The organism is Streptococcus infantis SPAR10 (genome assembly GCF_000279535.1).
In the GTDB taxonomy this organism is placed as follows: Bacteria; Bacillota; Bacilli; order Lactobacillales; family Streptococcaceae; genus Streptococcus; species Streptococcus infantis_I.
The window spans coordinates 1-57671 of record NZ_ALCH01000002.1 but is presented as its reverse complement, the minus strand read 5'-3'; the positions used below and the strand labels follow the sequence as shown (position 1 = coordinate 57671).

Below are 57671 nucleotides of genomic sequence, written 5' to 3'. Positions count from 1 at the left end.
CGTCCTGACTTTTCTCCCTATAGTTGGGGTCGTGACTACGCTGAGTGTTCAGCTATTCAAGCCAGTCTCGGTGTCTTACACGATATTTCTGGACTTAGCCAACTAATGGGTGGAAAAAAAGCCTTTAGCAACTATCTTTTGAAAGCTTGTCAAAGCCTCCCACTTTTTGAAACGACGGGCTATGGTTATGAAATACATGAGATGAGCGAAATGGCAACAGCACCATTTGGTCAACTAGCCATTTCCAACCAACCAAGCTTCCACATCCCTTATCTCTTCCGCTACAGTAATTATCCCCAATATACCAGTCTCTTAATCAAGACCCTCCGTCAAAAAGCCTTCCGAGCTAGCTGGGATGCTTATCCAGGCGATGAGGATAATGGTAGTCTATCGGCTTGGTATATATGGTCTGCTCTCGGACTTTACCCGACTTGCCCAGGGAAAGCAAGCTATGATCTTGGAATTCCTCTCTTTAATCACCTTCGTGTCTATCTGACAGAAAAAAATCAGTGGTTGGATGTTCGTACTCAGCAAAATTATGAACACTTCCACTTTGTACAAGACTGTCGACTGGACGGGAAAGAAAAACAAAGCATCAGCCATCAGGAATTGCTCAATGCTAAGACTCTTGACTTTACCCTCAGCTGGTTGCCAAAGCATTAATAACCTGACCCCTTTGTGCATGACAAAGGGGTCTTCTTATCCATATAAAGTTATCCACAGACTGTGAATAACCTTCAACTTTTTTTCGGAAAAGATTTTCAAGTTTTTCCAAAATGTCTTTCCAATCCAAGTTCATAGGATTTACAATAGAAATGCTGTTAGAATCCTTGTCCAATCAGGCTTTACCCCAGGTTCTCCTCTCTTATAATTCCTAAATTTCTTGTCCCCTTTACAAACGATAGCTATAAAAATATTTTTGATAGGATGGTGTCAACTTATCCACAAGTTGTGGATAAGTTTTTTCAACTAAGCAATCCTAGTGCCTATCTGTTAGCTAGCTTTTACTTTTTTTATAGTAAATTTCAAATTTTGTTAGGCGCTTTCAAAAAATCATGATATACTGAAATTATCAGAAAAGGAGACATTATGAAAAAAGATCAACACCAACTTAATTGGCTGATGGTTTCTCTGATTGCTTTCAACATGGTTTGGGGGCTAGGAAACGTCGTCAACAACTACTCTCAACAGGGAATTTCAGTAGTCGTATCTTGGGTTTTAATCCTCGCACTCTACTTTATCCCATATTCACTCATCGTCGGACAACTAGGTTCTACCTTCAAGGAAAGCGGAAGCGGTGTTAGCGACTGGGTTGAAAAAACATCAACCAAACGCCTCGCCTACTTTGCCGCTTGGACCTACTGGGTTGTGCACATCCCTTATCTCGCACAAAAACCTCAAGGAATCCTGATTCCGCTTGGATGGGCCTTGCAGGGTAACGGACAATTTCTAAAACAAATCGATATCCACTGGATTGTTATTCTCTGCTTGCTAATCTTTGGACTTTTCCTCTATCTTTCTACAAAAGGATTGACAACACTGAAAGTCATCGGTAGCTTGGCAGGAAGTGCCATGTTGATTATGTCTATACTCTTTGTGCTTTTGGCTGTCGGTCTGCCTTTCATTAAGCCAGACATCCAGTTTGCGACACCACATATGGATCAACTGAGTACCTACATTCCAAACTTTGATTTTTCTTATTTTACAACCATCTCACTACTGGTCTTTGCCGTTGGTGGTTGTGAAAAAATTTCCCCTTATGTGAATCAAACTCGCAATCCTGCAAAAGAATTTCCAAAAGGTATGATTGTCATGGCCATCATGGTAGGACTCTCTGCTATCCTTGGTTCAGTTGCCATGGGAATGCTATTTGATGGTAATAACATCCCTGAAGACCTCATGCGTAATGGTGCTTATCAAGCCTTCCAAATGTTAGGAAATTCTTGGGGAGTTGGAAATCTTTTCGTTGTGATTTACGCTCTTACAAATATGGTCGGACAAATTGCTGCGCTTGCCTTTTCTATTGACGCACCATTACAAATCCTACTCAATAATGCTGACGAAAACTACATCCCAAGCTGGCTTCGTAAACGTACTGAAAAAGGTGTCCTCATTAACGGTTACCTCCTTACAGGTGTCCTCGTTAGCCTTATCATCATCCTTCCAATTTTTGGTATCCAAGAAATTGATGGACTTGTAAAATGGATGACCAACCTCAATTCTATCGTAATGCCAATGCGTTATCTCTGGGTATTCCTTGCCTACATGATGCTTAATCGCGCTTGGAAAACATACAAAAATGCCGAATACAAGTTTGTGAACAATCCTAAGCTTGGCTTTGTAATCGGTACTTGGTGCTTCCTCTTCACTGCCTTTGCTTGTATCCTAGGTATGGTTCCAAAAATTAGCTATGCTGAGAATCCAACTGCTTGGCAATTCTCTCTTCTTACAAACATCTTGACCCCAATTATTCTGATTGGTTTAGGTGTTATTCTACCAATCCTTGCAAAAAAAGAACAAAAGAAACAAATCAAATAAATCCTACTATTAGCTAGATAGTATCACTTTTGTCTTTTCCTGAAAGAAAAATCCCCTTTGAACCATAATGTTCAAGGGGATTTCTTTTTTGTCTGATAGGCTATCTCTACTTAGCCTCATACCAAGTCACGCCTTCATTTTCATCAGCAATCAGGGGCACACTGAGTTGAATGGCTTCTTCCATGGTTTGTTTGACAAGTTTTTTAATAGATGCCAATTCTGACTTAGGCACTTCAAGAACAATTTCATCGTGTACTTGTAACAGCATCTTAGTTTGATAACGACCTGCTACCAAGGCTTTATCTAGCTGAATCATGGCAATTTTGAGAATATCTGCAGCCGATCCTTGAATAGGTGAGTTGATAGCTGTACGCTCTGCAAAACCACGAATGTTAAAGTTACGCGAATTGATATCTGGTAACTCACGACGACGTTTGAAGAGAGTCTCCACATAACCCTTATCACGCGCCTCACGAACCACTTCATCCATGTAGTTTTTAATACCTGGGAAGCGTTCAAAGTAAGTGTCGATGTATGCCTTAGCCTCTTTACGGCTGATACCTAGGTTATTGGATAAACCAAAGTCTGAAATTCCGTAAACCACTCCAAAGTTGACAGCCTTGGCATTGCGACGGTCGTTTGGAGTCACATCCTCAGGACGTTCAATTCCAAAGACACGCATGGCTGTCGAGGTATGGATATCAGCTCCTTCTTGGAAGGCCTTGATTAAGTGCTCATCTTTAGAGATATGTGCCAAAACTCGCAACTCAATCTGTGAATAGTCCGAGCTGAGAAGGACACTATCCTCCCACTCTGGCACGAAAGCCTTACGAATGAGGCGGCCTTGTTCCAAGCGAACAGGAATATTTTGCAAGTTTGGATCCACACTAGACAGACGCCCTGTCTGAGTCAAATCCTGCACATAGCGCGTGTGAATCTTGCCATCCGCTAAAATCCAATCCTGTAAACCAATCACATAAGTCGATTGAATCTTAGCAATTTGACGATAATCTAAAATTTTCTTGACGATTGGGGCAATAGGAGCTAGGCGCTCTAACACATCCACTGCTGTTGAATAACCTGTCTTGGTTTTCTTGGTGTATTCTATAGGGAGACCTAGCTTTTCAAAAAGTAGTTCGCCCAACTGCTTAGGCGAGTTGATGTTAAACTCCTCACCAGCCAATTCATAAATCTCTTGAGTTAGCTTTTCAATGACAAGCTCATTTTCAGCTTGCATCTCAAGCAAGGTTTCTTTTTTGACCTTGATTCCAGCGATTTCCATCTTAGCAAGGACAAAAGCCAGAGGTTGCTCCATATCATAGAGGAGGTCCAATTGTCCGTTTTCACTTAATTTTTCAAGTAAAACAGGCTCTGTCTCAACTAATACAGCAACCTTACGAGCCAAGTGCTCCAAGAAGGTTTCTCTCTCAGGGATAGCTTTCTTGACACCCTTACCATAGAAGGTTTCATCATCGACTAGGTAAGTTTGACCATAAAGACTAGCAATGGTTGAAATTTCATTATTCTCTACAGTAGAGAGAAGGTATTTGGCCAAGCGACTGTCAAAAGCAGGAGCCTGCAAGTCCAAACCAAAGCGATTTAAGAGAACTTTAGCTTTCTTACAGTCATATACTTTCAGAGGTGTTTTTTCTAGAAATTCCTTAAGAATCGAATCCTGCAGAAGTTCCAGCTTATCTGTAGCATAGAGTTTGTCTCCGCATGACCAAGCAAAACCAATCAATTCATCTGTATGGTAGTTTTCACCAAAAAGTTCAAAGTGGAAGATAGAGTCGGCACTCAGCATATCTTCAGTCACTTTGTCCACCATGGTGAAATTCAAAGTCTCAGCTTGATTCGCCTGAGAAGCATTCAAGGCTTGTTTGAGCTGCTTAAAGCCCATCTCATCGTAGAACTTCCCAAGGTTTTCCACATTTGGTCCACTATAGACCAAATCATCTAGACCTATCTCAATTGGCGCTTTCGTGTCGATGGTCGCTAGTGTTTTAGACAGAAAGGCTTGTTCCTTGTCATTGACAAGATTTTCCTTCATCTTGGAAGCCTTCATGCCATCGATATTTTCATAAATACCTTCCAGCGAGCCATATTCTAACAAGAGCTTGATCCCAGTCTTTTCACCAATCTTGGTCACCCCAGGGATATTATCAGACTTATCCCCCATCAGGGCCTTGAGGTCTATAAACTGAGCTGGTGTGAGTCCCATCTTTTCCATGAGGTATTCTGGTGTAAAGGCCTCAAACTCAGCCACACCTTTCTTGGAAATCTCGACCACCGTACGTTCATCCGTCAGCTGAATCAAGTCCTTGTCCCCGCTAACGATTGTTACATCAAAAGATTCCTTTTCAGCCAAGCGACCAAGAGTTCCAATGATATCATCCGCCTCATACTGAGTCAACTCATAATGGCGAATCCCAAGATGGTCTAGCAACTCACGAATGAAGGGAAATTGCTCACGAAACTCATCTGGAGTCTTCGCACGACCACCCTTATAATCTGCATACATCTCTGTACGGAAAGTCGTTTTCCCCGCATCAAAAGCAACCAAAATATGACTCGGTTGGACACGCTCCAGTAGGTGATTTAGCATCAGATGAAATCCGTAGATTGCATTGGTATGTAGTCCATTGTCATTTTTAAAACGATCCAGTTGCTGGTAAAGTGCAAAAAATGCCCGGAAAGCAACTGAAGATCCATCAATCAATAATAATTTTTTCTTGTCCATACACCCATTATAAAGGAAAGCAGGGAAAAATACCATTGCTAAGAGTTAGATTATCGGTCAAGGCTTATTGGGATTTTTTTCAACTCGCGCACCATTGCTATCAACTTGGAAACCATCGATAGTCGTATCTACTGCCAATTCTCCAGATGCGTTCACGTAATAATATTTCCCTGAAACCTGGAACCACTGACTAGCTTTCATAGCACCCGAGCTTTCGAGATAATACCAAATGCCCTTATCCTTCAACCATCCTGTCTGCATTTCTCCAGATGATTTCAAGTAGTACCACTTGGAACCGTCTTTTAGCCAACCTGTTCTCATTGAACCATTAGTTTGGAAATAGTACCAACTGCCGTTTATCTTTTTCCATCCAAGTGCGACTTTGCCATTTTCATAGTAGTACCAGACTGTTCCCTGTTTTTCCCATCCATTCTTCGAGGTTACCGTTTTAATTAAGGGGATATAACGTCTGTTCCCACTTCTTGAAATATAACTAATCCATCTATAGCCATCCTTTTCAAGAGTTTGATCATAATGAACACTCATTCCAGGTTCGTAGTAATCAATAATAGTAGATGTCAATGATGGCTGATTCATAATAGCTACTTTTTCTGTAAAGTAATGAGTTCCACTAGAAGATAGTACAGATTGATGATCCCCTACACTAGCATTCCCCACATCTTTAAAATGAATGAAACCAGTCATAGAACTTGCTTTTACTATCCTACGATAATACGTTTCTGTATAATCGTAATTGTACTCCTCGATTTCAACCATGTCTCCAATCACGTTAGAAACCCAAGCTACGTGGCCATGTGTTCCCCTCGTACTCCAAGCAATAGCTCCAATCGCTGGTCTCTGATCTACACGATATCCTTCTTTTTGAGCACGGTATCCCCATTCCTTCGCATGCCCATAAGCAGCTGGTAGTTCAAATCCATTAACACTACTTAAACGAAAGGCAGCGAAAGAGGTACACTGTCTGGAGTATAGACGCCATTTATCGATTTCTTGACTTCCATTTTTATAATAATAAGGATAATCATCTCCACGTGCCAGTGAGCCATTGTTTGCCTGATTGGCATGAACAGCTCCTCCACCAAACAAAAAAGTACCTGCTAACAGTAGGGAAGCTGTACCCACTGTCGTTCTCTTAAGAAAAGTTCCCTTTTTACTATATGTCATTCATTCTCCTTCGAATAGATAAATTTTTGAGGTTGACCTCATTTATATCATTCGAAAGAAAAAGAAAAAAGTGAGAAAACTCCCACTTTCAACCTTAATCCAAATAGTGAATCAAATTCTTTTCCGTTAAAATATCAGAATAGGTGAAGGATTCAACGTAGACGTTGGCCTGTTTGTCTCCTTCAACATCCCCAAATTCAACGATAAAGAGCGATGGATAAACTTCAATAAGTCTTCCCAAGCGATTCTTTTGGCGTTTACGACCGTTTTCTAAAGTCATTTCCACGACTTGTCCTTCATGCGCCTTGATTTCTTCTTTGATTTTTTTCATCTTGGCTACATCTGTAAATGCATCTGTCATCTTTGTTCCTCTCTCTTCGAAATACTTGAAAACTTGTTATACTCTTTTTGAAAAATCAATTCTACTGTTCCACGCGCACCGCTACGGTTCTTCTCAATAATAACTTCTACCTTGTTATTCGGAAGACCTTCCTCTTCTTCGCCACCACGTTCATAATAGTCATCTCGATAGAGAAAGGCTACGATATCCGCATCCTGCTCGATAGATCCAGACTCACGAATATCTGATAGCACCGGTCTTTTATCTTGACGTTGTTCAACACTACGTGACAGCTGACTTAGCGCGATAACAGGCACCTTCAGTTCCTTAGCCAGAATTTTCAACTGACGTGAAATCTCTGAAACCTCTTGTTGACGGTTCTCACGACCAGTCCCTGTAATTAACTGCAGGTAGTCAATCAAGATCAATCCAAGATTGCCTGTTTCCTGAGACAATTTTCTGGCGCGTGAACGAATCTCCGTAATTCGAATTCCAGGGGTATCGTCAATATAGATACTTGCTTTTGCAAGATTACCTTGAGCAATCGTATATTTGCGCCACTCTTCCTCAGTCAATTGCCCTGTACGGATAGAGTGAGACTCTACTAGTCCTTCGGCTGCCAACATACGGTCGACCAGACTCTCTGCACCCATCTCGAGAGAGAAAATTGCAACGGTCTTGTCTAGCTTGGTTCCAATATTTTGAGCAATATTCAAGGCAAAAGCAGTCTTACCAACCGCAGGACGAGCAGCAAGAATGATTAACTCCTCCTCGTGCAACCCAGTTGTCATATGATCCAAATCTTGATAACCAGTAGCAATCCCTGTAATATCAGAAGTTTGTTGTGAACGAACTTCTAAATTTCCAAAGTTAAGATTTAGGATGTCTCGAATATTTCTAAAACCACTACGATTTGCATTCTCACTGACATCGATCAAACCTTTTTCTGCTCGTGCAATGATTTCATCTACAGGACTAGAAGCCTCATATGCTTGATTGACAGACTCTGTCAACTTAGCAATCAAACGACGAAGCGTGGCTTTCTCTGCTACAATTTTTGCATAGTATTCAGCGTTTGCAGAGGTTGGTACAGAGTTGATAATCTCAACAAGGTAGGACAAGCCACCAATATTTTGCAAATCACCTTGATCATCTAATATCGTACGAACAGTCGTTGCATCAATGGCTTCGCCTCGATCTGACAAATCAACCATGGCCTGAAAAATCAAACGGTGAGCATACTTAAAGAAGTCTCGAGAGTCAATATATTCTCGAACAAATACGAGTTTACTCTCATCGATAAATATAGCTCCCAATACCGATTGTTCTGCCAAAATATCCTGGGGCTGAACTCGTAGTTCCTCTACTTCTGCCATCAGACTTTCCTTCCTTTTACAAAATCATTACTCAAATCTAGCTTAGCCTTCTTTTACACGAAGATTGATGACGCTAGTTACATCCTGATAAATTTTTACAGGTACATCAATCAAACCAACTGCTCGAATTGGAGATTGAACTTGAATATGACGTTTATCAATTTTAATTCCAAATTGTTTTTGGAGCTCTTCCGCAATTTTCTTGCTAGTAATTGAACCAAAAGTTCTTCCATCTGGACCAACTTTTTCAACAAACTCAACAATTGTTTCTTCTGCTTCAAGTTTCGCCTTAATTTCTTGTGCTTCTGCAAGAAGTTGAGCATGTGCTTTTTCTTCAGATTTTTGCTTCCCGCGCAACTCACCAATTGCTTGTGAAGTCGCTTCTTTAGCAAGGTTTTTCTTAATCAAAAAGTTTTGTGCATAACCTGTTGGCACTTCCTTGATTTCGCCTTTTTTTCCTTTGCCTTTTACATCTGCTAAAAAGATTACTTTCATTCTTCTGTCTCCTTTTCTCTAATTTCATTAGAAATAACGGTTTTTAGTTTATCACCTGCTTCTTGCAGAGTCATATCTGTCAGTCGGGCAGCTGCCAGGTTGAAGTGGCCTCCACCTCCCAACTCTTCCATAATCCGTTGCACATTGATCTTACTTCGACTTCGTGCAGAAATGGAAATATCCCCTTGGCTGTTTTTAGCAATGACAAAGCTAGCTTCAATACCTGACATAGCTAACATAGTATCAGCCGCTTTACTAATCACTACAATATCATACTCCTTATCATCCTTGGCCTGAGCTACAAGAATAGAAGGTTGTACGGCCTGTCCTTGCAAGATTAGCTCATTAACCAATCGATACTCTTCAAAGTCAGTCGCCGCAAGTTCTTGAATTACAATACTATCACTACCACGTGTTCTTAGATAACTTGCCACGTCAAAGGTTCGGCTAGTTACACGAGAAGTGAAATTCTTAGTATCCAGCATCATACCGCCCATAAGAACACTAGCTTGGATACGACTTAAGCGTGCTTTCTTAGAGTTTTGGAATTGAATTAACTCTGTTACAAGCTCGCTCGCGCTACTTGCTCCACTCTCAATATAGGTGATAACAGCATTTTCCGGGAAATCCTGATCTCGTCTATGGTGGTCAATAATGATGGTTTGTGTAAACAAATCATAAAACTCTTTTGACAAGGTTAAAGCTGTCTTAGAGTGGTCCACCATCACTAGCAAGGAACGATTAGTGACCATTCCCATAGCTTGAGTTAGAGGGATGAGTTTTGTTACTCCCTCATTCTCTAAAAATTGAATGGCACGATGAATGTCCGGAGACATTTGTTCTGCATCATAGACCACATAACTTTCATCCAAGACGTTACTCGAGAACAATTGCATACCAACAGCAGAGCCTAAAGCATCCATGTCTAAGTTTTTATGACCAACTACGAAGACACGGTCAACACTTCTCAACTTTTCAGAGATTGCCGTCATCATTGCTCTTGTACGTGTTCTTGTTCGCTTAATAGAAGCTGCAGAGCCACCACCAAAATAAATTGGATTTTTCGTCTCATCATTTTCTTTTACAACGACCTGGTCTCCACCTCGAACTTCTGCAAGGTTGAGATTTGATAAAGCAACTTTACCAATACCCTCATGATCGCCATCACCATATGACAAGCCCATACTCATGGTTAAGGCTAAATCTCGCTGCTTAGCTTCTTCACGGAAGGTATCAATTACAGAAAATTTATCCTGCATCAATTGCTCTAATACCGTATAGTCGGTAAATAAGTAAAAACGATCCATGGTCACTCTACGAGAAAACATCTGATACTTTCCAGTAAATTCTGATACAAAATTTGCGACAAAACTATTAATATGACTGATGTCTGATTCAGATGTTTCGTTCTCTAAATCATCATAATTATCTACCGAAATAATACCAATAACAGGGCGACTTGTAACCAATTCTACTGTGGCTTCGTACTCTCCAGAAACGTCAAAAAAGTAGAGCACGCCAGAATTTCTATCTAGATGCACCGCATAACGTTTTTCCCCCACATTTGCATAAATTCCAGGCGAAGATATGGATGTTTTTATAATTTCTTGAAGTTGAGGAAGGTCAATTTCTCCATCTTCCGTTGTCAACATTAACTCTGCGTAGGGATTGAACCACTCAATCTCACTGCTTTCCATGTTTAGCTTGACAACTCCAACAGGCATCTGTTCTAAGAGTGAACTTAAACTATCTTCCGCCTGATGGTTTACGTACTGGATTTGTTCAATTTCTGTTTTTTGATAAGATTTCTTCTGAAAATAAAATAGCAGAAGAAATGCCACCATTAAGAAAAATAAGCATGCTATTGTGACTAGGTTATTTTGAAGAAAAATAACCAATACAGTCATGATTATAAAGGAAATCCCAACAAATAAGTATATAAAAAAGGGATTCATTTCATTTTTTTTCATTACAAACCTCTTGCGCAATATTATACCATATTTGCACTGAAAAAGCGACCTTTAAAGAAGGAATAGCACTTGTGCTCAAATGTAGCATGTAGGAACACAAAAGGTGGTTTACACTAGTGTAAACCACCTTTTTAGTCTAAGCATATTAAGTATTATGATTCTTTCACTTCAAGAAGACCAATATCTCCATCTTCGCGTCGATAAATAACATTTGTAGTTTCATCTTCAACATCGATGTAAATGAAGAAATCATGACCCAATAAGTCCATCTGAAGAAGTGCTTCTTCAAGATCCATTGGTTTTAAATCAATTTGTTTTGAACGAACAACTTTAGGTTGAGCAGCATCTGTCTCTTCTACCAAGGTATCTGTAAATAGTTGGCTAGTAGAAACTTTATTTCTGTTTTTACGTTCAATTTTAGTTTTATTTTTACGGATTTGGCGTTCAATCTTATCTGTCACCAAATCAATAGATCCATACATATCTTGAGAAACGTCTTCTGCACGAAGAGTAATAGATCCAAGTGGAATTGTTACTTCTACCTTAGCAGTCTTTTCACGATACACTTTCAAATTTACACGCGCATCTAATTCTTGATCTGCTTGGAAGTATTTTTCGATCTTTTCGAGTTTAGAAACTACATAATCACGAATTGCTTCAGTTACTTCTAGGTTTTCACCACGGATACTATATTTAATCATATAAGTACCTTCTTTCTAAACATATTTGTTTTTCTATATTTATTATAACGCTTTCATAATCTTTTTGCAATCTTTTTCCTCATCTTACGAGGGAAAATGTTTTAACCTCTTCTGCTCCTGCATTCTCTAGCATACTCTTGACACGGTTAACAGTCGCTCCTGTCGTATAAATATCATCAATCAATAGAATCTTCTTTGGAATCCTACTGTCTTCTTTAATAAAAAACGGAAGTTCCGTGGCCAACCGCTCTGAACGATTTTTAGAAGAACTTGCTTTTTCTTCTCTTTTCCCTAATACATCCAGATGGGAAAATCCTGCCGCTTCTATTAGGCCTGCAACCTGATTAAAACCTCTTTTTGCATACCTCTCAGGGCTTAACGGTATTAAAATAAAATGATAATCCTTGTATTTTTTTAAATTCTCATTTAAAATCATAGCAAAAACTTTTCGGAGAATATAATCGCCATCAAATTTGTAACGATTAAAGAAGTCTTTCATGGCTTGATTATAACTAAAAATCGCTTCATGACTTACTTCAACCCCTTCTTTACACCAAAGTTGACAATCTTGACACGAACTTGACACTCCTTTTTTATGACAATTTGTGCAATGTTCTTCCCCAATCATTTCAAAACTTGAGTAACAAGCTAAACAAAGTGAGCCCTCCTCCTTTTTCAAAAAAAGAAGCTCTCCAAAGGTTAGATTTTTCTTCAAATGTTGGGCACATAGTAAACAAATCATAGGCCTGCCTCCTTGTTCATCAGTTTAATTTCCTTTATAGCATTCTTAATCGAACGATCTAATCCATTATGAAAGAAAATTAGATCTCCTGTAGGTCTATCCATGCTACGACCTACACGTCCTCCAATTTGAATGAGGCTTGATTTTGTAAAAATACGATGGTTTGCTTCTACGACACAGACATCAACACAAGGGAAGGTAACTCCGCGCTCCAATATTGTTGTGCTTATCAATATGGTCAATTCCCTATCCCTAAAAGCTTGAACTTGCTCTAATCTATCTTCAGTAACTGAGGATACGAAACCAATTTTCTCATTTGGAAATTTCTCTTGTAAGATTTCCTTCAACTTCTCTCCCTTTGTAATTTCTGATGCAAATATTAGTAAGGGGTAGCCAGTTCTTCTCTGGTTTTCAACATATCTTTTTAGCTTTGGTGGTAGGCGAAACTTATCCAAACATTTATCCAGATCAGATAGCCAAACCGGTTTGGGAATAATTAAAGGATTTCCATGGAACCGCCTTGGCAGGCTTAGTCGTTTTAGCTCCCCTAAGCGAACCTTCTTATCCAACTCATCTGTAGAAGTTGCAGTGAGAAAAATTCTTAGTCCGTTTTCCTTTACACAATTCTTTACAGCTTTGTAAAGCATCTTGTTGTCAACATAGGGGAATGCATCTACTTCATCTACTATTAGTAAATCAAAAGCGTGATAAAACTTTAATAATTGATGAGTTGTTGCAACAACTAGTGGTGTCCGAAAGTATGGTTCAGACTCACCATGCAGTAAAGCTATTTCACAAGCAAAGTCATTCTGCAATCGCTTATACAATTCCAAACAAACATCTATCCGTGGACTTGCTAGACAAACTGCGCCACCATCATTAATAACTTTCGCAACAACTTTATAAATCATCTCTGTCTTCCCAGCGCCAGTCACTGCATGAACTAAAGTCGGTTGCTGGTTCTCTACTGCCTGAAGTAATCCTTCTGATACTTTCTCTTGAAATGGAGTCAATTGTCCCTTCCATTTAAGAACATCTTGTTTAGGAAAATCTTCTTGAGGGAAATAATATAAGGCCTGATCACTCCTAACTCGCTTCATCAACAAACATTCTCGGCAGTAATGAGCATTAATAGGTAGAGACCATTCATCTTGAATCATACTATCACATCGTTGACAGAAGAGTTTCCCCTTCTCTTTTCTCATACTTGGCAGCTTCTCCGCCAGTTGTCGTTCTTCAGGGCTTAATTCTTGTTCTGTAAAAAGTCGGCCTAGATAGTTTGGATTTATTTTCATACTTCTTTATTCGTAAAATCTAGAACTTTAGACTATTTTTTAGTACAATAAAAATATGGAATTTAGAACGATAAAAGAGGACGGACAAGTCCAAGAAGAAATCAAAAAATCACGATTTATTTGTCATGTAAAACGTGTCTGTAGTGAAGAAGAAGCTCGTGCCTTTATCACTGCTATCAAAAAAGAACACTATAAGGCTACCCACAACTGCTCTGCTTTTATTATCGGTGAGCGCAGTGAAATCAAGCGAACCAGTGATGATGGGGAGCCAAGTGGAACTGCTGGTGTACCTATGCTAGGAGTTCTAGAAAATCACAATTTGACCAATGTTTGTGTAGTTGTTACCAGATATTTTGGTGGTATCAAATTGGGAGCAGGAGGTCTTATTCGCGCTTATGCAGGTAGTGTTGCCTTTGCTGTCAAAGAAATTGGAATTGTTGAAATTAAAGAACAAACAGGGATTCAAATTCAAATGAGCTATGCTCAATATCAAGAGTATGGGAATTTTCTTAAAGAACATAATCTTATGGAACTCGAAACCAACTTCACAGATCAAGTTGACACAATTATCTTTGTCGATAAAGAAGATAAAGAGGATACCAGAGCTGCCCTTATAGAATTTTTTAATGGGAAAGTTATCCTAACAGATCAGGGCTTACGAGAAGTTGAAGTCCCTGTAAACCTTGTGTAAAGCACTTTTAAATATCTTCCCTCAATTTTTAGATTTACACTGACTATTTTTCAGATTGTTATAAAAAAATCCTATCGCTTCGATAGGATTTCTATATTTTACAAAAGTTTAAGATAGCGTTATACTAGAAACATCTTATATAAAGAGGTGCTAACATGGCTATTTATAACAATATCACAGAACTTATCGGAAAAACACCGATTGTTAAATTGAATAACATTGTACCAGAAGGTGCAGCAGACGTTTACGTAAAACTAGAAGCTTTTAACCCAGGTTCATCCGTTAAAGACCGCATTGCTCTTAGTATGATTGAAAAAGCAGAACAAGAGGGTAAACTGAAACCAGGCTCTACAATTGTAGAAGCAACAAGTGGGAACACTGGTATCGGTCTTTCATGGGTTGGTGCTGCTAAAGGTTATAAAGTTGTCATTGTTATGCCTGAAACAATGAGTGTTGAACGCCGCAAGATCATCCAAGCTTATGGTGCTGAACTAGTCCTCACTCCCGGTAGCGAAGGAATGAAAGGTGCGATTGCAAAAGCGCAAGAAATTGCTGCTGAACGCGATGGTTTCCTACCATTACAGTTTAATAACCAAGCTAACCCAGAAGTTCACGAAAGAACAACAGGAGCTGAAATTCTAGCTGATTTCGGAGCTGATGGTTTAGATGCCTTTGTTGCTGGTGTTGGTACTGGAGGAACTATTTCTGGTGTCTCTCACGCTCTTAAATCGGCTAATTCAGGCATTCAAGTATTTGCAGTTGAGGCAGACGAGTCAGCAATCTTATCAGGTGAAAAACCAGGACCTCACAAAATTCAAGGTATCTCTGCAGGATTCATCCCAGAAACACTTGATACAGAAGCTTATGATGGTATCGTTCGCGTGACATCAGACAATGCTCTTGCACTTGGTCGCGAAATTGGTGGAAAAGAAGGCTTCTTGGTAGGTATTTCTTCTGCCGCAGCTATCTATGCAGCAATCGAAGTTGCTAAAAAACTAGGGGCAGGTAAAAAAGTCCTTGCGCTTGCACCAGATAACGGAGAACGTTACCTATCTACAGCGCTCTATGAGTTCGAAGTCTAGTCTCCTAAATACACAAAGCCCTTTAACAAGGGCTTTGTAATTTTTTCTATAAGAAAGAGGAAGCAAATCTGCTTCCTCTTTTTATTATTAGTTATTCAAGGCTGCTGCCATTGTAGCTGCAACTTCTGCTTCAAAGTCGTTTGCAGCTTTTTCGATACCTTCACCAACTTCAAAGCGAGCGAACTCAACTACTGAAGCGTTAACTGATTCAAGGTAAGCTTCAACTGTCTTGCTGTCATCCATGATGTAAACTTGTGCAAGAAGTGTGTAAGCTTGGTCAACTTTAGTGTTGTCAAGCATGAAGCGATCCATTTTACCTGGGATGATTTTATCCCAGATTTTTTCTGGTTTACCTTCTGCAGCCAATTCAGCTTTGATAGCTTCTTCAGCTTGAGCGATTACTTCATCAGTCAATTGAGCTTTAGATCCGTATGCCAAGTGTGGAAGAGCTGGTTTACCAACCATAGCACGGCTTTCATTATCTTGGTCGATAACGTGGTTCAATTGTGCCAACTCATCTTTAACAAATTGCTCATCCAATTCTTTGTATGAAAGAACTGTTGGTTTCATAGCAGCGATGTGCATTGAGATTTGTTTAGCAAGTGCTTCATCTCCACCTTCGATTACAGAGATAACACCGATACGTCCACCGTTGTGTTGGTAAGCTCCAAAGTGTTGTGCATCTGTTTTTTCAATCAAAGCAAAGCGACGGAATGAGATTTTTTCTCCGATAGTCGCTGTTGCAGACACATAAGCTGCTTCCAGAGTTTCACCTGAAGGCATTGTCAAAGCAAGAGCTTCTTCGTTGTTAGCTGGTTTTCCTTCAGCGATTGCTTTAGCTGTTGCGTTTACCAACTCAACAAATTGAGCGTTTTTCGCAACGAAGTCAGTTTCAGCATTTACTTCAACAACTGCTGCAACGTTACCGTTCACATAAACACCAGTCAAACCTTCAGCAGCAACACGGTCAGCTTTTTTAGCTGCCTTAGCCATACCTTTTTCGCGAAGCAATTCAATCGCTTTTTCGATATCACCTTCAACTTCGACCAATGCTTTCTTAGCGTCCATGACACCAGCACCAGATTTTTCACGCAACTCTTTAACAAGTTTAGCTGTAATTTCTGCCATTTTGATTCTCCTATATTTTTAAAAAATAGGAGAGCCGGGCTAAGCCCCGCCCTCCTAGGTAATGATTACTTATTTGAATTAAGCGTTGTCGCCTTCTACAACTTCAACGATTTCTTCGATTGAGTCTGCTTGAGCTTCTGAAGCTGCAAATTCTGCTTCAACTGCTGCTACAGCATCTTCACCTTGGCGACCTTCGATGATAGCGTCTGCCAATTTAGCTGTAATCAACTTAACTGCGCGGATAGCGTCATCGTTAGCTGGGATGATTACATCGATATCATCTGGGTCAGTGTTTGTGTCAACCATCGCTACAACTGGGATACCCAATTTTTTAGCTTCTTTAACAGCGATTTGCTCTTTATGTGGGTCAACTACGTACATTACATCTGGGATGCGAGGCATGTCTTCGATACCACCCAAGAATTTTTCAAGACGAGCGCGTTGTTTGTTAAGAAGTGCAACTTCTTTCTTAGGAAGAACGTCGAAGATTCCTTCTTCTTCCATGCGTTTGATTTCTTTCAAACGAGCGATACGTTTTTGGATTGTTCCCCAGTTAGTAAGGGTACCACCCAACCAACGGTGGTTGATGTAGTATTGACCTGAACGTTCTGCTTCTTCTTTAACAGCGTCAGCAGCTTGTTTCTTAGTACCAACAAACAATACAACTGCATCGTTAGCTGCTGCATCACGCATAAAGTCGTATGCTTGGTCAGCGTATTTTACAGTTTGTTGCAAGTCGATAACGTGGATTCCGTTACGCTCAGTGAAGATGTACTTAGCCATCTTAGGGTTCCAGCGACGAGTTTGGTGACCAAAGTGTACACCAGCCTCAAGAAGTTGTTTCATTGAAATTACTGCCATGAGTATTTCTCCTTTTTTGTTTTTTCCTCTTCTTGATTTCAACTTGCAAAACAACCAAAAGGCAACAGTTTCACAATTCATCAAGAATGAGTATTATCGTTCACACGACAAGTTTTATTTTATCATAATTGGAGCTTTATTTCAAGTGATTTTGTTATTTTCTCCTTATTAAATTACCATTTAAAAGCTCTAAATTTAAAACATCTCAACATATACTGCTGAGATGTTCTAATAGCTAATTTTTTAAAATTTAATGTAGGGGTGTTTATGCTATCTACTTCGAAGTTTCTTACGAATCTTATAAGCTAGATTAAACAAGAAATATAATGAACTAGTTGGATAGTTAAACTCACCAGCAAACTCCTCAATAGTGGGATTAAACTTAGATTTAAAATTAAATAACCCGCCTTCTAAGTTGTTTTCAATTCCACCCATATTATGAGTCTCTGCCCCACGTTCAAATGAATGTTGAGCTGTCTCAAACCATGTAGGAATAGCAGGTTGATAATGTCTAAATTCCTCATTCATTCCAGCATATAAGTTTTCAGAAGTTTTCCCAAATTCGATGGTTAAAGTTCCAGACAATGGAACGACACTGTACCCTCTATCAATATGGCTCTTAAGAAAAGAAATTTCTTCCTCTAATCGTTTTCTCTCTTGCTGATTCTCTTTTATTTTGCCTTCTTTCGTTTTATCAGTAAATTTCTGCGCTATTTTAAGATTCTTTTCGAGTTGCTGCTCAACTTCTTTCAGTCTATTAGGTAAATCTAAGTAGCTCAGTGTGATAAAAGAGTGATTAGGATAAGTAGTCAGTAACTTTTGATAATAATCTTTGCCTCGTAAACTGATATTCTTACGAGACTCTGTTTTCTTCATTAAAAATGAAAATTCATCTAATAAATCAATTCCACCGAATTTCACTTCCAATCCTTTATTCCTTGCAGTTCGGATTGCCTGTCTAGTGGACTTGGATAGTTGATCCAACGAGAAGTTCTCTTTATGAATATTAGCTTGAAAACGTGGTTGTATATTTTCTGCCATATCCTTTGTTAAGCCTGTCCAATAAACTTTATTTTTTTCAGTTCTTCAATAATTTCTAAAGTCCTAGAATTTTGGACAGTTTCTTGCCCAATAAGACCTCTACTGATAAATAAACTTGGATCAAATTTAACCATTATTGCATTGCTTTTTTTAGCAATTTTTTTCAATGTTAAAATCACAAATTTCAGAAGTTCTTTATCTTCATAATTAATAACTGGGCCTCTTGGAATATAGAACATGGAAAATCCTAATGGAAGAGGCTGAATTAAGATGTTCGCTACTCCAACCAATTGATTCTCTTTATAAAATCCAACTCTCTCATTCCCCCAAGTATCCTTAATCTTGGCCCAATCACTACTCTGCAACAAATTTCCTTGAGGATGATTTTCTAAAAACAAATCCCACTCTTTGACATCAACATTTATTTTATACGTAAACATAACTCCAACACCGACTCCCTTAGAAACCATTTTTTTATCAACATGCTACACTCGTACTAAATCCCTAAGTTTCATTTTACTTTAACTAAAAAATTATAAAAATAGAGAATAAGTTCAAGTAATTATATAATGAAATTTATTTTTCAGCACTATACAAAGGGTGAGATTAATAAAATCTCACCCTAATTTTAGTAATAATCAGTATATTAGTTTGGATAAATGTATCTTACAGTACCTCTTGATGCTGTCGGATTAAACCATCCACGATAATTTCCGATTGGTTGAGTTCCACTACCATCATAGTTACATTCAGAAACTTGAATACGAGTTGATGATTCAACTGCTGTAACAACTGCTACGTGTCCGTATCCTCCATCATCCCATGAAGCAATTGCTCCAACTTGTGGTGTAGAACCTGTACGGAAACCTGCTGCTGCTGCACTAGTAGCCCACTGACCACCATTACCCCAATAATCACCAGCCCATGGAGCCAAAGTCTTAGCACCCCATGTACATTGACCTACAGGGTAACTTGAAGCATTTGAACTATAAGTTGGTCGTTGACTTACAGTAGTTGCTGCAGGTGTGTAGCTTGATTCATCATCTGATGATGAAGAACTTGAAGTTGCTTGTACTTGTGCAGCAAAGGTTGTGTTAGCCGAAGCTGCAAGTGATTGTTGTTGACTTGTTTGTTTCGCTTTGTATGCTGCTTCTGCTTCTGCTGCTGCCTTAGCTTCTGCTTCAGCTGCTGCTTTTTGCTCTAACAAAGTAGCTTTTTCACTTTCTGCGGTAGCTTTTTCTGCTGCAAGATTCAACTCAGCGGCTTTCAATTCTGCCTGTTTTGTTGTCAAGGCTTGAGCGTCATCAGCAAGTGTTTGTTGATTGGCAATAACTGTGTTGATTGCATTATTGTTTGCAACTTGTTTTTCAGAGATAGCTTTTTTATCTTCTTTTTGTTGTTGCAACATTTTATTGTTTGCTGAGACAATTTCACTCATAGCTGCTACACGAGAAATAGCTTCTGTAATTGAGTTAGAGTTAATAATTGTATTAATGTAGCTTGTAGCAGTTCCGTTAGTTTGTGCACTTCGAGCTTGGTTTTCAAGCGATTCATTACGAGCTACGATGTTTTTTGAAAGCTCTATGATTTCACCTTCAAGTTTTTTAGACTCTTCTTGAAGTTTTTCATTCTCAGCTTGCAACTTTTCTTGTTCTGTTTGAATAGCTGTTACTTTAGTTTGAATCTCATCAACTTGTTTTTGAGCTTCCTTTTGTTGTGTTGTCAATTCACTAATTTTGCTATCTTGAGCAGCAATTTTTTCATTTGTTGTATTGGCTTGGACACTTGAAAGCACAGTTCCTTGTGAAACCAATACTGTACTTAATAAGAGTGATGCTAGAATTTTTTTCTTCATAGTGTAAATACTCCTTCTTTAAAAAGACAATACTAGTATATCAAAAAAAGGCCTAATAAATATTACGCCTTTATTACAGTTTTGTTTCTTTCTCATAGATATATTTTTTCAAAAATATATTGGAAAACTAACATCCATATAAAATTCAATATCATAGTAGGACCCAGACTATAAACTATAAAAACAGGTAGATTCTCGGCTGTTAGTCCAACCGCCTCTGCCAACATAAAACTGCCAAACTCAAATGTAAAAGTCATCATTAAAACGGCAAGTACTCGAGTCCATCTATTTGACAAAATAACTGAGTTGCTTTTATACACTATTGCTCCAATAATTACAAATAGTAGACTAGCTATTCCAATCAAATGGAAGAAATAAATATCGTATACAAGTCCTACAACTAGGCAATAAGCTAAAAACAGATACTCAGATACTTCTATCGTTTCAAATAATAAGAAGATAAAAATAAAGTGGCTAACAATTTGTATATGTGGGAAAAAACTATTTACAAACTGCCCTAAATGGCTATCAATCAAGATAATCAAGGGCAATAGTACAAACATTCCTATCTGCTTAAAAAGTCTCATGATGGATTCCCCACTAACTCTACAACCTTAAGGTTCATTGGATCCGCATGCAATTTAACCATGACTTCTCTTGTTAGATAGTCCGTACTATGTGTCACTGATACGACTTCTCCTACAGGGATATCTGTAGCATTAAAATTTCCCAAACCTCCAGTTACCACTTTGTCTCCCTGACTAATGTCGCTATTGCTATTTAATTGACTAATTTTTAGAAGATCCTTTTCCTTATCATAACCAATGATGATACCATAAATGCTACTAGAACCATGCTGGATTTTAACAGAAATCTTCTCTGTATTCTCAGCATTTGTTAATAAATTGACTATGGTTGAGCTATCCTCTACTTTTTCAACGCTTCCAACCAACCCTCCACCAGAAACAACGAGCATACTAGTTGTTACACCTTGTTGCGAACCAACATTAATTGTTAGTTCTTGTTTCCAAGCTGCAGGAGTTCTAATGATGACATCTGCAGCAATTAGTTTGGTCGCGTTTAATTTTGACTTCATGTCTAACAATTGACGTAATTGCTCATTTTCTTCCTTCAGACTGTCTGCTTCATTTGTTTCTTTTTCCATTTGATAGAGTTCTTTTTTAAGAGTCTCATTCTCATTATAAGCTCTCGTCAAATTTCCTAAATCTGACTTTGTAGATTCTAACCATTGAAATGGTTTCTGTACAATTCTATCTATCAGAGAAATGCCATCTCCAGCTTTTGTCACAACTGTACTTGATTGTGTCGTCACTAAAAAAACAGAAACTACTAGTATAACGACAAATAGAACAATGATATATTTTGATTTTTTAAAACGGTTCATACCTCTACCCTATCTCATTCTATATTTCACTTTAGGATTTCAACAAAAATAGAATACCACCCAAGACACAAATAAGTAATAGAGCTACACTATCTTTATTCATCCATTTCAACTGTCGATATTGACTACGTCCATTCCCACCTTGATACCCTCTAGCTTCCATAGCTGTAGCAAGAGAATCTGCTCGTTTCAAACTTGTAGCGAATAAAGGAATCAAAATAGGTATCATAGCCTTAACTTTTTGGATTACATTTCCTTCTCCAAAATCTACACCACGCGCCTTTTGAGCGTTCATAATGCGAATCGTATCATCCATTAAGGTTGGTACAAAACGTAAACTCATAGACAACATAAGCCCGATTTCATGAACAGGAACCTTAAATCTTTTCAAGGGTCCAAGCAAGGATTCAACCGCTGTTGCCAAGCTCAATGGCATGGTTGTCAAAGTAAGCAAGGTTGAGAAAAAGATAATCAACACAAAGCGGCAAAAAATGATTCCAGCCTGCTCAATACCATGACTCGTGATTTTTATAAACCCCATCTCGAATAGGACTTGACCACCAGAAATAAAGAAAAGTTGAAAAAGTGTTGTAAAGGCGATCAGAAAAAACATAGACCGCAAACCTTTTATGAAAAAAGATAAGGGAACTCCTGATAAAGCTACAAAAATGCCAGTTGCAACGAAAAGGATCAAATTTGTTATTGGATTATTGGCCCAAAAAACAATCAAAATTAATAAAATCATCGCTACTAACTTACTACGAGGATCCAAACGATGAACAATCGAATTTCCTGGTATGTAACGACCTAAAATCATGTTATCCATTGATGAACTCCTTAAACTCCTCTATCGTTATCGGCAATTGTTTAAAAGAAACTCCTCGTTCAGCTAGCCTTTGAGCAAATCTTGTGATTTTTGGAACACCTAATTGGATTTTTTCCATGAATTCAACATGTTGAAAAACAAGACTTGGCTTCCCACTCTTGACCAACTTTCCTTTTTCCATCACATAAACTTGGTCAGCAAATTCAGCAACGTCGTCCATCAGATGGGTTACTAAAACAATCGTAATACCATCCTGATGAAGCTTTTTAAACAAGTTCATTAACTCTTTTCGACCAATTGGATCTAAACCAGCGGTTGGTTCATCTAAGACCAAGATGCTAGGCTCCATCGCCAAAATACCAGCAATCGCAACCCTTCTCATTTGTCCGCCTGAAAGCTCAAAGGGACTACGTCCAAAGAGTGACTCATCAATTCCTACTAAAGCTAGTTTTTCACGCGCAATAGCTTCTGCCTCTTCTACAGAGACTCCAAAATTTTGAGGTCCAAAAGCCACATCTTTTAAGACAGTCTCCTCAAAGATTTGATTTTCTGCAAACTGAAAGACTAAGCCCACTTGTTTGCGAATTTGACGAATTTGCTTATTGACGGATGTTGATGTAATTAATGTATCAAAGACACGAACACTTCCCTTTGTGGGAACCAACAAACCATTCAAAAGTTGAAGAATTGTAGATTTCCCGCTTCCTGTATGCCCAATAATTGCTGTATAAGATCCATCCTCTATTGACAAATTAACGTCGGACAAGGCAGATGAGGCAAAGGGTGTTCCTTCCTGATACGTATAACTCACATTGTCTAGAATAATTCCCATAAAGCCTCCTCGAGCTCCCCTTCGGTCAGGTAGTGCTCTGGTAATTTCAAGCCACTAGTACGTAGAGATTCTTTTAATTGGTTGACAAAGGGTTGATCTAAACCAATTTGATCTAAATCTGACCTAGAAAATAGTTCTCTAGGAGTACTAGTTGATTCGATTTCTCCTTTTTTCATCACCAAAATACGGTCACTCATGGCCACCTCATCTAAGTCATGCGTAATAGAGATCACTGTCATTTGGTGATCTTGGCGAATCTTTTGGACAATCTTAATCAACTCTAGACGCCCCTCTGGATCCAACATGCTTGTAGCCTCATCCAAAATTAAAATGTCTGGTCGCAAGGCGACAACGCCTGCGATAGCCACTCTCTGTTTTTGGCCACCTGACAAGCGAGCTGGTTCCTTTTTAGAAAATTCAGCCATCCCAACTAATGACAGAGCTTCAGAAACTCGCTTCTTCATCTCTTCAAGTGGAATCCCTTGGTTTTCTAGTCCAAAAGCAACGTCATCTTCTACGGTTGCCCCCACGAATTGGTTATCAGGATTTTGAAATACCATACCAATCTTACGTCTTTTTTTCCAGACGTTTTCCGGAGTTAGGCAATCACCGTCTATCCAAATTTCTCCAGATTCCGCTTCTAGCAAACCGTCAATCAAGCGAACAGTTGTTGATTTTCCACTACCATTATGACCAACGATAGACAACCATTCTCCACGTTTCACGTGAAACGAAATGTTATGAACATCATAGTGTTCTTGATCTGCCTGGTATCGAAATGACAGATTCTTAATTTCAATAATAGATTCCATATCTAGCGAAAGGTTCCTTTAAACAAATACGCGCTTCCCTTGAAGTAATCATAACCAGAATAAACTGTAAAGAACAAAGCGATATAAAGAGTTATCTGACCAAGTAAATTCCAATGAAATAACAAGAAGATAATCGCAAACATCTGGCTAAATGTTTTGATTTTTCCTGGCATTGCTGCAGCTAAAACAGTTCCACCAGTTTCAACTAAGAGTAGTCGCAACCCAGTAACTGCAAGTTCTCGGCAAATGATTACAGCTACTACCCAAGCAGGAGCCATATTTAGACCTACTAGCATGATAAAGGCCGACATAACCAACAACTTATCAGCCATCGGATCCGCAAATTTCCCAAAATTGCTAACTACTTGCCATTTTCTAGCTAAATAGCCATCCAGATAATCTGTGATACTGGCAATGGCAAAAATAATTGCTGCTATTTTATGTAACACAGGAGACTGTCCAAATGATAGAAGGAGAACAAAAATCGGAATAAATAAAATTCTACCAAGCGTAAGTATGTTAGGAATATTCTCTTTTTTCATGTTATCCTTCCTTAATTTGAACTTAATTTCAATGTAATCCAGCCAGTTTGACCAGTTAATTTCGAAGTATCAATTTCCTGATTATCGATTTTGATTTTCACGCCTTTGACAACGCCTAATGTGATAGTTACTGGAGAGCCTTTAGAAACTGTTGTTTTGGCCATCTTATTATTAGGCTCAAGAGTTGTTCCTCCAGCCAATTCAGTATCTGAAACACTAATCCAGCTTGTTGCATCCGTCACAGATAGTTGAAGTTCGGCAGTATCTTTAGCAGTTTTATATTCTACCGATATAACATCTCCCTGACCAGAAACCGTCACAGTTGATGCGTCGCTCGAACTTGATGGGCTAGTGGTTTGATTGCTAGTTGTTGTTTCACTACTTGTTGCACTTGTTGTCGTAGTCACAACATTATAGTTGGCTGAAGTTGTTGCTGTCCGTTGTGTTTGAATGTAATTCCAAACATAATAAGAAACAAAAATTATAATAGATAAGGAGAAGAGAATAAAGTAAAACAGAGGGAGCAAGGAACGTTTCTTGCGATTAGAACGTCTACGACCTGATAGTTCTATCTCATCAACATCAACTTCCTCATAGGTAATCATACTCCCTGAATCATAAGCATCTAAAACAAGATTTTCATCCAATTCAACTGCCCAAGCATACTTCCTCAAAAAAGAACGTGTATAAAAAGGGCTTGGCAATTGGTCGAAATCATCTGATTCTAAAGCCTCAAGCAGATTCAGTTGAATGTCTGTCTTGCGCTGCAATTCCTCTAAACTCAAACCTTGGTTGATTCTTGCTAAACGTAACACTTCACCAATTGTTTTTTTCTCATACTTACCATGCCTTCTTTCTAGTTTATTTTATATTTCGATAGCTATAGTGGAAAAATTGTAAATTCAACTATTTCACTATTATCGATAAAATGATGTCCTACCTCAAGAACATCATCCAAGGTCATTTCCTGTATAATCTTTGGTAAATCAAACAGGGTTGTTTCGTCAGAATGTGACTGATATTGGGTCGCAATAAATTCTAAAGAGTTCATACTATGGATAAATTCTCCATAAATTTCACTTTTGATTAAATCAAGATGTTCTTCCGAAATATCTGCATCAGTAACAAAGTTCTGAATCGCCTTTCGGAATTGATGCGAAATTGACACAGGCTCCTTAGTGTCCATTGTCAGCATCAAAAAGTTAAAACGTCGATTGATCTCAACTTCTAAAGATAATGAAGAATCTAATTTCCCAGTTTCATACAAACTCTGAAATCTTTTAGAGGTCCAACCAAACATCATCGTAAATAACGCTCTTAATAGAACGCTATATCGATAGCAATCCTGATGACCCATATCAGAATTCGTTCGGACTCCTATTGCTAATTTAGGTGATGCAACATCCATACGAATGCTCTCAACCTTCTTTACAGGGTTTAAAGCGATTGGTTCTTTTGGATTTTGAACTATACAACCTCCAACATCCTTTTGCGAAAAATAATTCTGCATCAACTCTAAATCAAAATTTCCAACGAGGAAAATTTGGCTATTGACAGGAGTGTAAAATTCATCAAAATTGTCCCGTAGATTCTCTAAACTAATATCTTCTATCGAATCTTCAGTCCCAACAATATCTGAAGCTAGTGGAGTTTCCGGATATAGATTTGCCAGTGTTTTAAAGAACAAGCAAGAATCAGGATCATCCTGATACATTTCGCGTTCTTGTTGAATAATATCCTTTTCTCGTTCAACAGATTCTTCAGTAATGTTAAAGCTAGTAACAAGCTCGTCAAGCAAGTCCAAACACTCAGCGACATTCTCAGAGGTTGAAAAAAGATAACTTGTATTTGTAAAGCTTGTAAAGGCGTTACTATCTGCACCTAATTTGGTAAATGCAGCCATGATATCTTCAGAATTTTCTCTTTCAAAAAGTTTATGTTCTAAAAAATGAGCGATTCCCTTAGGATATGTTTTCTTTTTTCTATCTCTAGCTGTAAACTCAGTGTCAACTGAACCAACATAGACAGTTACTACACCATAAACTTCGTTAAAATCATTTTTAGGAAGCAAAGAAACTGTCAATCCATTTTCTAATTTTGCTTGATAAAGAGTTTCCTTTACAGCAGGATAATATTTCTCTTGAAAAGTAACTCTAGTCATTCTGCTCCTTCCATAAAATAGATAGCCTGCAATTTCAAACTAGATGCCGCCCTACAGATTTCATCCTTGTCAACTTGCTCTAGTCTCTCTATCAAAGTATCCATGTCTAAAACCGATTTACCAAAAAAGAGGCTTAAGTATTCTCTATCTATAATCGAATCTTGATTATCCTGACTCAACAACATCGTCCTACGAATCATTTCCTTAGTTTGATTAACTTCAGCATCTGTAAATCTACCATTTTTGATAGCTAACAATTGATCATTCATCAATTTTCTTACCTTGTTTCGGTTTTGACGATTTATCCCAGCAAACAATCTTAAAAATCCACTAAAGAGATCTAAGTGACCAGAAACAGTGTAGGCCAACCCTTCCTTTTCCCTAACTTGGGTAAACAATTTAGAGTGTGGGAAAGCTCCAAGCAAACCATTCACGAGAAGCAAGGCCATCTTTTGATCATCTCCATAACCAATTGTGCTATGATAACCCATCTCTAGAATAGACTGACCCAGGTTTTTCCTAGCAATTCCTTCTCTAAGAACATTTGAAGTACCTTGCTGATATTGAATGTTTGCAGTTTCTTTACGACCTGTCAAGTTAAATTTCTGCAGACTTTCTAGAACTTCAATTTCATTAAAATCACCTAAAAAGAATAAATCAATCCTATCTTCTTTCAGCATTTTTTGAAAACTTAAATAGCAAGATTTAGAAGTCTCTTCAGAAATTCTGGCAATTAAATCTCTAGGAACTAACTGCATTGATTCTTCTTGGAAAAACAACTGATCCAATTCTTTATGGGCAAAGAAGAAAGGATCCTCTAATTCTGATTCTAATCTCGCCAACAATTGTTTTTTTTCAATTTCAAAGGCATTGTTCTCAAATTCATCTTCATTTGACAATGGATTAAATATGACTTGATACAATAATTCTAAAATCTGAGCAGTTAAGACGTTTTTCTTACTTAAAAATTCATCTCGAACATAAGTCAAACTCACGTCTACTAAGTGACTTTGCCCCCTTCTATAAGCATGAGTTGATAAATCTGCTCCATACAATGCTGCCAGATGTTTTCTAAGAACCTGAGCAGTTGGATAGCCTTTATTAGCAGTTTCAAGCATACTGGCACTTAGCATGCGACCAGAAATTAAATCCAGAGATAATGGAGCTGTGAAACGCATGGTTATTTTATTTGTCTTAAACTTTTTAGATTGGATAAAATGCACTGCAATTCCAGGGAATAACTCCATCTTTTACCTCCTTTTACATAGAGTTCTATTATACCATGAAAACGAAAATTTTTCCTGTTCTCTTTGACTCTTTTGAAATTAAAATCGTTTTCATATCAGTAGTTTCTTCTCAACTATTTTGTGCAAAATATGGTATAATACCAAAGATTGAGGTGAACTATGGAATACAAATTATTTGAAGAATTTATTACTCTCCAAGCTCTTTTGAAAGACCTTGGTGTTATACAAAGTGGTGGCGCTATTAAATCTTTTTTAGCGGACCATCTTGTATATTTTAATGGAAAATTAGAAAATCGTCGAGGCAAGAAAATTAGAATCGGGGATTCTATTGAAATCCCTGATTTAAAAACTCAAATTATTCTAGTTAAACCAACATCAGAAGAAATAGAGGAGTTTCGTATAGAAAAACTTGAGAAAGAACGTGTAGCTAAGCTTGTCAAGGAAATGAATAAAAAGGTACAAAAAAAGCCAGCAAAAAAGAACCAGTCAACAAAAGCAAAACCTGCACCACGTTTCCCAGGTAGATAAATATGTGGCTTAAAAATCTATCCATTAAACAATTTCGTAACTATCGAGATGTTGAAGTAAATTTTAATCCAAAATTAAATGTATTTGTTGGCCGAAACGCTCAAGGAAAAACAAATCTTCTCGAAAGTATTTACTTTTTAGCCTTAACGAGAAGTCATCGAACAAAGACTGATAAAAATTTAATTCAATTTGAAGAAGAACAACTGCAAGTTTCTGGAATCTTACAAAAGAAAACAGCAAGCATTCCACTTGAAATTGACCTAACACAAAAAGGGCGAATTACTAAAGTGAATTACTTAAAACAAGCTCGCCTATCAGACTATATTGGTCATATGAATGTTGTCTTATTCGCTCCAGAAGATTTACAACTTGTCAAAGGCGCTCCGGCCATTCGTCGTAAATTCATTGACATAGAATTAGGGCAAATTAAACCGATTTACTTGTCAGACCTGTCAAGTTATAACCACATCCTTAAACAGAGAAATACCTATCTCAAATCTACACAAAACATAGATGAGACTTTCCTATCTGTTCTTGATGACCAACTGATAGAGTATGGCTGTCGTGTAATGAATCATCGAGCTGACTTTATCCAGAAAATGGAACTCTTTGGCAAGAAAAAACATTTTGACATCTCAGATCAGTTAGAAAATCTGTCAATCCGTTATCAACCTTCTGTAAACTTTGTTGACAAGAAACATTTGGCTGAATCTTTCTATATAGCACTTCAAAAAAGTAGATCCAGAGATTTATTTAAGAAGAATACTGGAGTTGGTCCTCATCGGGACGATATGATTTTCATGATTAATGGAATGGAAGCAAGTTTCGGAAGTCAAGGGCAACATCGTAGCTTGGTGCTTTCTATAAAACTTGCTGAAATCGAATTGATGGAGAGCATTACCAAAGAATCTCCCATTCTTTTACTTGACGATGTCATGAGTGAACTTGACAATACTCGTCAACTTAAATTATTGGAAACTATTTCTCATAACATTCAAACTTTTATTACAACTACTAGTTTAGACCATCTTCAAAACTTACCTGATAACTTGAGCGTCTTTACAGTAGATAATGGTCAATTAACTGTAAATTAAACTTTACATCTTTGTAAAACAAAAAAATCTCCCGTTTAACAGGAGATTTTTTTATTACATTGAATAGTTTGGTGCTTCATTAGTGATTTGCACATCGTGTGGATGGCTTTCTTTTAGACCCGCACCTGACATTTCGATAAACTGAGCATTGTCATGTAATTCTTTTAAGTTAGCAGCACCACAGTAACCCATACCAGAACGAATACCACCAATCATTTGGAAAACAATATCAGCTGCTGCACCTTTATAAGCAACACGACCTTCGATTCCTTCTGGAACCAGTTTGTTTGCTTCATTGACAGAACCTTGGAAGTAACGGTCGCTTGAACCCTTCCTCATAGCAGCGATTGAACCCATACCTCGGTATGTCTTGAACTTACGTCCTTGAAAGATCTCAGTTTCACCTGGAGCTTCATCTGTTCCTGCAAACATTGATCCGAGCATCACTGCGTTTCCTCCAGCAGCAAGGGCTTTTACAATATCTCCAGAATATTTGATTCCACCATCAGCGATAATTGTTTTACCATATTCACGAGCAACTGCTGCTGCATCGTAAATTGCTGTTACCTGGGGAACTCCTACACCAGCAATAACGCGAGTTGTACAGATTGACCCTGGGCCAATACCGACTTTAACAACGTCAACACCTGCATCATAAAGAGCACGCGCACCTTCAGCAGTAGCGATATTCCCAGCAATCAAAGTACGGTCTGGGAAATGCGCACGGATTTCAGCTATTTTACGAAGTACACCCGCTGAGTGACCATGGGCTGTATCGATAACAATAGCATCTGCACCTGCTTCGAAAAGTGCTTCCGCACGTTCAAATGTATCAGAAGTAACTCCTACCGCACCAGCAACTAGAAGACGACCGAATTCATCTTTTGCCGCATTTGGGAACTCAATCACTTTCTCGATATCTTTAATGGTGATTAAACCAGAAAGACGACCCTCTTCGTCAACTAGAGGTAGTTTTTCAATACGGTGTTCTTGAAGAATACTCTCAGCAGTTTTTAAATCTGTACCAACCGGAGCAGTAACTAGGTTTTCACTAGTCATGTGTTTTGAAATTGGTTGGTTGTAATCAGAAATGAAACGCAGATCTCGGTTGGTCAAAATACCAACTAACTTACGATTTTCAAGTGTTTCAACTACTGGAATACCACTAATACGGTAACGACCCATAAGTTCATCCGCTTCAGCAATTGTATGTTCTGGAGTCAAGAAGAATGGATCAATGATAACACCATTTTCAGAACGTTTTACCTTACGAACCTCATCTGCCTGTTGCTCAATAGACATATTTTTATGGATAACTCCAAGTCCACCTGCACGCGCAATAGCAATCGCCATTTGACTTTCTGTTACAGTGTCCATTGCAGCTGTAATAATTGGGATATTTAAAGTCAGATTATCTGCCAATTTTGTAGTCAAATCCGCATCATTAGGCAACACATGACTCTCTGCTGGAATAAGCAATACATCATCAAAGGTAAAACCTTTTTTCAAAAATTTAGTGTCCCAATTAGACATTGAAGTTTCCTCTTTTCTTTATTTTTGAGCTTAACGCTTTTTGTATTGTATCTATCATACCATTCTATGAAAATTTGTCAATTAAATTTATAAGAGAACAAATAAAAAACTATCCCTCTTATTTTAAAGAAGAAATAGTTTTATAGTTCATATTTTATCCATTAGTGAAAGTAATTTAGACCCATTGCAGCTTTTACTTCTGATAGTGTTTGCCCAGCAACTTCTCGAGCTTTTTCACTACCTTTTTGGAGCATATTATAAACCTCACCCATATCTTTAGCATATTCTAGGCGACGTTCACGGATTGGACCAAGTTCACGTTCTAGAATTTCAAGTAGGTAACGTTTGGTCTTAACATCACCAAGGCCTCCACGTTGATAATGTTCCTTCATTTCAGCAATTTCTTGAGCATCCTCAGGTCGACCGAATACGTCCAAGTAATGGAAAACCATATTTCCTTCAATCTTACCTGGATCCTCAACACGAATATGGTCTGGATCTGTATACATACTCATTACTTTTTTACGCAAAGTATCTGCATCATCAGCTAGGTAAATTCCATTATTAAGTGATTTCGACATTTTGGCATTACCATCAAGACCTGGTAAACGTCCCGCACCTTCGTGCTCAGGGTAAATTCCTTCTGGTTCTACTAAAACATCACAGTTATAGGCATGGTTGAAAGAACGCACAATTTCACGTGTTTGTTCAATCATCGGCTTTTGATCATTCCCTACTGGAACCAAGTTAGCCTTAAATGCTGTAATATCTGCTGCTTGCGCAACTGGATAAACTAAAAATCCAGTTGGAATACTTTCACCAAAGCCTTTTTGAGCAATTTCAGTCTTTACGGTTGGATTTCGTTCCAAGCGAGCTAATGAAACTAGGTTCATATAATACATAGAGAGCTCTGCCAATTCTGGAATCTGGCTTTGAATGAAAATCGTTGCTTTATTAGGATCTAATCCCACTGCAAGATAGTCCAAAGCAACATTCCCAATAGACTCTACAATAGTTTGTGGATCTTTTGCATGGTCTGTTAGTGCTTGCTGGTCAGCTAAAAAAACAAACATGTCATATTTATTTTCTTCTTGTAGTAAGACACGATTTTTCAAACTACCAACGTAGTGCCCAATATGTAATTTCCCCGTTGGACGATCTCCTGTTAAAATAATGGGTTTACTCATCTTATTCTCCTTTGATATGGTCCTTTCAATTATAGCATTTTTTTAATAAAAAGACAGATAATTTTTTTATTGAAACAATAGAGATGTTACCCCTTTCAATCGTAAAGGGGTTGTCAACTTTGTTTACAAAAAATTGACAAATAAAAATTTGAATAATTGATGATTTTCTAGTAGAATTAGAGTATTACATATAATAGGAGAAAAACTTTGCTAACAGTATCTGATGTTTCACTACGTTTTAGTGATCGTAAACTTTTTGATGATGTAAACATCAAATTTACAGAAGGAAATACCTATGGTTTGATTGGTGCCAACGGTGCTGGAAAATCAACCTTTTTAAAAATCTTAGCTGGAGATATTGAACCGACAACTGGGCATATCTCTCTTGGACCAGACGAACGTCTTTCAGTACTTCGTCAAAATCACTTTGACTACGAAGATGAGCGTGTTATTGATGTTGTTATCATGGGTAATGAAAAACTATACAACATCATGAAAGAAAAAGACGCCATTTATATGAAAGAAGATTTTTCAGATGAAGATGGTGTTCGCGCAGCTGAACTTGAAGGAGAATTCGCTGAACTAGGTGGTTGGGAAGCAGAAAGTGAAGCTTCACAACTCTTACAAAATTTGAATATTCCAGAAGAACTTCATTACCAAAATATGAGTGAACTAGCAAATGGCGACAAAGTAAAGGTTCTCCTTGCTAAAGCCCTCTTCGGTAAACCAGATGTCCTTCTTTTGGACGAGCCAACCAATGGTCTGGATATTCAATCCATCACTTGGCTAGAGGATTTCCTAATCGACTTTGATAATACTGTCATTGTCGTATCCCACGACCGTCACTTCTTAAATAAAGTTTGTACTCACATGGCTGACCTTGACTTTGGAAAAATCAAACTCTATGTCGGAAACTACGACTTCTGGAAGGAATCTTCTGAGCTTGCTGCTAAATTACTAGCAGACCGTAATGCTAAAGCAGAAGAAAAAATCAAACAACTTCAAGAATTCGTTGCTCGTTTCTCTGCTAATGCTTCTAAATCAAGACAAGCAACTTCACGTAAAAAAATGCTTGATAAGATTGAGCTAGAGGAAATTGTTCCTTCTAGTCGTAAATATCCATTCATCAGCTTTAAAGCTGAACGTGAAATTGGGAACGACCTCTTAACAGTAGAAAATCTATCTGTAAAGATTGACGGTGAAACTATTCTTGACAACATCAGCTTCATCTTGCGTCCAGGTGACAAGACAGCTCTTATCGGACAAAACGACATCCAAACAACTGCCTTGATTCGTGCCATTATGGGTGAAATTGACTATGAAGGGACTGTCAAGTGGGGAGTTACAACTAGTCGCTCTTACTTGCCAAAAGACAATTCAGCTGATTTTGCTGGCAGTGAATCTATCCTTGACTGGCTCCGTCAATTCGCAAGTAAAGAAGAAGATGACAACACCTTCCTACGTGGTTTCTTAGGCCGTATGCTTTTCTCTGGAGACGAGGTTAACAAACCTGTAAACGTCTTGTCAGGGGGAGAAAAAGTGCGCGTGATGCTCTCAAAACTCATGCTTTTAAAATCAAACGTTCTTGTACTTGACGATCCTACAAATCACTTAGACTTGGAATCTATCTCAAGCTTGAACGATGGATTGAAAAACTTTAAAGAGTCCATCATCTTTGCCAGTCACGACCATGAGTTTATTCAAACTTTGACTAACCACATTATTGTCCTATCTAAAAACGGCGTCATCGATCGTATTGATGAAACATATGATGAATTCTTAGAAAATGCTGAAGTTCAAGCAAAAGTCAAAGAACTTTGGAAAGATTAGGTAGAACTTAAAAAACTCAGTTGAATTAACCAACTGAGTTTTTTTATTAATTACTTGTAAATCATTCATTGTTTCACGTGAAACTTTTTTAATCTTCATCCATTTTTTTAGGTTGATAAGCAAGCATACCTAATCCTATGAATAGAATTAAAGTTACGAGAAGGAAAATTACCTGATAATGAACATTCCCTGTCATAGAAATTGTTTGTCTCAATCCTGAAACTGAATAACTCATTGGTAACCAAGGATTGACAGCCTTAAAGAAATCATTAGTCAAAGCAAGTGGATAAGTTCCTGCACTTGATGCTAATTGTAATAATAGTAAAATAAGAGAGAAGAAAGCACCTAAGCGACTATTCCATGTCGTTAACGCGGTTACCATAGACATAAAGGTCAAACTTGCGATGATGATTAAGAACAAGGTTCTCATTTCATGATTTGCCGTTAGACCGATAAGATGAACTCCTCCATAGACTAAGACAGCTGCTAAAACAGCTATAACTCCATTTATTTCGAAACGAGATTTAACCCAAGCCCAACGACTTTCAGGATGACGACCTGAAGGTAACTTAGCAAAAATCATATTTGTTGATAACGCAGCAACAAAGAGGGCCACAGATATCATATAAGGAGCCATAGCAATCCCATTTACAGGAACCTGATCATTGTCTGTTTTTGAAAGACTCAAGGGCTCAGATAATACTTCTGCATTACTAGACTCTGTTGATGCTATTTTTAGTTGATTGCTAGCAGCGTTCAATCCATGTTCTAGTCCAGTAGCTCCTACTTGTAAACTTTCAATACCAGCAGTTAAAGTTGTTCCACCATCTGCTAGTTTTCCAGCGCCATCAGCAATTTTCACTGCTCCACTTCCTAACTGAGAGCTAGCTGAAAGCAATTGATTTGATTTGTCTGTTAATTGACTAGAACCTAGCTGTATTTTATCAAGTCCTGCAATTAAGTCTGAACTCTTACTATTTAATTGGCTAGAACCAGATGAGAGTTTTTCGATACCTGTTACTAGTTCTGGAGTTTTCCCAGCTAGCGAATCCAAACCAGTTGTCAAGGTTGAAGAGTTTTCTGTCAACTTACTTGATCCAGAAACCAATTGATCCAAACTTGTTGTTAAAGTTTTATTCTTTTCACTTAGTTGGTTTACACCTAAAGAAATAGTATCCAACCCTTTAGTATAATCATTAACTCCATTTTCAATCGATTGACTTCCAGGAACTAACTGATTATCTAAAGCATTTTGCAACTGTGTAAATCCACTTGACATAGATGTCAAGGAACTAGACGCCACAGTTAATACTTGATTTGCTTTAGTCTGTAAAGTAGAAAGATTAGAGACTGGTTGGTTTACACTTCCCAAATTTTCTTTTAGATCTCCTACCGTCGTTAAAATTGCTTTTGCTGACTCTATCGTAGAGTTAGAATTATTTGAAACAGCTGCAGTCAGTTCTTGTTTCTGAGTATCAGTAAGAGATTGATAAGTTGCTGTTGCTTGAAGATTGGTAAGAGTTTTCTCTTGCTCTGTTTGACTATTAGTCACAATAGTTTGAGCAAGAGTAGATATATTCGCTAAATCATTAGATATTGTACTTTTAAGTTCAGTATTATCTGAAATAGTTACAGCTTGAAGTGCTTTATTCAATTCATCTAAACTAGTTGCTAATTGAGTGATTTCCTCTTTTTGTTGAGATGAAATATTCAATTGAGTCGAAATTTCTTTAATTCCTTTATTTAATTGGGTAATACCGTCTCTCAATGTGTCTGATTGACTAGATAATTGATTTGCCCCAATAGATAGCTTGTCAACACCGCTTGTGTAAGCATTGACACCAACTGAAAATTGATTGAGACCTGTATTCAGTTGCGAAACTCCTCCTGCATATGACTTCATTCCAGTATTTAGCTGATTGACACCTGCTACTAATTCTGGAGTCTTGGAAGATAATTGATTGAGTCCAGTGTCAACCTGTGAAACTGCACTTGTATAGTTCTGTAAACCATCATTAAATGTACCTAAGCCACTATTCAGTTGCTTTACTCCTGTTACATACGTTGTCAACCCTTTTGTAAATTGATTTGTGCCATCAGAAAAGGTTAAACTTGAACTAGCTAAAGTGTCAAGATTAGAAGACAATGTCTGACTTCCTACAGCTAACTGACTAGCCCCATTGGCCAATTGTTCACTTCCATCAGCTGCCTTCGTTAAACCAGATTTTAAATCTCCCATCTTTTGAAATAAAGCTTTCGTATAGGTTTCGGTTACATTAGCAGAAACATTTTGTTTTAACTGTGTCATGGCAGAATCACTCATCTTACTTGCAATGAAACTATGCCCGCTAGAAGTTTGATAGTTAATATTCATTTGTTCTGGGTGATCTGATAGAATAGAAGCAGCCTTTTCAGATAAGTCACTTGGTAAAGTTACTACCATATAGTAATCACCGTCTTCTAGACCCTTCTTACCTTCTTCTTCACTGACAAAATGAAAATCTAATGATTTATTTTGCTCTAAATTGGACACCATGTCTTTTCCAATAGTCATTGTGTTTCCATTATAAGATGCTTCTTTATCATTATTAACGACCGCTACAGGCAACTCAGATAATTGGCCATATGGATCCCACATAGATGATAAAAATATGATGTTGTATAAAGCAGGAATAAGAGAAATCCCTATCATTACAATGATAAAGGTTGGTTTTTTAAAAATTGCTTTCCATTCTTTAAACATATTGTCTCCTTTTTTACACATATTGTCTAAAATTTTGATATAATAGATTATACATTAAAAATTCTTATTTACAAGTCAAAATTATCATTTTTAGACACTAAGTCTATTTTTGTTCACAAGGAGGAACTATGAAAGAGAGCAACAAACGCTTAAAAACCAAACGTACTATTGAGAACGCCATGGTTCAATTATTAACGGAACAACCATTTGATCAAATTAGCACTATTAAGCTGGCAGAAAAAGCCGGAATTAGTCGTTCTAGTTTTTATACTCATTACAAAGATAAGTATGATATGATTGAACATTACCAAAGTAAGCTTTTTCATACCTTTGAGTATATTTTCCAAAAACACGCAAATCATAAAAGAGATGCTATTCTAGAAGTGTTTGAATACTTAGAGTCTGAACCTTTACTAGCTGCTCTTCTATCTGAAAATGGTACAAAAGAGATACAAAACTTCCTGAGAAATAAACTTCACATTATGCTTAGCACTGACCTCCAAAAACGCTTTATGCAATTAAATTTAAACAATATTGAGTTAGAGTATAGCAGTATTTATCTAACAAACGCACTATTTGGTGTATGCCAAACCTGGATTGCTCATGGAAAAAAAGAAAGTCCACAAGAAATGACAAACTTTCTTATGAAAATGTTGGGAGATGCAAATTAGAGACAAAAAAAGAACACCAATGGTGTTCTTTTTGTTTAACTCCGCCAGTAGGACTCGAACCTACGACATCATGATTAACAGTCATGCGCTACTACCAACTGAGCTATGGCGGATAATATAGTCCGTACGGGATTCGAACCCGTGTTACCGCCGTGAAAAGGCGGTGTCTTAACCCCTTGACCAACGGACCATCTATCTGTAGCAGATATAACCATTATATCAATTTCTTACTAATTGTCAATCACTTTTTAGATTTTTTCTCCAGAATATCTCTTAATTTCCGTACCTTTAGACGGGTAATTGGACAACGATGATCCTCATAAAAAACCACTTCTAAATTTTTTCGATCAATTTCCCTAATATTTCCTACATTGACAAGAAATGATTTATGAGCAGAATAAAATCTTTGAGTATCTTTATCTTTTTCTTGAATATCCGCCATAGTACCATAAAATTCTTTGGCAAAATTCTTACCAATAATCCTTAATTTATGAGATACTCCTGTTGTTTCAATATATAAAATATCATGGTAGGGAATTTTTAAATCATTTCCCTTGTAATTATAGTCAAAATAATCCACAACATCTTTATTTTCAAGCAGCATACTTTTGGTATATAAGATACTCTGTTCGATACGTTTTTTAAATAATTCATCATTGATATCTTTATCAACAAAATCCAAGGCTGATACTTGATATTTGTAAGTTAAGGTAGCAAATTCTGATCTACTAGTAATAAATACGATAATTGCATAGGGATTGTGGCGACGAATAAACTGTGCTACCTCAAATCCTTTTTTCTCAACACCATGAATATCAATATCTAGAAAATAAAGCTGGTTTACTTCATCATTTTCGATATATTCCTTAAATTCTCGTTCTTTACCTGTTGTTTTATAAGAAATAGGAATATTTAATTCCTTTGAAATTTCATCCAAGGTTCTTTCTAATCTGACTTGATGTTGAATAACATCTTCTAAAATTAATACTTTCATTCAAACTCTCTCTTAAATCTAATAATCTGTCTAAACTTACTATCTTCCATCTCTGTCTCTAAAATGATATTTTCATACTTATCCAAAATATCTTTGACATTATTAAGACCAATTCCTCTATTTCTACCTTTAGTAGAAAAACCTAGTTCAAACAAGTCTTCTGAAGGCGTCATAGTATATTTACACGAATTTTGAATCACGATAACTGTTTCTAAATCCATCTTAATCACTGCAACCTCCATTTGTTTCAAGTAACTTTCTGCAGCACCTTCGACAGCATTGTTCAATAAAACGCTCATAATACGCACAAGATCAAGTAAATCAATTGACAACCTTGTGATAATATCCTTTACTTCTAGTGTAAACTCTACGTCCTTATTTCTTGCATATACAATAGATTGAGCAATTAAACTTCGTAAAGCTGAATCTTCTATATTGTTTAAATCAAAGTATGTATACTTATCTGAACGTAATTTTTGATTAGCTTTGACTAGAACTTGATTGTAAATTCTGTCAATTTCCTGTAAATCTTTACTGTCAATTGCCATTTGCATACTGACAAGCATCCCTGCATAATCATGACGAAAACCACGGATTTCATTATACAAAGCCACAATTTCATCTGTGTAAGTCTGTAAATGTTCTTGTTCAAATTTTTTCTGATTTAGAGCAATTTCTCTTTCAACTTGGACCTTCTTGGCATTCATTGCAAAGAAGATTAGTAATAAACAAATAAAGACAATTGTTGCTAAAATACTACCAAAACTATTAAAATGCACATAATTACTTACTATATCTGAAATGAATAATAGGATTTGTAAAGCAAAGAAAGCAAAGATGACCTTTTTAAAAAATGAATAGAGGTAATCTTTATCAAAATAATTGAGCTCCAAGTGAAAATAAAAAATAATTTTTTTTATTACAAAATAAGTCAGCAATAAAACTACTACAAAAAACAAATCTTCATATTTGGTTACAAAAGAATCACCTGTAACAGAGGATATGGTTACGGATAAAAAAGTATGAGTGCTATGATATAATAAAGACAATAGCAGACTGATAAAAATAGCTTTGTATTTATCAAACTTTTTTAACCCTATTAAATAAAAAAATATAATACAGGTAAATGAAATTTTTTCCATTCCAAATCCATCTAGATAAATAAAATAGAATAAAACTTCAACTATAAACTGTAATAGAAATACCCAAGAAATAAACAGATATCTTTCTTTTTTGTTGCCTTACAAATGAGTTCATAGCTATTTGTTAGAATAAGAATATGAAGAATAACTATGAGTATTTTCAATAAATCCATTATATCTCCCTATAATGTTTTCTCTTTTTTCTTATAAATGAACTTACCAATCTATTATACAAAATGTGATTTATATTATAAGTGATCATTCTCAACTGCACATTTTTGTACCTGAACTGTCAATTTTTACAAAAAACGCTGGGTTTCCCCAGCGTTAAATCTAGTATATGATCCCAGCAGGATTCGAACCTGCGACCGTTCGCTTAGAAGGCGAATGCTCTATCCAGCTGAGCTATGAGACCTAACTAGTTTATCTTATCAAAATAATCGAAAATAGTCAATCCTATTTATGATAGGGAGAACCTTGTTGGATGGTAAAGGCTCGATATATCTGTTCTACAAGAACTAGACGCATTAATTGGTGAGGAAGAGTTAAACGACCAAAACTAAGGGATAGATTCGCACGCTTTTTTACTTGAGGAGAGAGTCCTAAACTCCCACCGATAACAAAGGTTAAGGTTGAAAAACCATTAATAGATGCTTGTTCTAACTGTTTACTGAATTCTTCAGAAGACAAGGTTTTCCCTTCAATAGCTAAAACGACAACAAATTCTCTATCCCCAATTTTGGAAAGGATTCGATTTCCTTCTAAATTCAAGATTTTTTCATTTTCAGAATCACTAGCACGATCGGGAGTCTTTTCATCAGCTAATTCGATCATTTCTACGGCAGCAAATCGTGATATTCTTTTAGAATATTCTGCAATTCCATCTTTGAGATACTTTTCTTTTAGTTTTCCAACTGTTACAAGTTTAATTTTCATGCTTCTATTTTACCATAATCGTGTTCTATTCACATCTTATTCACAAATGAAAAAGGTGAAAAACACAATAAATTCACAAATTTTCAACAATTATCCACAGATTGTTGAAAACTTAAGTTTTTTAAGTTAGAATTAAGTTAATAATCTTATACTTTCACTAATTAATCAAATATGGAGGATTCTATGAAAAACTTAAACAAGTTTTCAAAAACAATTGGACAACTTTTACTAGTTATTCTTATTAGCTTTTTTAGTGGTCTATTAGGAAGTTTGGCTGTTCTTCAGTTCAACCAAAAGCAAGGAGGTGGAGAACAAAATAGTGCAGCAGTCACTCAGACTGCTTCGAAAAATGAAAATTCTACCACACAGGCTGTAGATAAAGTTAAAGATGCAGTTGTATCGATTATCACTTATTCAGAAAACTCTCAAGGTGGTTTTGTTGGAACTGATGATACTGATACAGATTCAAACACTGAACAAATTAACAGTGAAGGTTCTGGTGTTATTTATAAAAAAGAAGGTGAATCTGCCTATTTAGTTACTAATACTCACGTTATTAATGGCGCTAAAAAAGTTGACGTTCGTTTGACTGATGGAACAAAAGTCCCAGGTGAAATTGTTGGTTCTGATACCTATTCTGATATTGCAGTAGTAAAAATATCTTCAGAAAAAGTTTCTACAGTTGCTGAGTTTGGTGATTCAAGTCAATTAGCTGTTGGAGAAACGGCTATCGCAATCGGTAGTCCTTTAGGTTCAGAATATGCAAATACAGTTACTCAAGGGATTGTATCAAGCTTGAACAGACATGTTTCTTTGAAAGCTGAAGATGGTCAAGCCATTTCAACAAATGCCATCCAAACAGACACAGCTATTAACCCTGGTAACTCTGGAGGTCCTTTGATTAACATTCAGGGAGAAGTTATCGGTATTACATCAAGTAAAATTGCCTCAAATGGTGGAACATCTGTAGAAGGCCTTGGTTTTGCTATTCCTGCAAATGATGTTATTAATATTATTAAACAATTAGAAAAAGATGGAAAAGTAACTCGACCAGCGCTTGGTATCCACATGGTTAACTTAACAAACCTCAGCACAGCTGACCTTCAAAAATTAAAACTTCCTGACAACGTTACTTCTGGTGTAGCTGTTCGTTCTGTTCAAAAAAATATGCCTGCAAATGGACATTTACAACAATATGATGTTATCACAAAAATAGATGATACTAAGATTTCTTCTACTACTGAATTGCAAAATGCACTTTACAGTCACTCTATTGGTGATGAAATGACTGTAACTTATTACCGTAATGGTAAAGAAGAAAAAACTACAATCAAACTAGATAAGAGTTCAAGTGATTTAAATTAATAGTTTACATATTTGTAAACCTACTTTACAGAATATTAAAGATATGATACTGTAGAGGTATGGAAGAACTCAAACTAATTCGTATCAGTGATATTCAAAAAAATCCCTATCAACCTCGTAAAGAATTTTCAAAAGAAAAAATTCAAGAACTTGCCCAATCTATTAAAGAAAATGGTTTAATTCAACCCATTATTGTCCGTCAATCTCCAGTTATCGGATATGAAATTCTAGCTGGAGAAAGACGGTATAGGGCATCGATAGAAGCTGGGCTATCAGAAATTCCTGTAATAATCAAAAAATTATCTGATCAGGATATGATGGTTCACTCAATCATTGAAAATTTACAACGAGAAGACTTAAATCCGATTGAAGAAGCAAAAGCCTATCAATCTTTAATTGATAAAGGATATACTCATGCAGACATTGCTGAAAAAATGGGGAAATCACGCCCTTATATCACTAATCTTGTTCGATTGCTAACTCTCCCTGATTTTATTTTAAAAGAAGTAGAAACTGGAAAATTGTCTCAAGCACATGCTAGACTTCTAATCCAACTACCTTTGAAAGAACAAAAAAATTTACTCAATCGCATTCAGAAAGAGGATTTATCAGTTCGGCAGGTGGAACATCTACTTAAAGAAGAAAAAAATAAGAAGAAAAGCAAAGAAAAAGATCACTTTATCAAAGAAGAAGAAGAAAATTTGAAAAAATTGTTGGGATTAGATGTCCAAATCGTCCTTCAAAAAAAGAGGCAGGAAAAATAACTATCTCTTTTCATAATCAAGAAGAATACCAACGTTTTATTAACAGCCTGAAATAAGGCTGTTATTTTATTTTTCTAAACTCACATACTTATCCACTGGATTAGTATAGAAAAAGTCTATTAAATCAAAATCCAGACCTTTTATCCACAAGTTGTGGATAAATCTTTTAAACATTGTGGATTGTTTTTCACAAGTTGTGGAAAAATTGCTTGCTATGTGATAAAATAGTGTTTAAGATTACACCATTTAGAAAAGGAGGAGTTTGTTGTTGAAAGAAAAACAATTTTGGAATCAGATTTTAGAATTAGCTAAAGAGAGATTGACACGATCAATGTTTGATTTCTACGCAACACCTGCTGAATTAATAAAGGTTGAGGGAAATGTAGCTACCATATTTTTGCCAAGATCTGAAATGGAAATGGTTTGGAGTACAAAACTCAATGATATTATTGTAGCTGTCGGTTTTCAAATCTATGACACTGAAATAAAAGCTCAATATGTATTGACTAAAGAAGATTCTAATACCTCCGATATAGCAAGCAATGTTGAAAACAGTAATCATCAACAGGAAGAAATTAAAAAGTCTATACCCTATTCAGAAACAGGATTAAGAGACATCTATACTTTTGATAATTTTATACAAGGTGATGGAAATATTTGGGCTAAGTCTGCTGCTTTAGCCGTCTCGGAAGATCCTGGACTAACTTATAATCCTCTGTTTATATATGGAGGACCTGGTCTAGGGAAAACTCACTTGCTCAATGCTTTGGGGAATGAAATTCTCAAAAAAAATCCTAATGCGCGTGTAAAATATATTCCTGCTGAAAGTTTTATTAATGAATTTTTAGATCATTTAAGACTCAATGATATGGATAATTTTAAAAAAACCTATCGAAGTCTAGATCTCCTTCTTATTGATGACATTCAATCTCTCAGTGGAAATAAAGTGCAAACTCAGGATGAATTTTTCAATACATTTAACAAACTTCACAGTAATAATAAACAGATTGTTTTAACGAGTGACCGTAGGCCAGAACAACTAGAAAATCTACCTGAGCGACTTGTCACGCGCTTCTCATGGGGATTAACAACGGATATTACTCCACCTGATTTCGAAACTCGTATCGCTATTTTAAACAGTAAAACAGAGGATTTAGATTATCATTTTCAACCTGACACAATCGAATATTTGGCTGGCCAGTTTGATTCAAATGTACGTGAATTAGAAGGTGCGCTCAAAGATATTAGTCTTATGGCTAAAGTTAAACAAATCAACACTATAACTGTGGATATTGCATCTGAAGCTATACGTGCTCGAAAACAAAGCGTCAGCACCATGATCGTCATTCCGATTGAAAAAATCCAAGAGGAAGTCGGAAAATTTTATGATGTGAGCGTTAAGGAGATGAAGGGAACTAGACGTGTTCAGAATATTGTTCTAGCTCGCCAAGTTGCTATGTACCTAGCTAGAGAATTAACTGATAACAGTCTTCCAAAAATCGGAAAAGAATTTGGTGGTAAAGATCATACAACCGTCATTCATGCTCATGCAAAAATCAAATCTATGATTGAAACTGATGATAAATTACGTATAGAAATCGAAACCATTAAAAAGAAAATCAAATAACTTGTGGATAAGTGTTTAAAATTTTACTGATTTATTAACAAATTTTAAACAAGTATAACTTCTTGATTTTTCTAAACTAAACTTGGTTTTCCACAGATTTCACACAGCCTACTATTACTATTAACCTTCTAATAATAAAAATAAATAAAGGAGATTCCATGATTCATTTTTCTATTAATAAAAATTTATTCCTGCAATCATTAAATATTACAAAACGTGCTATTAGTTCAAAAAATGCTATTCCTGTTTTATCAACTATTAAAATTGATGTGACTAACGAAGGAATTACATTAATTGGATCAAATGGTCAAATTTCAATTGAGAATTTCATTTCTCAAAAAGATGAAAATGCAGGTCTTTTGATTAACTCTTTAGGATCAATTCTTTTAGAAGCTTCTTTCTTTATCAATGTTGTTTCTAGTCTTCCAGATGTGACTCTTGATTTTAAAGAAATTGAACAACATCAAATTGTACTAACAAGTGGAAAATCAGAAATTACTCTGAAAGGAAAAGACAGCGAACAGTATCCACGTATTCAGGAAATCGCAGCAAGTAATCCTCTAGTTCTTGAAACAAAACTTCTTAAGAAGATTATCAACGAAACTGCCTTTGCTGCTAGTGTACAAGAAAGCCGTCCAATCTTGACTGGTGTACACTTTGTCCTAAGTAATCATCAAGAATTGAAAACAGTTGCGACAGATTCTCACCGTCTCAGTCAGAAGAAATTAACTCTTGAAAAAAATAGTGATAATTTTGATGTTGTCATTCCAAGTCGCTCTCTACGCGAATTTTCAGCTGTTTTTACGGACGATATCGAAACAGTAGAGATATTCTTTGCAAACAACCAAATTCTCTTTAGAAGCGAAAATATTAGCTTCTATACACGTCTCTTAGAAGGTAATTATCCTGATACAGATCGTCTGATTCCAACAGATTTTAATACGACAGTGACTTTTGATGTTGTGAATCTACGTCAATCTATGGAACGTGCACGTCTTTTATCAAGTGCTACTCAAAATGGAACTGTAAAATTAGAAATCAAACAAGGAGTAGTTACAGCTCATGTAAATTCTCCAGAAGTTGGTAAAGTAAACGAAGAAATCGATACAGAAAGTGTATCTGGTGAAGATTTAACTATTAGCTTTAACCCAACTTATTTGATTGAAGCGCTAAAAGCCTTGAATAGTGAAAAGGTAACAATCAGCTTCATTTCAGCAGTTCGTCCATTTACCTTGGTACCAGCTGATACAGATGAAGATTTCATGCAGTTGATTACACCAGTTCGTACAAATTAAGTTAAAGAGGTTGAGCCTAGCTCACCTCTTTTATGATATAATCAGAAATATGAAAAGGAGAGTAGTATGTATCAAGTTGGAAATTTTGTTGAAATGAAAAAACCACACGCTTGTACAATCAAATCTACAGGCAAAAAAGCGAATCGTTGGGAAATTACACGTCTAGGTGCAGATATCAAAATAAAATGCAGTAATTGTGATCATGTTGTCATGATGAGTCGCTATGATTTTGAAAGAAAAATGAGTAAAATTATCGACTAAATGCAAGGAGTTAGAGGGTTAGCAAGTTTTCCCTTTTTGTGTTATAATATTGAAGATTGAAATGTGAACGGAGAATGAGAAATTATGGCTTTAACAGCAGGTATCGTGGGTTTGCCAAACGTTGGTAAATCAACCCTATTTAATGCAATTACAAAAGCAGGAGCAGAGGCTGCAAACTATCCATTTGCAACTATTGATCCAAACGTTGGGATGGTAGAAGTTCCAGATGAACGCCTACAAAAATTGACTGAAATGATTACTCCTAAGAAGACAGTCCCAACAACCTTTGAATTTACAGATATTGCAGGGATTGTAAAAGGTGCGTCAAAAGGAGAAGGTCTCGGTAATAAATTCTTGGCCAATATCCGTGAAGTTGATGCCATTGTCCATGTAGTTCGTGCCTTTGATGATGAAAATGTCATGCGTGAGCAAGGTCGTGAAGATGCTTTTGTAGATCCATTGGCAGATATTGATACCATTAACCTAGAATTGATTCTTGCTGACTTAGAATCTGTTAATAAACGCTATGCGCGTGTGGAAAAGATGGCACGTACGCAAAAAGATAAGGAATCAGTTGCAGAATTTAACGTTCTCCAAAAGATTAAACCTGTCCTTGAAGACGGTAAATCAGCTCGTACTATTGAATTTACAGATGAAGAGCAAAAGGTTGTCAAAGGTCTTTTCCTCTTGACTACTAAACCAGTTCTTTATGTAGCTAACGTTGATGAGGATGTTGTTGGAGACTCAGACTCTATTGATTATGTGAAGCAGATTCGTGAATTCGCAGCAACAGAAAATGCAGAGGTAGTGGTCATTTCTGCGCGTGCTGAAGAAGAAATTTCTGAATTAGACGATGAAGATAAAAAAGAGTTTCTTGAAGCTATTGGTTTGACAGAATCAGGTGTGGATAAGTTGACTCGTGCTGCTTACCATCTACTTGGACTTGGAACTTACTTCACAGCTGGTGAAAAAGAGGTTCGTGCTTGGACCTTTAAACGTGGCATGAAAGCCCCTCAAGCTGCTGGTATCATCCACTCTGACTTCGAAAAAGGTTTTATTCGTGCAGTAACTATGTCTTATGATGATTTGATTAAATACGGATCTGAAAAGGCTGTAAAAGAAGCTGGACGCTTGCGTGAAGAAGGAAAAGAATATGTCGTTCAAGATGGCGATATTATGGAATTCCGCTTTAACGTATAATCAACATTTTAAATAGTGTCAATTAGGTTGGAAAAAAATTCCAACCCTTTTGGCTTTTGAAAGGAAATTTAAATGACAAAATTACTTGTAGGATTGGGAAATCCAGGGGATAAATATTTTGAGACAAAGCATAATGTTGGTTTTATGTTGATTGACCAACTAGCAAAAAAACAGAATGTATCTTTTACACACGATAAAATATTCCAAGCTGAATTAGCTTCATTTTTCCTTAATGGTGAAAAAATTTATCTAGTGAAACCAACAACTTTTATGAATGAAAGTGGGAAAGCAGTTCATGCTTTATTAACCTACTATGGTTTAGATATTGAAGATTTACTGATTATTTACGATGATCTTGACATGGAAGTAGGAAAAATTCGACTTCGCGCTAAAGGATCAGCTGGCGGTCATAATGGTATCAAGTCAATTATCCAACATATTGGTACACAGGTTTTCAATCGTGTAAAGATTGGTATCGGTAGACCTAAAAAAGGAATGTCTGTTGTTCACCACGTTTTGAGTAAATTTGACAAGGATGACTATATAGGTATTTTACAGTCTATTGACAAGGTTGACGATGCTGTAAATTATTATTTACAAGAGAAAAACTTTGAAAAAACAATGCAGAAATACAATGGGTAAGGGAATGTCATTAATCGAATTCTTTTTAGAGAACAAGCAGATACAATTATGGAGTGAACATTTATCTCTCAAGCAGAGGGAATTACTACTAGGTCTCTCTGGTTCAGCAAAGTCTTTAGCTATTGCAAGTAGTGTTAAAAATCAGAACAAGATTATAGTAATGACATCTACTTATGGAGAAGCTGATCGTCTAGTAAATGATTTAATTTCTATCCTGGGTACTGATATGGTTTATCCATTTTTAGTAGATGATTCACCAATGGTAGAATTTTTAGTATCGTCTCAAGAAAAGATTTTTTCAAGAGTTGAAGCCTTGCGTTTTCTAAGAGATAAATCTCAAAAAGGAATACTAGTTTGTAACATGGCAGCTAGCCGTTTATTCTTACCAGATCCTCAAGTCTTTGATAACAGTGTGTTAAAACTTGAAGTTGGCGAAGAGTGTGAACAAAGAGAATTAAAAAGTCAATTGATTTCACTTGGTTATAAAAAAGTTACTCAAGTTCAAAGTCAAGGTGAATTTAGTCTTCGAGGGGATATTTTAGATATCTTTGAAACTTCACAACTATCTCCTTACCGAATAGAATTTTTTGGTGATGAAATAGATGGGATTAGAGAATTCGACGCAGATACACAATTATCAAAAGATAGTCAATCTCAAGTCTCAATCTACCCAGCTAGTGATATTTTACTAGCTACTGAAGATTATCATCGTGGTCAACAATTCTTAGAACATGAGATGGATAAAACTATTTCACCTACATTAAAGTCGTACTTAGAAGAAGTTTTTAGTTGTGCGAAAGAGCAAGTTCTTCATGCTGATATTCGTAAATTTTTGTCTGTTTTTTATAAAAAACAGTGGACCTTGATTGACTACTTGAACCAAGTGCCTATTATCTTTGATGATTTTCAAAAAATTATGAATCAGTATGATATTTTTGATAAGGAAACAGCTAGCTACTTTACAGAGGATTTACACAACAGTAAAGCTGTATCAAGTTTACAATATTTTGCTGACGTAGAAAGTCAGTTTAAAAAATATTTACCAGCTAGCTTCTTTTCTAATTTTCAAAAGGGACTTGGAAATCTAAAATTTGATCATCTTTATCAATTTAATCAATATCCAATGCAAGAATTCTTCAATCAGTTTTCTTTTCTGAAAGAAGAAATTGAACGCTATAAAAAATTAAAATATACGATTGTTCTTCAATCAAGTAGCCAAACAGAACTAAAAAAACTGTCAACGATTCTTGATGAATATAGCATTAAAGTTGACAATAGTAATCAAAGTGAAATCTGTAAAGGAACTGTCAATCTTGTTGAAGGAAACCTTCGTCATGGTTTTCATTTTGTGGATGAGAATCTTGTATTCATCACTGAATATGAAATTTTCAAAAAGAAAATTAAACGCAAATACAGAAGACAAAATATCAGTAATGCTGAAAGATTAAAGGATTATAGTGAACTCCAAAAAGGAGATTATGTTGTTCATCAAATTCATGGGATTGGTCAATATTTAGGAATAGAAACGATTGAACTCAAAGGGATTCACCGAGATTATGTAAGTATCCAATATCAAAATGGAGATCGAATTTCTATCCCTGTAGAACAAATCCAAACCTTATCTAAGTATGTTTCAAGTGACGGTAAGGCTCCAAAGTTAAACAAATTAAACGATGGACGTTTTAAAAAAGCTAAGCAAAAAGTTAAAAATCAAGTTGAAGACATTGCAGATGACTTAATTAAGTTATATGCAGAGAGGAGTCAACTTGAAGGTTTTGCATTTTCAAAAGATGATGAAGATCAAGTTGCTTTTGATGAGGCTTTTCCTTATGTTGAAACTGAAGATCAACTTCGAAGTATCGAAGAAATTAAGAAAGATATGCAGGCTTCTCAACCAATGGATAGACTTTTAGTTGGAGATGTTGGTTTTGGTAAGACTGAGGTGGCCATGCGAGCTGCTTTTAAGGCTGTCAACAATCATAAACAGGTTGTTGTTTTAGTACCTACTACAGTTTTGGCTCAGCAACATTATAGTAATTTTAAGGAAAGATTTGAGCAATTTGCTGTCAATGTAGATGTTTTGAGTCGTTTTAGAAGTAAAAAAGAGCAGACTGAAACACTTGAAAAATTGAAAAAAGGCCAAGTTGATATCCTGATAGGAACCCATCGAGTTTTGTCTAAAGATGTTGAATTTGCTGATTTAGGATTAATCATCATCGATGAAGAACAACGTTTTGGTGTCAAACATAAGGAAGCTTTGAAGGAATTAAAAAAGAAGGTTGATGTCTTAACTTTGACAGCTACACCAATTCCTCGAACTCTACATATGTCTATGCTAGGTATTCGAGATTTATCTGTCATCGAAACTCCCCCAACCAATCGATATCCTGTACAAACCTATGTCCTTGAACAGAATGATCGTGTCATTCGAGATGCTGTATTGAGAGAAATTGATCGTGGTGGTCAGGTTTACTATCTTTACAATAAAGTTGACACGATTGAAAAGAAGGTTTCAGAGTTACAAGAACTGATTCCAGAAGCTTCTATTGGTTTTGTTCATGGTCAAATGAGTGAAATTCGTTTGGAGAATACACTACTTGACTTTATTGAAGGTGAATATGATATTTTAGTAACAACAACAATCATTGAAACAGGGGTAGACATTCCAAATGCCAATACCTTGTTTATCGAAAATGCGGATCATATGGGATTGTCAACCTTGTATCAATTAAGAGGTCGGGTTGGTCGTAGTAATCGTATTGCTTATGCCTATCTTATGTATAGACCAGATAAATCATTGACAGAAGTTTCTGAGAAGAGATTGGAGGCAATTAAAGGTTTCACTGAATTGGGTTCTGGTTTCAAAATTGCCATGCGTGATTTATCCATTCGTGGAGCGGGTAATCTTTTAGGAAGTTCGCAGTCAGGTTTTATCGATTCTGTTGGTTTTGAACTCTATTCTCAATTACTGGAAGAAGCAATTGCTAAGAAGAATGGAACTGATAAGAAACGTGAAAAAGGAAATGCTGAGTTAATTCTACAAATTGATGCCTATCTTCCAGATGAGTATATTTCGGATGAACGACATAAAATTGAGATTTACAAGAGAATTCGTCAAATTGACAACCGTGTCAATTACGAAGAATTACAAGATGAGTTGATAGACCGATTTGGAGAGTATCCAGATGTAGTTGCTTACCTCTTAGAAATTGGATTAGCTAAAGCTTATCTTGATAAAGTTTTTGTCAATCGTGTTGAAAGAAGAAATAATAAGCTTGTCATTCAATTTGAAAAGATATCCCAACAACTATTTTTAACACAAGATTATTTCCAGGCTCTTTCTCAGACAAATTTGAAGGCTAATATTTCTGAAAATCAAGGTTTAATCGAAGTTGTTTTTGATATTCGAAATAAAAAAGACTATGAGATTTTAGAAGGACTCTTAACCTTTGGAGAATCGTTAGCGAAGATAAAAGACTTAAAAGAGTCACATTAGGGCTTACCTTTTTTCTTCTATAAAAGGGATAAAAATGGTACAATAATAATTTGAGGTATTATAAGATGAGATTAGATAAATATTTAAAAGTATCACGAATTATTAAACGCCGTACGGTAGCTAAGGAAGTTGCAGATAAAGGGCGAATCAAGGTTAATGGTATCCTTGCTAAAAGTTCAACTGATTTAAAAATCAATGATCAGGTTGAAATTCGTTTTGGAAATAAATTGTTGCTTGTAAAGGTGCTCGAAATGAAAGATAGCACAAAAAAAGAAGATGCAGCTGGAATGTATGAAATTATCAGTGAAACAAGGGTAGAAGACGATGTATAAAAAAATAGTCCAAATGAATAATTCATTTATTCAAAATGAACACCAACGACGTAAATACATGATGGAAGAACGTCAAAAACGTAATCGTTTTATGGGTTGGGTTTTGATTTTGATTATGTTGCTATTCATCTTACCAACTTACAATTTAGCACAAAGTTACCAACAATTACTAACACGTCGCCAGCAACTAGCTGATTTGAAAAAACAATATCAGGACTTGAGCGATGAAAAGGATAAAGAAGCTAGTTTAGCAACTAAGCTAAAAGATGAATCCTATGCGGCTAAATATTCCCGTGCAAAATATTATTATTCAAAAACATGGGAGGAAGTTTATACAATTCCGGACTTACTTCCTAGGTAATGCGAAATGGAAAATTTATTAGATATTATCGAAAAATTTTTAAGTCAGTCAGATGAAAAATTAGATGAGTTAGCTCAAAAGAATCATCTGTTACGGCTACAAGAAGAAGAGGGGAAAAAGAATGCGTAAATTTTTAGTGATATTACTACTTCCTATTTTCCTAAAAAGCGTTCAAGTAGTAAGCACTGAGAATCCAGTTATCATTCCAAAACAAGAAGTTTATTCTTTAACTCATACTCCGTATCATTTTTATTATCAAGATACTATAGAATCTCCAAAATTTTATGGTGAGACGCCAGTTTATTCTACAGAAGACCTGATTAATGAATCGGGTAAAGTAAATGCAGAAACAAAATTATCTGTTTTAGAATGGCGATTAAATAAACAAGGACAACCTGTCTTTAAATTGTCAAATAATCAATTTGTAATGGCTGATAAACGACTTTTATACGATAGTTCCATCGTAAACGATTTTTCTAAACGAGTATGGCTAGAACCGGGATTTGTCGTTTATAATAGTCCTTATGATCAACAAGAATTAAAGTCTACTTTAGCGCCTTATCAAGAAGTTGAAGCAGATATGTCTATTTTTGCTGAAGGTCGTGAATTCATACATATCAAGCAAACGGGCTGGATTTCGACGGATTATATTTCCGATGATGATAATCGTATTCAGAAAGTACAAGAGTTGCTATCTGCAAATTATCAAAATGAACAGTTCTCTATTTATATTAAACAATTGAGTACAGGTAAGGAAGCTGGCATTAATGAAAATCAGAAAATGTATGCTGCTAGTGTTATGAAATTACCTTATCTTTATTCTGTTCAGGAAAAAATCAATCAAGGTGATTACCAACTTGACACGAAATTGAAGTATGTTTCCGAAGTTAATGATTTCCCTGGTTCTTATAAACCGGAAGGAAGCGGAAGTCTCCCTAAAACAGCGGACAATAAAGAATACACAATCAAAGATTTAATCACAAAAACTGCAAAAGAATCTGACAATGTAGCTCATAATATTCTCGCTTATTATATTACGAATAAATCAGATGAAGCCTTTAAAAAAGAAATGGCTACTATCGCAGGTGAAGAATGGGATGTGACAGATAAGATGGCTTCAGCTAAAATGGCTGGTCAAGTTATGGAATCTATTTATAATCAGAATGGTTTTGTTTTAGAATCTCTTTCACAAACATCTTTTGATAATCAGCGGATTGCTAAGAATATTTCTGCTAAGGTAGCCCATAAAATTGGGGATGCAGATGAATTTAAACACGATGTGGGAATAGTCTATACAGATTCTCCTTTCGTTGTTTCAATCTTTACCAAAAATTCTGATTACGATACTATTTCTAAAATTGCTAAGGATGTCTACGAGGTCCTAAAATGAGAGACCGCGATTTTTTAAATCATTTTCTAGAAAAAGGTTACTTTGAAGGACATTCAAGAGTTGTGCTGGCCTTGTCTGGTGGATTGGATTCGATGTTTCTTTTTCAACTTCTTTTGACCTATCAAAAAGAACTTGGTATTGAATTGTTTTTAGCTCATGTAAATCATAAACAACGACCAGAGTCAGATAATGAAGAAAATGAATTAAGAAAATTAGCTGAACAAGCTGGAGTTCCAATTTATGTAGCTTGTTTTACTGGAGATTTTTCAGAAGCGAATGCTCGTCAATTTCGCTATGAATTCTTTAGAGAAGTGATGGAGAAAACTTCATCTACAGCTCTTGTAACAGCTCATCATGCAGATGATCAAGTTGAGACGATCTTTATGCGATTGATTAGAGGTGTTAGACTACACCATTTATCAGCTATTAAAGAAAGACAAATGTTTGATAAGGGAGAGTTGATTCGTCCTTTGTTGTCTTTTTATAAGAAGGATTTTCCTGAAATTGAGCATTTTGAAGATTCAACGAATAAAGAAAATCACTATCTTCGCAATCGTATTCGCAACCTCTATCTGCCACAGTTAGAAAAAGAAAATGTTCAGGTAAAAAAAGCAATTTTAGAGTTTGGAAAAGAAGTTTCTGACTATCAAATTGCTCTGGCTGAATTATCTCAAGCAGTTGATGTAGAAGATTTAACTCAGTTTTTATCTTTTAGTGAAGCAACGCAAGGAGTTTTACTACAACAATACCTTAGTCGTTTTGCTGATTTAAATGTAACAAGAGAACAATTTCAAGAAATTCATCATATTTTAAAAACTAAGAGTCAATATCGCCATAATATAAAAAATGGTTATGAACTTATAAAAGAATACCAGCACTTTCAAATTGGTAAAATCAGACCAAAGTCTGATGAAAAAAGTAGTGAGTGTGTGTTAAACTATCAAAATCAAGTTTATTATGAAGGTTTTCTATTTTCATTTGGAATTCCTCTAAAAGGTGAAAATGTTCAACAAATAAATGTTTCCCGTGAAACATCATTGATTTTGCGGCATCGACAGCCAGGTGATTATTTGATAATAAATGGTCATCAAAAAAAAGTAAGGCGACTTTTTATTGATTTAAAAATTCCTGCAGAAAAACGAAAAAATGCGATTATTGTTGAGCAATTCGGAAAGATTTGTTCAATTTTAGGAATTGAACTCAGTGATTTGAGTATAAAAACGAAAAATGATATAATGAACACTGTACTTTATATAGAAAAAATAGATAGGTAAAATCATGTTAGAACAAGACATCAAGAAAATTATGATTTCGCAAGATGAAATTACAGAAGCAGCTAAGAAGTTAGGTGCTCAATTGACAAAAGATTATGAAGGGAAAAATCCGATTTTAGTTGGAATTTTAAAAGGATCTATTCCTTTTATGGCAGAATTAGTCAAATATATCGACACTCACCTTGAAATGGATTTTATGATGGTTTCTAGTTATCATGGTGGAACTGTAAGTAGTGGTGTCATTAATATCAAACAAGATGTCACTCAAGATGTTAAAGGTAGACACATTGTCTTTGTAGAAGATATTATTGATACTGGACAAACATTAAAAAGTTTGAGAGATATGTTTACTGCTAGAGAAGCAGCGTCTGTTAAGATTGTTACTATGCTGGATAAACCAGAAGGACGTACTGTAGAAATTGAAGCAGATTATACATGTTTTACAATTCCAAATGAATTCGTTGTAGGCTATGGTTTAGACTATAATGAAAATTATCGTAACCTTCCTTATGTAGGTGTATTGAAAGAGGAAGTTTACTCAAAATAGAAGGGTAAGTTGTTGAATGCAAAAACAAAATAATGGTTTTATAAAAAATCCATTTCTTTATTTGTTGATGATTTTCTTGCTAGTAACGGGATTCCAGTACTTTTTCGCTGGGAGAGTTGCCGGGCACAGTCAACAAATTAAATACTCAGAATTGGTGCAGGAAATCACTAATGACAATGTAAAAGAAATAACCTATCAACCAAGTGGTAGTATTATTGAAGTGTCTGGTGTCTATAAAACTGCTAAAACAGAAAAACCGGAAACAGGTATTCAGTTTTTCACACCTTCTGCAACAAAAGTAGAAAAATTTACAAGTATTATTCTTCCATCGGATACTACTGTAGCAGATTTGCAAAAACTAGCTGGTGAACACCAAACACAAGTTGAAGTCAAGCACGAAAGCTCAAGTGGTATGTGGATTAACATCCTAGTTTCGGTAGTGCCATTTGCTATTTTATTCTTCTTCCTATTTTCTATGATGGGAAATATGGGAGGAAACAGCGGACGCAATCCGATGAGTTTTGGACGCAGTAAAGCTAAGGCTGCTAATAAGGAAGATATCAAAGTACGCTTTTCAGATGTAGCAGGAGCTGAAGAAGAAAAACAAGAACTTGTTGAAGTTGTTGAATTCTTGAAAGATCCAAAACGCTTTACAAAATTAGGTGCTCGTATCCCAGCTGGTGTTCTCTTAGAGGGACCTCCGGGAACTGGTAAAACATTACTTGCTAAAGCAGTAGCAGGAGAAGCTGGAGTACCGTTCTTTAGTATTTCAGGTTCTGACTTCGTAGAAATGTTCGTTGGTGTCGGTGCCAGCCGTGTACGTTCACTCTTTGAGGACGCTAAAAAAGCAGCGCCAGCTATTATCTTCATCGATGAAATTGATGCCGTTGGTCGCCAACGTGGTGTCGGTCTTGGTGGAGGTAATGATGAACGTGAACAAACCTTGAACCAACTCTTGATTGAAATGGATGGTTTTGAAGGAAATGAAGGGATAATTGTCATTGCGGCAACGAACCGTTCAGATGTTCTAGATCCAGCCCTTCTTCGTCCAGGTCGTTTTGACAGAAAAGTATTGGTTGGTCGTCCAGATGTTAAAGGACGCGAAGCAATTCTGAAAGTCCATGCTAGAAATAAACCTCTAGCAGAAGATGTGGATTTGAAGTTAGTAGCACAACAAACTCCAGGTTTTGTTGGTGCTGATTTAGAAAATGTATTGAACGAAGCGGCATTAGTTGCTGCCCGTCGTAACAAATCAGTCATTGATGCTTCTGATATTGATGAGGCAGAAGACCGCGTTATTGCAGGGCCTTCTAAGAAAGATAAAACTGTTTCTCAAAAAGAACGTGGAATGGTTGCTTATCACGAAGCCGGGCACACTATCGTAGGGTTAGTCTTATCAAATGCGCGTGTCGTTCATAAGGTAACAATTGTTCCACGTGGTCGTGCAGGTGGTTACATGATTGCTCTTCCAAAAGAAGATCAAATGTTGCTATCTAAAGAAGATATGAAAGAACAATTAGCTGGTTTGATGGGTGGACGTGTTGCTGAAGAAATCATCTTTAATGTCCAAACAACAGGTGCATCAAACGACTTTGAGCAAGCTACACAAATGGCGCGTGCAATGGTTACAGAGTATGGTATGAGTGAAAAACTCGGACCTGTTCAATACGAAGGTAATCATGCTATGTTTGGTGCTCAAACTCCACAAAAATCTATTTCAGAACGTACTGCATATGAAATTGATGAAGAAGTTCGAGCATTGTTGAATGAAGCACGTAATAAAGCAGCTGAAATTATTCAATCAAATCGTGAAACGCATAAATTAATTGCAGAAGCCTTATTGAAATATGAAACATTGGATAGTACACAAATCAAATCTCTTTACGAAACAGGGAAAATGCCTGAATCAGTAGAAGAGGAATCACGTGCCCTATCATATGATGAAGTCAAATCAAAAATGGCTGAAGAAAACTAAAATATTAGTAGACAAGATACAAGAGAGGATACTATTATATCCTCTCTTTCTTATTTATAAAAACTAATCTATGAAAACCAGTAAAAAATTTCAGAAAAAACAAATCAAACTAGTTGACAAGAATCTAAAAGTAGGTATAATAGAAAGAGTTGAAAAAGCTCAAGGTCCGTTGGTCAAGGGGTTAAGACACCGCCTTTTCACGGCGGTAACACGGGTTCGAATCCCGTACGGACTATGGGTGTATCGCGGTTGATGGAAATAGGATTTAAAAAAAGTTAAAAAAACCTGTTGACAGAGAAAAGTGACTGTGATATACTAATATAGTTGTCGCAAGCGCGACAAAGACCTTTGAAAACTGAACAAGACGAACCAATGTGCAGGGCACTATAACTTAAGGTTGTAGTACTGAACAATGAAAAAACAATAAATCTGTCAGTGACAGAAATGAGTGAGAACTCAAACTTTTAATGAGAGTTTGATCCTGGCTCAGGACGAACGCTGGCGGCGTGCCTAATACATGCAAGTAGAACGCTGAAGGAGGAGCTTGCTCTTCTGGATGAGTTGCGAACGGGTGAGTAACGCGTAGGTAACCTGCCTGGTAGCGGGGGATAACTATTGG

Annotated in this window: 48 protein-coding genes, 4 tRNA genes, 1 rRNA gene and 3 pseudogenes (1 of these 56 running past the window's edge); 25 read left to right on the top strand and 31 right to left on the bottom strand. The window is 36.4% G+C overall.

The features are described from left to right. Together SPAR10_RS04030 and SPAR10_RS04025 are read left to right on the top strand one after the other, a co-directional pair. Window positions 1-663 carry the final stretch of a GH92 family glycosyl hydrolase gene (locus SPAR10_RS04030; RefSeq protein WP_004250999.1) on the top strand. It extends 1422 nt beyond the left edge of the window, so 663 of the gene's 2085 nt are visible here — the last part of the coding sequence; the start codon falls outside the window, past its left edge; its stop codon occupies window positions 661-663. 426 nt (window positions 664-1089) lie between these two features. Further along, window positions 1090-2538 carry an APC family permease gene (locus SPAR10_RS04025; protein WP_004250998.1) on the top strand — a complete coding sequence of 483 codons (1449 nt, stop codon included), beginning with the start codon at window positions 1090-1092 and terminating at the stop codon, window positions 2536-2538. 106 nt (window positions 2539-2644) lie between these two features. Here the strand turns inward: SPAR10_RS04025 and polA are convergent, their stop codons facing one another. The 9 genes from polA to SPAR10_RS03980 form a co-directional block, all read right to left on the bottom strand. Then, window positions 2645-5278: a DNA polymerase I gene (polA, locus tag SPAR10_RS04020; RefSeq protein WP_004250997.1), complete on the bottom strand. Its 2634-nt coding sequence runs from the start codon at window positions 5276-5278 to the stop codon at window positions 2645-2647. 57 nt (window positions 5279-5335) lie between these two features. Next, window positions 5336-6463: an SH3 domain-containing protein gene (locus SPAR10_RS04015; RefSeq protein ID WP_004250995.1), complete on the bottom strand. Its 1128-nt coding sequence runs from the start codon at window positions 6461-6463 to the stop codon at window positions 5336-5338. Window positions 6464-6557: 94 nt separating this feature from the next. After that, entirely contained in the window at window positions 6558-6824 is a 267-nt protein-coding gene (locus SPAR10_RS04010; RefSeq protein ID WP_004250994.1) for a Veg family protein, read from the bottom strand. Next, a complete protein-coding gene (gene dnaB / locus SPAR10_RS04005; RefSeq protein WP_004250992.1) occupies window positions 6821-8179 on the bottom strand; it encodes a replicative DNA helicase in 1359 nt (452 codons plus the stop codon). The genes SPAR10_RS04010 and dnaB overlap by 4 nt, the downstream gene beginning before the upstream one ends. A gap of 42 nt (window positions 8180-8221) precedes the next feature. Continuing rightward, complete coding sequence (gene rplI, locus SPAR10_RS04000) at window positions 8222-8674, bottom strand: 50S ribosomal protein L9 (RefSeq protein WP_004250991.1); 453 nt, start codon at window positions 8672-8674, stop codon at window positions 8222-8224. Then, window positions 8671-10644, bottom strand: a complete 1974-nt coding sequence (locus SPAR10_RS03995; RefSeq protein ID WP_004250990.1) for a DHH family phosphoesterase — start codon at window positions 10642-10644, stop codon at window positions 8671-8673. Before SPAR10_RS03995 ends, rplI begins: the two co-directional genes overlap by 4 nt. Window positions 10645-10796: 152 nt before the next feature. Further along, the gene (hpf, locus tag SPAR10_RS03990) at window positions 10797-11345 is read right to left on the bottom strand and encodes a ribosome hibernation-promoting factor, HPF/YfiA family (RefSeq protein ID WP_004250989.1); all 549 of its coding nucleotides are present in this window, start codon (window positions 11343-11345) and stop codon (window positions 10797-10799) included. 79 nt (window positions 11346-11424) lie between these two features. Further along, window positions 11425-12087: a ComF family protein gene (locus SPAR10_RS03985; protein ID WP_004250987.1), complete on the bottom strand. Its 663-nt coding sequence runs from the start codon at window positions 12085-12087 to the stop codon at window positions 11425-11427. Further along, window positions 12084-13382, bottom strand: a complete 1299-nt coding sequence (locus SPAR10_RS03980; protein ID WP_025170528.1) for an ATP-dependent helicase ComFA — start codon at window positions 13380-13382, stop codon at window positions 12084-12086. The genes SPAR10_RS03985 and SPAR10_RS03980 overlap by 4 nt, the downstream gene beginning before the upstream one ends. 55 nt (window positions 13383-13437) lie before the next feature. Between SPAR10_RS03980 and SPAR10_RS03975 the strand changes: the two genes are divergently transcribed. Both SPAR10_RS03975 and cysK read left to right on the top strand, forming a co-directional pair. Further along, window positions 13438-14073, top strand: coding sequence for a YigZ family protein (locus tag SPAR10_RS03975; protein WP_004250985.1), 636 nt, complete (start codon window positions 13438-13440; stop codon window positions 14071-14073). A gap of 155 nt (window positions 14074-14228) precedes the next feature. Next, a complete protein-coding gene (gene cysK, locus SPAR10_RS03970; RefSeq protein WP_004250984.1) occupies window positions 14229-15155 on the top strand; it encodes a cysteine synthase A in 927 nt (308 codons plus the stop codon). Between the two features lie 87 nt (window positions 15156-15242). Here cysK and tsf read toward each other — a convergent pair whose 3' ends face one another. From tsf to yfmF, 13 genes and pseudogenes are all read right to left on the bottom strand, one after another. Beyond that, window positions 15243-16283 (bottom strand): translation elongation factor Ts, encoded by a 1041-nt coding sequence (gene tsf, locus SPAR10_RS03965; protein ID WP_004250982.1) that lies wholly within the window; start codon window positions 16281-16283, stop codon window positions 15243-15245. A 78-nt stretch (window positions 16284-16361) separates the two neighbouring features. Then, window positions 16362-17144: a 30S ribosomal protein S2 gene (gene rpsB, locus SPAR10_RS03960; protein ID WP_004250981.1), complete on the bottom strand. Its 783-nt coding sequence runs from the start codon at window positions 17142-17144 to the stop codon at window positions 16362-16364. A 270-nt stretch (window positions 17145-17414) separates the two neighbouring features. Next, window positions 17415-18625: pseudogene (locus tag SPAR10_RS11015) on the bottom strand (aminoacyltransferase). A gap of 206 nt (window positions 18626-18831) precedes the next feature. After that, complete coding sequence (gene pcsB, locus SPAR10_RS03950) at window positions 18832-20040, bottom strand: peptidoglycan hydrolase PcsB (RefSeq protein ID WP_004250976.1); 1209 nt, start codon at window positions 20038-20040, stop codon at window positions 18832-18834. 92 nt (window positions 20041-20132) lie between these two features. Next, complete coding sequence (gene mreD / locus SPAR10_RS03945; RefSeq protein ID WP_025170527.1) at window positions 20133-20627, bottom strand: rod shape-determining protein MreD; 495 nt, start codon at window positions 20625-20627, stop codon at window positions 20133-20135. Next, a complete protein-coding gene (gene mreC / locus SPAR10_RS03940) occupies window positions 20624-21445 on the bottom strand; it encodes a rod shape-determining protein MreC (RefSeq protein WP_004250973.1) in 822 nt (273 codons plus the stop codon). The genes mreD and mreC overlap by 4 nt, the downstream gene beginning before the upstream one ends. 31 nt (window positions 21446-21476) lie before the next feature. Next, window positions 21477-22271, bottom strand: coding sequence for an energy-coupling factor transporter transmembrane component T family protein (locus SPAR10_RS03935; RefSeq protein WP_004250971.1), 795 nt, complete (start codon window positions 22269-22271; stop codon window positions 21477-21479). Next, window positions 22264-23103: an energy-coupling factor transporter ATPase gene (locus tag SPAR10_RS0101870; RefSeq protein WP_004250970.1), complete on the bottom strand. Its 840-nt coding sequence runs from the start codon at window positions 23101-23103 to the stop codon at window positions 22264-22266. The genes SPAR10_RS03935 and SPAR10_RS0101870 overlap by 8 nt, the downstream gene beginning before the upstream one ends. Continuing rightward, complete coding sequence (locus tag SPAR10_RS03930; protein ID WP_004250968.1) at window positions 23088-23915, bottom strand: energy-coupling factor ABC transporter ATP-binding protein; 828 nt, start codon at window positions 23913-23915, stop codon at window positions 23088-23090. The genes SPAR10_RS0101870 and SPAR10_RS03930 overlap by 16 nt, the downstream gene beginning before the upstream one ends. Before the next feature lie 2 nt (window positions 23916-23917). Beyond that, the gene (gene pgsA / locus SPAR10_RS03925) at window positions 23918-24457 is read right to left on the bottom strand and encodes a CDP-diacylglycerol--glycerol-3-phosphate 3-phosphatidyltransferase (protein ID WP_004250966.1); all 540 of its coding nucleotides are present in this window, start codon (window positions 24455-24457) and stop codon (window positions 23918-23920) included. Between the two features lie 11 nt (window positions 24458-24468). After that, window positions 24469-25281: a cytoskeleton protein RodZ gene (rodZ, locus tag SPAR10_RS03920; RefSeq protein WP_332827961.1), complete on the bottom strand. Its 813-nt coding sequence runs from the start codon at window positions 25279-25281 to the stop codon at window positions 24469-24471. Window positions 25282-25337: 56 nt separating this feature from the next. Next, window positions 25338-26618, bottom strand: a complete 1281-nt coding sequence (gene yfmH, locus SPAR10_RS03915; RefSeq protein ID WP_004250964.1) for an EF-P 5-aminopentanol modification-associated protein YfmH — start codon at window positions 26616-26618, stop codon at window positions 25338-25340. Next, the gene (yfmF, locus tag SPAR10_RS03910) at window positions 26615-27865 is read right to left on the bottom strand and encodes an EF-P 5-aminopentanol modification-associated protein YfmF (RefSeq protein WP_004250962.1); all 1251 of its coding nucleotides are present in this window, start codon (window positions 27863-27865) and stop codon (window positions 26615-26617) included. Before yfmF ends, yfmH begins: the two co-directional genes overlap by 4 nt. A 159-nt stretch (window positions 27866-28024) precedes the next feature. Here yfmF and yaaA point away from each other — a divergent pair, with 159 nt between their 5' ends. Continuing rightward, complete coding sequence (gene yaaA, locus SPAR10_RS03905) at window positions 28025-28393, top strand: S4 domain-containing protein YaaA (RefSeq protein WP_004250960.1); 369 nt, start codon at window positions 28025-28027, stop codon at window positions 28391-28393. 2 nt (window positions 28394-28395) lie between these two features. Continuing rightward, window positions 28396-29487 (top strand): DNA replication/repair protein RecF, encoded by a 1092-nt coding sequence (gene recF, locus SPAR10_RS03900; protein WP_004250959.1) that lies wholly within the window; start codon window positions 28396-28398, stop codon window positions 29485-29487. Between the two features lie 54 nt (window positions 29488-29541). On the opposite strand, the gene guaB is transcribed toward recF, so the two are convergent. Beyond that, window positions 29542-31020, bottom strand: coding sequence for an IMP dehydrogenase (guaB, locus tag SPAR10_RS03895; RefSeq protein ID WP_004250957.1), 1479 nt, complete (start codon window positions 31018-31020; stop codon window positions 29542-29544). A 161-nt stretch (window positions 31021-31181) separates the two neighbouring features. Continuing rightward, entirely contained in the window at window positions 31182-32207 is a 1026-nt protein-coding gene (gene trpS, locus SPAR10_RS03890) for a tryptophan--tRNA ligase (RefSeq protein ID WP_004250956.1), read from the bottom strand. Between the two features lie 207 nt (window positions 32208-32414). Between trpS and SPAR10_RS03885 the strand changes: the two genes are divergently transcribed. After that, complete coding sequence (locus tag SPAR10_RS03885) at window positions 32415-34037, top strand: ATP-binding cassette domain-containing protein (protein ID WP_004250954.1); 1623 nt, start codon at window positions 32415-32417, stop codon at window positions 34035-34037. Window positions 34038-34125: 88 nt separating this feature from the next. On the opposite strand, the gene SPAR10_RS03880 is transcribed toward SPAR10_RS03885, so the two are convergent. Continuing rightward, complete coding sequence (locus SPAR10_RS03880; RefSeq protein ID WP_004250953.1) at window positions 34126-36780, bottom strand: YhgE/Pip domain-containing protein; 2655 nt, start codon at window positions 36778-36780, stop codon at window positions 34126-34128. 128 nt (window positions 36781-36908) lie between these two features. Here SPAR10_RS03880 and SPAR10_RS03875 point away from each other — a divergent pair, with 128 nt between their 5' ends. Beyond that, entirely contained in the window at window positions 36909-37451 is a 543-nt protein-coding gene (locus SPAR10_RS03875; RefSeq protein ID WP_004250951.1) for a TetR/AcrR family transcriptional regulator, read from the top strand. Between the two features lie 39 nt (window positions 37452-37490). On the opposite strand, the gene SPAR10_RS03870 is transcribed toward SPAR10_RS03875, so the two are convergent. From SPAR10_RS03870 to rlmH, 6 genes and pseudogenes are all read right to left on the bottom strand, one after another. Further along, window positions 37491-37564: transfer RNA gene (locus SPAR10_RS03870), tRNA-Asn, on the bottom strand. A gap of 5 nt (window positions 37565-37569) precedes the next feature. Further along, window positions 37570-37641, bottom strand: a tRNA-Glu gene (locus SPAR10_RS03865). A gap of 51 nt (window positions 37642-37692) precedes the next feature. Next, entirely contained in the window at window positions 37693-38445 is a 753-nt protein-coding gene (gene comE / locus SPAR10_RS03860) for a competence system response regulator transcription factor ComE (protein ID WP_004250949.1), read from the bottom strand. Continuing rightward, window positions 38442-39760, bottom strand: a pseudogene (gene comD, locus SPAR10_RS03855) (competence system sensor histidine kinase ComD). Before comD ends, comE begins: the two are co-directional and overlap by 4 nt. Before the next feature lie 168 nt (window positions 39761-39928). Then, window positions 39929-40002 (bottom strand) — tRNA-Arg (locus SPAR10_RS03850). 41 nt (window positions 40003-40043) lie between these two features. Next, window positions 40044-40523, bottom strand: a complete 480-nt coding sequence (gene rlmH / locus SPAR10_RS03845) for a 23S rRNA (pseudouridine(1915)-N(3))-methyltransferase RlmH (RefSeq protein WP_004250943.1) — start codon at window positions 40521-40523, stop codon at window positions 40044-40046. Window positions 40524-40706: 183 nt separating this feature from the next. Here rlmH and SPAR10_RS03840 point away from each other — a divergent pair, with 183 nt between their 5' ends. The 17 genes and pseudogenes from SPAR10_RS03840 to SPAR10_RS0101860 form a co-directional block, all read left to right on the top strand. Next, on the top strand, window positions 40707-41888 hold the full coding sequence (locus tag SPAR10_RS03840) for a S1C family serine protease (RefSeq protein ID WP_004250940.1): 1182 nt from the start codon (window positions 40707-40709) through the stop codon (window positions 41886-41888). Window positions 41889-41947: 59 nt separating this feature from the next. Then, window positions 41948-42708 (top strand): annotated as a pseudogene (locus SPAR10_RS03835) (ParB/RepB/Spo0J family partition protein). 212 nt (window positions 42709-42920) lie between these two features. Beyond that, window positions 42921-44279: a chromosomal replication initiator protein DnaA gene (gene dnaA / locus SPAR10_RS03830; protein ID WP_004250937.1), complete on the top strand. Its 1359-nt coding sequence runs from the start codon at window positions 42921-42923 to the stop codon at window positions 44277-44279. Between the two features lie 158 nt (window positions 44280-44437). Then, the gene (gene dnaN, locus SPAR10_RS03825) at window positions 44438-45574 is read left to right on the top strand and encodes a DNA polymerase III subunit beta (RefSeq protein WP_004250934.1); all 1137 of its coding nucleotides are present in this window, start codon (window positions 44438-44440) and stop codon (window positions 45572-45574) included. Between the two features lie 66 nt (window positions 45575-45640). Beyond that, entirely contained in the window at window positions 45641-45835 is a 195-nt protein-coding gene (locus tag SPAR10_RS03820) for a DUF951 domain-containing protein (protein WP_004250933.1), read from the top strand. 84 nt (window positions 45836-45919) lie between these two features. Beyond that, entirely contained in the window at window positions 45920-47035 is a 1116-nt protein-coding gene (gene ychF / locus SPAR10_RS03815; RefSeq protein ID WP_004250931.1) for a redox-regulated ATPase YchF, read from the top strand. 72 nt (window positions 47036-47107) lie between these two features. After that, window positions 47108-47677 (top strand): aminoacyl-tRNA hydrolase, encoded by a 570-nt coding sequence (gene pth, locus SPAR10_RS03810; RefSeq protein ID WP_004250929.1) that lies wholly within the window; start codon window positions 47108-47110, stop codon window positions 47675-47677. Further along, window positions 47670-51173: a transcription-repair coupling factor gene (mfd, locus tag SPAR10_RS03805; protein ID WP_029747255.1), complete on the top strand. Its 3504-nt coding sequence runs from the start codon at window positions 47670-47672 to the stop codon at window positions 51171-51173. The genes pth and mfd overlap by 8 nt, the downstream gene beginning before the upstream one ends. A gap of 65 nt (window positions 51174-51238) precedes the next feature. Then, the gene (locus tag SPAR10_RS03800; RefSeq protein ID WP_004250926.1) at window positions 51239-51505 is read left to right on the top strand and encodes an RNA-binding S4 domain-containing protein; all 267 of its coding nucleotides are present in this window, start codon (window positions 51239-51241) and stop codon (window positions 51503-51505) included. Continuing rightward, a complete protein-coding gene (locus SPAR10_RS03795) occupies window positions 51498-51866 on the top strand; it encodes a septum formation initiator family protein (protein WP_004250925.1) in 369 nt (122 codons plus the stop codon). Before SPAR10_RS03800 ends, SPAR10_RS03795 begins: the two co-directional genes overlap by 8 nt. Window positions 51867-51872: 6 nt before the next feature. Continuing rightward, window positions 51873-51995, top strand: coding sequence for an SP_0009 family protein (locus SPAR10_RS11280; protein WP_004250924.1), 123 nt, complete (start codon window positions 51873-51875; stop codon window positions 51993-51995). Further along, on the top strand, window positions 51988-53256 hold the full coding sequence (locus SPAR10_RS03790) for a serine hydrolase (RefSeq protein WP_004250922.1): 1269 nt from the start codon (window positions 51988-51990) through the stop codon (window positions 53254-53256). The genes SPAR10_RS11280 and SPAR10_RS03790 overlap by 8 nt, the downstream gene beginning before the upstream one ends. Continuing rightward, entirely contained in the window at window positions 53253-54530 is a 1278-nt protein-coding gene (tilS, locus tag SPAR10_RS03785) for a tRNA lysidine(34) synthetase TilS (RefSeq protein ID WP_004250920.1), read from the top strand. The genes SPAR10_RS03790 and tilS overlap by 4 nt, the downstream gene beginning before the upstream one ends. Window positions 54531-54534: 4 nt before the next feature. Continuing rightward, window positions 54535-55077, top strand: a complete 543-nt coding sequence (gene hpt / locus SPAR10_RS03780) for a hypoxanthine phosphoribosyltransferase (RefSeq protein WP_004250918.1) — start codon at window positions 54535-54537, stop codon at window positions 55075-55077. Between the two features lie 16 nt (window positions 55078-55093). Next, window positions 55094-57052, top strand: a complete 1959-nt coding sequence (ftsH, locus tag SPAR10_RS03775; protein ID WP_004250916.1) for an ATP-dependent zinc metalloprotease FtsH — start codon at window positions 55094-55096, stop codon at window positions 57050-57052. Window positions 57053-57215: 163 nt separating this feature from the next. Beyond that, window positions 57216-57287, top strand: a tRNA-Glu gene (locus tag SPAR10_RS03770). 228 nt (window positions 57288-57515) lie between these two features. Further along, a 16S ribosomal RNA gene (locus SPAR10_RS0101860) occupies window positions 57516-57671 on the top strand; the annotation flags it as partial.

Excerpts from the sequence above, each read along its gene's own strand:
- hpf (WP_004250989.1), bottom strand. The coding sequence starts at position 11,345 with ATGATTAAATATAGTATCCGTGGTGAAAACCTAGAAGTAACTGAAGCA.
- ftsH (WP_004250916.1), top strand. The coding sequence starts at position 55,094 with ATGCAAAAACAAAATAATGGTTTTATAAAAAATCCATTTCTTTATTTG.
- ychF (WP_004250931.1), top strand. The coding sequence starts at position 45,920 with ATGGCTTTAACAGCAGGTATCGTGGGTTTGCCAAACGTTGGTAAATCA.
- yfmH (WP_004250964.1), bottom strand. The coding sequence starts at position 26,618 with ATGACTAGAGTTACTTTTCAAGAGAAATATTATCCTGCTGTAAAGGAA.
- tsf (WP_004250982.1), bottom strand. The coding sequence starts at position 16,283 with ATGGCAGAAATTACAGCTAAACTTGTTAAAGAGTTGCGTGAAAAATCT.
- SPAR10_RS03795 (WP_004250925.1), top strand. The coding sequence starts at position 51,498 with ATGTATAAAAAAATAGTCCAAATGAATAATTCATTTATTCAAAATGAA.
- SPAR10_RS0101870 (WP_004250970.1), bottom strand. The coding sequence starts at position 23,103 with ATGGGAATTATTCTAGACAATGTGAGTTATACGTATCAGGAAGGAACA.
- rlmH (WP_004250943.1), bottom strand. The coding sequence starts at position 40,523 with ATGAAAATTAAACTTGTAACAGTTGGAAAACTAAAAGAAAAGTATCTC.
- SPAR10_RS03880 (WP_004250953.1), bottom strand. The coding sequence starts at position 36,780 with ATGTTTAAAGAATGGAAAGCAATTTTTAAAAAACCAACCTTTATCATT.
- pgsA (WP_004250966.1), bottom strand. The coding sequence starts at position 24,457 with ATGAAAAAAGAGAATATTCCTAACATACTTACGCTTGGTAGAATTTTA.
- SPAR10_RS03930 (WP_004250968.1), bottom strand. The coding sequence starts at position 23,915 with ATGGAATCTATTATTGAAATTAAGAATCTGTCATTTCGATACCAGGCA.
- SPAR10_RS03995 (WP_004250990.1), bottom strand. The coding sequence starts at position 10,644 with ATGAAAAAAAATGAAATGAATCCCTTTTTTATATACTTATTTGTTGGG.
- pcsB (WP_004250976.1), bottom strand. The coding sequence starts at position 20,040 with ATGAAGAAAAAAATTCTAGCATCACTCTTATTAAGTACAGTATTGGTT.
- cysK (WP_004250984.1), top strand. The coding sequence starts at position 14,229 with ATGGCTATTTATAACAATATCACAGAACTTATCGGAAAAACACCGATT.
- SPAR10_RS04025 (WP_004250998.1), top strand. The coding sequence starts at position 1,090 with ATGAAAAAAGATCAACACCAACTTAATTGGCTGATGGTTTCTCTGATT.
- comE (WP_004250949.1), bottom strand. The coding sequence starts at position 38,445 with ATGAAAGTATTAATTTTAGAAGATGTTATTCAACATCAAGTCAGATTA.
- rpsB (WP_004250981.1), bottom strand. The coding sequence starts at position 17,144 with ATGGCAGTAATTTCAATGAAACAACTTCTTGAGGCTGGTGTACACTTT.
- yaaA (WP_004250960.1), top strand. The coding sequence starts at position 28,025 with ATGGAATACAAATTATTTGAAGAATTTATTACTCTCCAAGCTCTTTTG.
- mreC (WP_004250973.1), bottom strand. The coding sequence starts at position 21,445 with ATGAACCGTTTTAAAAAATCAAAATATATCATTGTTCTATTTGTCGTT.
- SPAR10_RS03980 (WP_025170528.1), bottom strand. The coding sequence starts at position 13,382 with ATGAAAATAAATCCAAACTATCTAGGCCGACTTTTTACAGAACAAGAA.
- mfd (WP_029747255.1), top strand. The coding sequence starts at position 47,670 with ATGGGTAAGGGAATGTCATTAATCGAATTCTTTTTAGAGAACAAGCAG.
- mreD (WP_025170527.1), bottom strand. The coding sequence starts at position 20,627 with ATGAGACTTTTTAAGCAGATAGGAATGTTTGTACTATTGCCCTTGATT.
- polA (WP_004250997.1), bottom strand. The coding sequence starts at position 5,278 with ATGGACAAGAAAAAATTATTATTGATTGATGGATCTTCAGTTGCTTTC.
- dnaB (WP_004250992.1), bottom strand. The coding sequence starts at position 8,179 with ATGGCAGAAGTAGAGGAACTACGAGTTCAGCCCCAGGATATTTTGGCA.
- trpS (WP_004250956.1), bottom strand. The coding sequence starts at position 32,207 with ATGAGTAAACCCATTATTTTAACAGGAGATCGTCCAACGGGGAAATTA.
- SPAR10_RS04010 (WP_004250994.1), bottom strand. The coding sequence starts at position 6,824 with ATGACAGATGCATTTACAGATGTAGCCAAGATGAAAAAAATCAAAGAA.
- SPAR10_RS03800 (WP_004250926.1), top strand. The coding sequence starts at position 51,239 with ATGAGATTAGATAAATATTTAAAAGTATCACGAATTATTAAACGCCGT.
- hpt (WP_004250918.1), top strand. The coding sequence starts at position 54,535 with ATGTTAGAACAAGACATCAAGAAAATTATGATTTCGCAAGATGAAATT.
- SPAR10_RS03820 (WP_004250933.1), top strand. The coding sequence starts at position 45,641 with ATGTATCAAGTTGGAAATTTTGTTGAAATGAAAAAACCACACGCTTGT.
- SPAR10_RS04015 (WP_004250995.1), bottom strand. The coding sequence starts at position 6,463 with ATGACATATAGTAAAAAGGGAACTTTTCTTAAGAGAACGACAGTGGGT.
- guaB (WP_004250957.1), bottom strand. The coding sequence starts at position 31,020 with ATGTCTAATTGGGACACTAAATTTTTGAAAAAAGGTTTTACCTTTGAT.
- rplI (WP_004250991.1), bottom strand. The coding sequence starts at position 8,674 with ATGAAAGTAATCTTTTTAGCAGATGTAAAAGGCAAAGGAAAAAAAGGC.
- tilS (WP_004250920.1), top strand. The coding sequence starts at position 53,253 with ATGAGAGACCGCGATTTTTTAAATCATTTTCTAGAAAAAGGTTACTTT.
- SPAR10_RS11280 (WP_004250924.1), top strand. The coding sequence starts at position 51,873 with ATGGAAAATTTATTAGATATTATCGAAAAATTTTTAAGTCAGTCAGAT.
- dnaN (WP_004250934.1), top strand. The coding sequence starts at position 44,438 with ATGATTCATTTTTCTATTAATAAAAATTTATTCCTGCAATCATTAAAT.
- SPAR10_RS03975 (WP_004250985.1), top strand. The coding sequence starts at position 13,438 with ATGGAATTTAGAACGATAAAAGAGGACGGACAAGTCCAAGAAGAAATC.
- SPAR10_RS03935 (WP_004250971.1), bottom strand. The coding sequence starts at position 22,271 with ATGGATAACATGATTTTAGGTCGTTACATACCAGGAAATTCGATTGTT.
- pth (WP_004250929.1), top strand. The coding sequence starts at position 47,108 with ATGACAAAATTACTTGTAGGATTGGGAAATCCAGGGGATAAATATTTT.
- SPAR10_RS03790 (WP_004250922.1), top strand. The coding sequence starts at position 51,988 with ATGCGTAAATTTTTAGTGATATTACTACTTCCTATTTTCCTAAAAAGC.
- SPAR10_RS03875 (WP_004250951.1), top strand. The coding sequence starts at position 36,909 with ATGAAAGAGAGCAACAAACGCTTAAAAACCAAACGTACTATTGAGAAC.
- recF (WP_004250959.1), top strand. The coding sequence starts at position 28,396 with ATGTGGCTTAAAAATCTATCCATTAAACAATTTCGTAACTATCGAGAT.
- SPAR10_RS03985 (WP_004250987.1), bottom strand. The coding sequence starts at position 12,087 with ATGATTTGTTTACTATGTGCCCAACATTTGAAGAAAAATCTAACCTTT.
- yfmF (WP_004250962.1), bottom strand. The coding sequence starts at position 27,865 with ATGGAGTTATTCCCTGGAATTGCAGTGCATTTTATCCAATCTAAAAAG.
- SPAR10_RS03840 (WP_004250940.1), top strand. The coding sequence starts at position 40,707 with ATGAAAAACTTAAACAAGTTTTCAAAAACAATTGGACAACTTTTACTA.